Source organism: Leeia speluncae (genome assembly GCF_020564625.1).
In the GTDB taxonomy this organism is placed as follows: Bacteria; Pseudomonadota; Gammaproteobacteria; order Burkholderiales; family Leeiaceae; genus Leeia; species Leeia speluncae.
The window spans coordinates 115,343-173,013 of the sequence record NZ_JAJBZT010000004.1 but is presented as its reverse complement, the minus strand read 5'-3'; the positions used below and the strand labels follow the sequence as shown (position 1 = coordinate 173,013).

Here is a 57,671-nt window from a genome sequence, read left to right as displayed (position 1 = left end):
TCCGCTCGCATTCGCTTTACCAGAGATTTTATCATCCCCAGATAGCGTCTTTAGCAGTTCCCCCAAAGCCAATCCACTCACTTCAGGGCTGACCGTAAAAGATGGCGTAGTCCCCCAATTAGCGCTCACCCCTGCTTTTACTTGCCCTTGGAAAACTTTGGCAGAAAACGGAGCCACCTTCCACAATCCTGGCACCGCCTCAAAGTGAACGGACACGTCATTCACGACCCATGGCGCACGTTGCAAGCGGCCAATTTTGACGTCTGCTGTACCAGTTAGGTTATGAAAAACGGGTAGATCAGGAATCAGTACTTGGTTATCCGCGCTGGCAGTCGAGGCGGCACCTGCTTTTACAGAAGCAGCAGACTTCGTAACGTAACGGTCTACATCCAAAGCGTCTAAGCTTAAATTAGCTTTAAAGGTAGGCCTCGCAAACTGTTTTACTTCAGCTTGCAAGTTAAGATTAGACGCATCAAGCTTACCGTTTAACTTCGTACTAACGGTTTGCGCTTTAATCGCGGCATCAATTGAACCGGCTAATTGCCAGCTACTTGCAGGCATCCCTTTTAGCTGAATTCGACCGGAGGTTTGTAATTGGGGAAGTTGCACATGTAATGCATCTAAACCAACCGCAATCGGACCATTGATTTGTGTCTGTACTTGCTTATCAGCAAAGTTACCCTGCAAATTCAACGCCATCTTACCAATATTTAATTGCTGCCCAGCTAAGCCAATCGCGGCTAGTTGGCCTTTGATCGTTGCTTTATTGCCATTCCCGGATAGATTCGCATTTAACGCAATATCACTTGCATTCAGTTTGCCATCTTTAAACACCAATGTAGGTAATTTCGCATTTGCAACAACGCTATTACCACCTTGCGATAGATTTGCATCCAGCGCCAACTGTTGCAAATCAATTGCACCACCAGTTAAGGCAAATGCTGCTGCATTCACCGTTGCTTTCACCTGTTGGCCAGCAGTAGATTGGTCGAGGGTCAATTTCAACGGTTTAATTGACGTATTACCATTTAAAAGACTTACATTGCCTTCCGTTGCTACTTTTAACCCTTTTTGCCCAGCCGCAGCACCATCAAATGAAGCCACCAATTGCTTCGCTTCAATCAGGCCTGTACTGCTATCCATGGCCACCGCTGTTGATACCGCAAACTTGCCATCAACCTGCGCTTTGGGATTTGAAATCGGGCCTGTTGATACCAATCCGTCGGCCTTTAGCGTTGCGCCTTTGCTCGGGTCAATATCGGTCGCGGTCACATTCAGCTTAGAAACCAATGCCGCACGATCCGTCATCTCATCTTGCCAAGCGGCTTGGCTATTTTTTAGAGAGACCAGCGCCACTTTCATTTCAAGCTTTTGGCTACTAGACGTGTCATCGGTAGACTTTTCTAGTAAATCTGCAAAATTGAATACCCCTTTTGCATCACGGGTAACGCGCACTTGCAAACCATCAACATCCAAACTATCAACAATCACTTTTTTGCTAAGCAAGGGCATTAGTTGCACACCAAGTTGCAGTTCACCTAACTTAGCAAACTGAACAGCACTCGCATGCTCACTCAAACTAACATCTGAAACTTTAAATCCAATTTGAGGATAGACGGTTAGCTTAATTTCACCATTAATCGCTAATGTTCTTTGCTTATTGGTTTTTACCCAATCAATGATTTGCGATTTGTAATCATTCGGATTAAACGTCATCAGGAAACCAGTGGCGCCAATCACCGCAACCCCCGTCACCCCTGCCACACCTATTCCAACTTTTTTTAGCCAGTGCATATCCACTGCTCCGCAATTTCATTCAAACCCTAAATATACCAGCTTTCAACTAAACGAATTGTGAACAAAACCTAAATAGCATACAAAAAAAATGCCCCAGCAATTGCTGGGGCATTTTATACGGCAATAATTAGCGATTAATTTGCTAATACTTTAGCCATTGAGCTAGCAACATATTCAATGTTGCTTAGGTTCAAGCCAGCCACACACATACGGCCTGAGCGAACCATGTAAACGCCAAACTCTTCACGTAGACGATCTACTTGCTCTGGAGACAAGCCGGTGTAGCTAAACATACCGCGCTGAGACAAGAAGTAAGAGAAATCACGACCAGGAATCGCTGCAGAAATCACATCAAACAACGCCTTACGCATTGCTTTAATACGATCACGCATGTTTTCAACTTCTTTCACCCATTCTGCGTACAACTCTGCATCGTTCATCACGGTTGCAGTCACTTGGCCGCCATGTCCTGGAGGGCTAGAGTAGTTACGACGAATCGTAAACTTCAATTGGCCCAATACACGGCTAGCTTCTTCTTCTGTTGCACATACAACAGAAAGACCGCCACAACGCTCACTGTACAAAGATAAGTTCTTAGCGAAAGAATTACTTACAAAGAAGCTAACACCAGCATCAGCCATTGCACGGATTGCATAGGCATCATCATCCAAGCTTTCACCAAAGCCTTGGTAAGCAATATCCATGAAAGCAATCAATTCTTGCGCTTTCACTACTGCAATCACTTCTTGCCATTGTTCTTTGGTCAGATCAACACCAGTAGGGTTATGGCAGCATGGGTGCAATAGGATAACGGTTTGTTTTGGCAATGATTTAAAACATGCAATCATGTCAGCAAAACGTACATTACCAGTCTCGCTATCATAGTATGGGTAAGCATTTACTTTCACGCCTGCACCATCAAAGATAGAACGATGGTTATCCCATGTAGGATCGCTCACCCACATTTCGCTATTTGGGAAATAACGCTTAATGAAGTCAGCACCTACTTTCAACGCGCCAGAACCACCAATTGTCTGTACAGTCGCAACACGCTTTTCTGCCAATACTTTGTGGTCTGCACCGAATAGCAAACGCTGAACGGCTTCACGGTAAGGGCCAAAACCTTCCATCGGTAGATATGGACGAGGTTGTTCAGCAGCCACACGGCGTTGCTCAGCAACTTTTACACAGTTTAGTAGAGGAATCTTGCCGTTTTCATCGTAGTACAAACCAATACCCAAATTCACTTTATTCGCGCGGGTATCTTTGTTAAAGGTTTCTACCAAGGTCAAAATTGGATCACCGGCGTAGGCATCTACATGCTGGAACATAAGCTTTAACTTTCTGTCGACGAGTTACAAAAAAACAAAAGACGGAGGTTTCCTCTAAACACTAGCCCCAAAATGGTGCATCTAGAGATTTCCTCTCAGGTCGCAAGCCCCTCAAATGAAGAAACTTCAACTCAAAAAAGGCTTTTTGCGTAAAAATTCTTAACTGATTAATTATTACACAAACAACAAGTAAGTGCCCATTGAAAAATACAAGTTCCTTGTTGATCTCCGTATTTTCGAAAATTTACGTTCATCACAAGATAAGTGACCGCTAGCAAGAAATGCATCACATCTGATTCAATCGTTCAAAACCGGTGAAATAGGAAAGGCATGTCGAACACTCACACACAGAGACATCGGGGAAGATGTACCCTCCTCCGATGAAAACACCAGCACAACACTGGGAAGTTTGCGTTAGTTCGCACAGGTTCGATCGGCAAGTAAACCATACCCATCGATAAAGAATTGGTGCCGGGTCGATCGCACTCCTCCCAGCCTAAGTGGTACAGCGCACACAAAGCGGCTGAACGAGGCGTATTTAATCATCTGATTATTACCCGCAGATGACAGGGCAAAAATACGCATAAAACAGAATTCATCTACATTTTTCTACTTTTTTTCTGTTTTTTTATTTTTTTATATAAATTTTTAAAAAAACACGATCGATTTACCTTAACGTCAAAATAACAAACCTAAGCAATTGATTTATATAGTTTTATTCCAAAGAAATTTTAGAAAATATATTTCAACAAATTAAATTTTTAGCTTAGCCACCAAACTAACCAGATGGTCAAAAACCAAAAAGGGGCATCAACTGACCCACAGCCCGCATTAATGCTCGATCTTGGTGCATAACCATTTTTATTTTACATATTACGTAAACGTAAATTTGATTTACCTCAAGGTATTGACGCTGACGCAATAATAAGGAAAATACGCACATCTGCTGAACAAGCAGAACCGCTACAGCGAAGCAAACCTGAATCAAACATTCTCAGGCGCCGCGAGCCATGTAGCCAGAAAGCAAGCTAGCAAAGGAGAACAGTCTGACAGACCGGTTAGAATCGGCGAGACTGCAAAATAAAGAGAGTCGAGACAACACGAGGCCCTATCAGTGAAAGCTGATAGGGCCTTTGTGTTTTCGGGTACTAAGTTAACTTGAACTCATCCACTTGATGAACGTCAACTCATAAAATTGCCCTAACGCTTATGATGCCCATAGTCAAATCAAACGGGCAACATTCCATGAAATCAGATTCAGCCAATATCGAGAAAACTCAGCAAGACATCATCTTTGATAAGCAGTTGATCGAACGACTATCAGGCAACGGGCCTCGATATACTTCTTATCCAACAGCAGATAGATTTCATGAAGGATTTACTCAATCGTCTTTTGAGGTGCAGGCAAAAACACATTTTCTAGATAGAAATGAAAAAGCCCTATCACTCTACGTGCACATCCCTTTTTGCAATACCATTTGTTACTACTGCGCTTGCAATAAGATCATCACAAAAGACAAATCAAAAGCCGACCAATATCTAGACTACCTAGATAAAGAAATTGACCTTGTTGCTCCCCATTTTGCAAAACATGCCAAAGTAGAACAACTACACTTTGGTGGCGGCACTCCTACTTTCTTATCAGATGCGCAATTAACCAGGTTAATTCAAAAACTAAAATCCACTTTTCAATTTGCGGATGATACGACAGGTGAGTTTTCGATTGAAATCGATCCACGCAAAGTATCTGAAGAAACGGTCGCGCTACTTCGTCAACTTGGCTTTAATCGCATGAGTATTGGCGTGCAAGATTTTGATGCGGACGTCCAGGTGGCAGTGAACCGAATTCAATCTGAAGAAGAAACCTTATCCACCTTAGCCGCAGCTAGAAAGTATGGTTTTCAGTCTGTTTCAATGGATTTAATTTACGGACTTCCGTTACAGACCGTAGAACGCTTTTCTACAACACTAGATAAAGTGATTGCGGCTAGGCCTGATAGACTATCTGTATATAACTATGCGCATTTGCCGCATGCGTTTATGCCTCAGCGTCGGATCAATGAGGCAGATCTACCCTCTGCAGATACAAAGTTAGATATTTTGAACCTAGCAATTCAAAAATTAACTGCCGCTGGATATATTTATATCGGCATGGATCACTTTGCCCTTCCGAATGATGAGCTAGCAATCGCACAAACCGCCGGAACGCTTCATCGAAACTTTCAGGGTTACTCAACGCACGATGATATTGATATGTTGGCCCTCGGCGTTTCGGCCATCAGTAAAATCGGTACTAGTTACAGCCAAAATGTAAAGACAACAGAAGAATACTATGCCGCACTAGACAAAGGCACCCTCCCCTTGTATCGCGGAATGGACTTAACAGAAGAAGATGTACTTAGACGTGATTTAATCCAGCGATTGATGTGTGATTTTGAAGTTGATATCCAGTTACTCGAAAAGAAGTACGGTATTTCTTACCTAGACTTTTTCTCTGCCGAGCAAACACAACTTCAACAATTAGCAAAAGATGGGTTACTGTCTATATCTAAAGAGGCTGTTTACGTACAACCGAAAGGACGTCTGTTGATTAGAAACATCGCCATGGTTTTCGATCAGCATTTACGAGAAAAACAAACTGCAGCACGCTACTCAAAAGTCATCTAACCCCTCCCAAAAACGATAAAATTACCAAGAAGGTAATTTTATCGTTTTCTGAACTCAATATTATTTGTTCAAAATAATTACCACAAAGGTAAATTTGTGGTTTAATGAGTTTATGCAAAGTATCCAAGACACTAGAAGAAATAATCTTCTTTACCTCATCACCCACCGATTCAACGGTAGGCAGATTGATTTTGCCAAAACAGTGGGCATCAATCAGGCATCGTACGTTTCCAGACTGCTAGGCAACTCGTCTAGCGGCCAAAGGAATCTCGGTGATGAGTTATCGCGAAAAATTGAAGCAGCGTGCGGTCTCTCTCCTTACTGGATGGATCGCCCTCACGAATTTGTTGACACATTGGCAAGTAATTTACAAACGGGAACTATAGAAATGACGCACGGAAAATCGACGATTAAAACTGATGACACCCGTATTAAAGAAATTAAAGAATTGGCGCCACCTTCACACGTGCTGCGTGAATACCCAATTTCTGATTATGCAGCCAACGTCACTTACGAAACGCGTCAAGCTATTCATCGCATCTTACACGGCGCGGATGATCGCTTATTAGTCATTATTGGCCCATGCTCTATCCATGACTATGATGCAGCAATGGAATACGCAACCCGACTAAAAGCTCACAAAGATAAATTCGAACAAGATTTACTCATCGTGATGCGGGTGTACTTTGAAAAACCACGTACAACCGTTGGCTGGAAAGGTCTAATCAACGATCCAATGTTAGATGGCAGCTACCGCATCAACGAAGGCATTCGCCTTGCGCGCAAATTATTACTAGATATCAACGATACAGGCATGCCAGCTTCGACAGAATATCTAGATATGATTACGCCGCAATACCTATCTGATTTAATTAGCTGGGGCGCAATTGGTGCCCGTACGACAGAGAGCCAAGTGCATAGAGAACTAGCGAGCGGCTTATCTTGCCCTGTTGGCTTTAAAAATGGCACAGATGGCAACTTACGCATCGCTGTAGATGCGATCAAGGCAGCCAATGCCCCACATCACTTCCTATCAGTGACGAAAGCAGGACACTCCGCCATTGTGTCTACGTTAGGAAATGAAGACTGCCATGTTATCTTACGTGGCGGTAAGGCCCCTAACTACGATGCAGAGAGTGTAGAAGCAGCCTGCCAACAACTATCTAGCTCAGGCCTAGCGCAAAAAGTAATGATCGACTTTTCGCATGCCAACAGCAGTAAACAGTACAAAAAGCAAATGGACGTCTGTGAAGATGTCGGCGCACAAATTGCCACAGGCGATGAGCGCATCTTTGGTGTGATGGCAGAAAGCCATCTATGTGAAGGCCGCCAAGATCTAAAACCAGGTCATCCATTAACCTACGGCCAAAGCATTACCGATGCTTGCATTGGCTGGGATGATAGTGAATCACTACTATCCACGCTTGCAGAGTCTGTCAGACAGCGTCGTTTAAAACGCAGTCAACACGATTAAGCACCACAATAAACAAAGGCGCATTCAGCGCCTTTGTTTATTGTACAGTTTCTTCTTCCAAGCGATGCAACACGTTACTTACCGCTCGCTCAGAGAACGAGGAAGCCTCTATCCTGCGAACTTTGCCATCCGCGAGATATCGATTTAAATCTTCTTGTGACACAGACAAGGCATTTCCGCCAAATCGGTTTGTAAACAGGTATACCGCTTTGTACGGGCTAATCCAAGCTAGCTTCATTTGCTGAACGCTGTCATCTAGCTCCACTTCAACCCACTCTCCGCGTCTAAGCGTGGACTGCATCCATCGCTCCGCAATTTTCTCGTGCACTTCTTCCTCAATCACCACTGCAGGTAATTGAGAAGGAACATCAATCGGCGAGAACGGCTCGGCCAACACCTCCTCCAACACTGGCAAAGCAATATCCATCGATGCGAGCGGCGTGCGAATTTGTGGTACTCCACTTGCCGAAGCGGCTGTTGCGCCCTGCCGAATTGCCGTTGCATGGCACTTTACTAATTCTGCTAAAAATAGCTCTTTAATCACAGCGCCATTTGGTTGCTTAACCAGAACAGACTCGATGCGCGATAACATGGGCTGTAGCAAACCAACCAGTTTGACACGATCTTCCGTAGTAATTTTAGGCTCACACGACCAAATCAGTTGATCCATCACCTCTTGTGAGCGATACCAACCTTCCGTATGCAGGCCATGCTGAAGGCAAGCATCCATTTGCATTGCAACGCCATGATTCGCAAGAAAATCACGCACGACTTGGGGTACACCATGTTTATCTAGTCGAGAAGCCACCCAAAGCTTCGCTTCTTCCAACGCAATCATTTGCTGCTCTTGGAAAATAATTACCTTAGCAGTTCTCTCTGAACTAGCTTCTGAGAGTCGGTTTTCCTCTTCTACAAAAGCAAGTAAACGGGCTTCCTGCACTTCGAAAACCGCAATTTCATCCGTAAATTCAGTTAAGATATGATTAACCACATCTTCAATTAGCGTGACTAAACGCTTTAAATACTCCTCGCTCTGCCACCCCACTGAAAGCTGGGCGAGTAAATCAAGCATTCTTCTGACGGGATGCTGCTTTCTAGAAAAAAACTTTCCATCTAAAAGAGCCGCTTTTAGCACGGGAATCTGTAGTCGCCCAATCAGCGCTTTAATTTCTGCTGGTATGTTTTCTTCATCAAAGATGAAATCAAAAAGCATCGCGACAATATCAATGGTCAACGATTCAATTTGCGAAACCTGTTCAACTAGTCCACCTTCTTTTAAAGAACGCAGGCTTAAAGACAACGCTTCACTTGTTCCTAAAGCGGCAACCGGCGCACTTTGCACGGTCAACTGCAATTTCGTCAGCTCTGGCAACACCTTCGTCGTCAACCCGGCACTTTGAGCCGTTACAGGCATTTGACCAGTTTGAACCAACTGCCTTAGCACACCTAATAATGAAGCATCCTCTTCAGAAATCAGTACCATTCCATCAGGAACAGGCTTACTTACAGCAGCAGACGATGCTTCAGAGGCCGAATGGGCGGGTTGCCGGATGGTAGGACCATCATCCTTTTTAACTTTAAGAGACAACGGCACTTTAGGCAAAACATCATTAGCAATCATCATTGCATTGAGTTCTGCATACATTTGCTTCAAATCTTTGGCAAATGCACGTGCAAGCGCTTCTAGAATAAGTAAGCGCACTCCAAGTTCGACATCCAATTCGTCACAAGCACTATCAAGCGCTTGTGCAATCTGCATGGGCGACAAAGGCAGAGAACTATCACCAATAGACTGCCGATCAGACAATAGATGAATCACCCTCGCCTCAAAGGCATTTAATTCATCCGCACTATATTTACGCCATAAACTGGCAATTTGCCGAACAGCAAGGCTCTGCTCAAAATCCGCATGATCAACTAACGAAAGCTCGCCAATATCCAATACAGGCTTATCGGCGCGGGCCACACTGGAATCCACCTTAATGGATTGATCAAATGAATTTAAGAGAGTCGATCGAAAACTAGACTCATAGATAGATCGCTTAGCCTCTAATACACCACGTGCATTTAGATAGCGATTATATTTTTCTCTAGATAAAGTTTTTTCAGCCAACTCAAAAAGCTCATCATTTAGCTGATCGAGTTTTGCCGCAAGCATCGGACACAGCTTGTTTAATGCCTGTGACCGACAGCGCTGAAACACCTCTTTGACCACTTCCGGAGATACCGATCTACCTTTGGCAAACTCAGTCAAAGAAATCACATTATTTGTAGATGTAAGGGACATGTTTACCACCCTAATATTGCCCTCTTAATACCCATCTGCACATACAGAGGAGCATAACAATATCTATGTGATGGCAAAATCACGATCGAGATGAGGCGGCCCCGCTATCTGCTAATAACAGACCGGAAACTTTGCGTCCCCGCCTCGCGACGGGTTTGCCATTTTCACACCTTGAGAAGGCGTTTTACTTAGTGTTTAAGTTAGTATGTAATTGACTTCCCCTAAACAGAGGAAGTTCGCACAGTAACAATTTACGCTTTTCGACACAGAAAATAAAGCATTGTCATACCAAAACCGATAAACGGCATCAAAAGTTATTTATTCGGACCACAACAAACACACAGCATCCGCAGCAATGCCCTCACCTCGCCCAGTAAACCCCAAACGCTCTGTTGTTTTTGCCTTAATGTTGACGCATTTAGTATCAATACCTAAATCAAAAGCAATTAACTCCTCCATACCTGGAATATGCGGAGCCATCTTCGGTGCTTGAGCAATAATGGTGGCATCCACGTTTGCAATTTTCCACCCACCAGCATGAAGCAAGCCCACCACATGGCGTAACAATACTCGGCTGTCTGCACCAAGGTATGCCACATCATTATCTGGGAAATGTTGCCCAATATCCCCTAACCCAGCGGCACCTAGTAAGGCATCAGTAATTGCATGAAGCAATACATCGGCATCTGAGTGTCCTGCCAACCCTTTTTCATAAGAAATAGTAACGCCACCAATAATCAATGGTCGATCGACAACAAGTGCGTGTACATCAAACCCTTGTCCAACTCTAAATGGACATAACTTCATAATTTACCTTTCGATCAACGGTTTTGGTTTGCATAGGCTTATTTGCCTGAAATGGCAAAAGAAACCGCTGACAATAATTTATTTGCACTGATTGGCTTAACAACAAAGCCACTTGCACCGGCACTCAATGCGCCTTTTACTTTATCCAAGGTGGCTTCACCACTCACCATGATCACTTTTGGCGCATTCGGTTTAGCCAATAGCTCCGGCAATAGAGACATCCCATCCATACCCGGCAAGTTAATATCCAACAACACTAGATCTGTAGGCGTCGCATCAAAGACTTTCAAACCAGACTCAGCAGAAGGCGCATCCCCCACAACGGTATAACCCTCTTGGCGTAAGACACTACCAATTAGCGACCTCAACACCGCATCATCATCAATAATTAAAATGGTTACATTTTGTGGACTCATCGCAACCCTTTCATACTAAGATACGGATTCAATCTTGCTTTTTTCGCAATTGTAATTGAATTTGCTGCAACAATCCCTCAGAGGCATCTTCAATTCGATTTAAAACATCTTCAAATCCAGCCCCGCCACCATAGTAGGGATCTGGCACTTCTTGCCCAGAATATGCGCGACTAAAGTTTAAAAACAATTCCGCTTTGTCGCCCAAATTTAAGCCTATTATTTGTTTAATATCTCGTAAATTGCGCTGATCCATCGCTAAAACATAGTCGAATTCCAAGAAGTCGTGATCGGTCAGTTTTCGCGCACGGATATCCGACAAATCAAACCCACGTCGTGAAGCGGCCGCAACTGAACGTGTATCTGGCGACTCACCAACGTGATAAGCATGCGTACCTGCCGAGTCAATCAAAACTAGATCCGATAGACCCGCTTGCTTTACTTTGGCGCGAAAAACACCCTCAGCCGTAGGACTACGGCAAATATTTCCCATACAGACAAATAACACCTTGACCATTTAGTGCGCTCACCCTCGTTATTGTTTTTTGCCAAATACAATCGCAAATCTCATGGAAGATAGTTTCTCTTCTGGCTAAATTTATTTTAAGTATATGCAATTGCTAAAGAAAAGCGTGACTTTTACTACTTAACATACATTATCTAACATGAAACAAGATTTCCCTCTTTACCGCAAGTGGCTGTTTTCGCTATAATTTTGCTTTGCCGGAAGGAATCACACATGCGCGTCATCCGACAAGCCCTCACATTTGACGATGTTTTACTCGTTCCAGCCCACTCCAGCGTTCTACCTCGCGATGTTTCACTGTCTACTAGACTAACTCGCCAGATCACTTTGAATATTCCACTTTTGTCTGCTGCAATGGATACAGTGACAGAAGCTCGTCTAGCGATTGCGCTAGCCCAAGAAGGCGGCATTGGTATTGTTCATAAGAACATGACAGCTGAAAAGCAAGCGAAAGAAGTGTCAAAAGTAAAACGTCACGAAAGTGGCGTGGTAAAAGATCCAATCACCATCTCTTCTGCGTTAACCATCCGTGACGTAGTACAACTAACCAGACAACACCGTATTTCTGGTTTACCTGTTGTAGATAGTGGCAAAGTTGTTGGCATTGTAACAAACCGCGACTTACGGTTTGAAAGCCGCCTAGATGCACCGGTCACAAGTATCATGACACCACGTGACAGACTAGTCACCGTAAAAGAAGGCGCTAGTCGCGAAGAAGCAATGGCATTAATGCACGAACACCGCATTGAGCGTGTGCTTGTAGTGAATGATGCTTTTGAGTTACGCGGTCTAATCACTGTAAAAGATATCCTGAAATCTAGCGAACACCCATTAGCTTGCAAAGATGATCAAGGTCGTTTACTAGTTGGTGCGGCGGTTGGCGTTGGTGAAGGCACAGAAGAACGTGTAACACTACTAGCGGAAGCGGGTGTTGACGTTATCGTGGTAGACACTGCTCATGGTCATTCTGAAGGCGTTCTAAAGCGCGTGGAATGGGTGAAGAAAAACTTCCCATATGTTCAAGTAATTGGCGGCAACATTGCAACAGGTGCTGCGGCTCGCGCACTTGCAGACCATGGTGCTGATGCTGTTAAGGTCGGTATCGGCCCAGGCTCAATTTGTACAACTCGCATTGTTGCGGGTGTTGGCGTACCACAAATTACAGCAATTGATGATGTAGCAACTGCATTGCTAAACACCGGTGTACCTCTCATTGCTGACGGTGGTATTCGTTTCTCTGGCGATATTTCTAAAGCTATTGCCGCAGGCGCTGATTGCGTGATGCTTGGTGGACTATTTGCAGGTACAGAAGAAGCACCAGGCGAAACAGAACTATTCCAAGGGCGCTCTTACAAGTCTTATCGTGGGATGGGTTCTTTAGGCGCGATGCAGCAAGGCTCAAGTGATCGTTACTTCCAAGACAATGAAGGTAATGCAGAAAAGCTAGTACCTGAAGGTATTGAAGGACGCGTTCCTTACAAAGGAACAATCACTGCAGTGATTCATCAATTGATGGGCGGCCTGCGCTCAAGCATGGGCTACCTAGGCTGCGCAACCATTGCTGATGTGAAAGAAAAAGCAGAGTTTGTACAAATTACCTCTGCTGGTGTTCGTGAAAGCCACGTTCATGACGTACAAATCACGAAAGAAGCACCAAACTATCGCATGGAATAAACCAACGTAGATAGATAAATAGTGCGACCAAAGAAAAAGCCCAATTCAAAATTGGGCTTTTTCTTTGGTATTCATCCTGCATTCTAATTTGCTTTTGTACGCTGCCTTAATTGTTCAAACATACACACCGCTGCAGCCGCCCCAACATTTAAAGACTCTGTCATTCCAATCATTGGAATCAATACAGGGGTTTCGCACACACGTTCCACCTCTTCAGAAACACCTGCACCCTCACTACCAAATACCCATGCAACAGGGCCTGTTAAATCAACGTCAAACAGAGAAGAGCGTGCCTGCAAAGAAGTAACAACCCGCTTCACGCCATGTTCTAACGTTCGCAACCAGTTCGCCACATCAGACACCATATGAATTGAAAGCGAAAAATGCGCTCCCATACCCGCACGCAACACTTTAGGGGACCACGCATCAGCACATGCAGTAGACAAAACAACCTGAGAAACCCCCGCCGCCGCCGCTGTTCGAAGAATAGACCCCACGTTACCCGGATCTTGCACCCCATCCAACACTAGATAGTCCTGTTTATCGTTGGCATGTAATGGCAATTCCTGTGGAAGTGGCAGCGTTGCCATAATGCCCGTTTGGCTAGAAAGCTCGGTCAACTGGCTAAAAAGCACATCACTGAATAGGGTGATTCGAGGCCGCTCTAAATCAGATAAAAAATCCAAAATTTCCTGATTACTCAACCCGCTTTCACTGAGATAAATATCTACTGGCAGTTGTTGCTGTTGTTTCGCACTGGTTAATAAGTGCATCCCGTCTAATACAATTAGCCCTGTTTGCTTCCGCTCTCTCTTACTTGAAATTAATTTACCTAATTGCTTAAAGCGAGGATTTGCAGATGAGTTTATCACCTGCAGTTGTGTTAATTGTTCAATCATCATTAGTGAGGCTTAGTAGAGTGCTCAAGCGCGGTTAATGCAGCTTGAGATAATTGCTTAAAAGCTTGATAGCTTGGTTCATCTAGATGCGGACGATGGGAACCACCATCAGCATATAAAACCCCGAGCGGATGCCCATGAACCCAAATAGACATCGCAAACCAATCTCTATTCTGTTCATCAGCAAATGCAGCAGGCAAAAACTTAGACAGATTTGATCTATTATGGTTACCAAACCATAATCCCTGCGTCTTCATTGCCAGCTTAGTGAGAACATGGGGCGTATCTAGCGAGAGCTCGGTCGAATGCAGAGGATGATCATCAGGCAAACCAACAATGAATCGAGGCTTTAATACCTTACTACCTTTTGGCTGCACCAGCAGGGCAACACGATCCAATCCAATGCCCAACCGCACACCCCGAAATAAAATGGTCATGACCTGCCCAACATCTAATTCGGAGGCACTTTGCTCTAATTGGGTAATGGTCTTTTCAACAACCTTTACATCAGGCCAAGCATGTTTAGGCGCAGCCACTTTAGGCAAGGGCCAGTCACCAGGCAACATAGGCAGCCACATCGCAGGATGACTTAACCCATTCCAAGCCCCTTGCCTTGCCAATCGAAGCGTTACTTGCGTTAACCGATGCCAAATGACATCAACGGGTTTCATCAAAGCAGCACCGAATGCAGCCAATGATTGCTGAAGTGCCGGTGTCCAAGTGCCATGCCATGCCGCATGTGCCCACTCAACAGCAAAAAGCACGGTACGTGTCCGGGGATGTTCAACAAGAGATGCATCCATCATGTCGTGAAACATACTTGGCATTCCATATTGAGACATAAGCGCATGCCTCATCTCTGCATAGCTACAGCCGAAACGGGAGCGCTGTAGCGACTCTTCTTGCCAAATTCGATTACTGAGAGAAAACTCTTTTAATTCACCTAGCTTATCCGGATGCGATAGTAGCAGTAGTGGCTCAATGATATCGTGCAGCATTGCGGCAACACTCACTTCTTCTGCTTTACTATCATTTCTGAGGTTTGCTAACTCCAATGCAATTAGACCGGCAAATTCGCAAATAGCGATACGCTCACGAATTTGTCCCAATCTGACCGGCTCTTTTTCCAATAGTTTTTCAACAGGCATTCTTCTGCCAAAACGCTCAAAAAACTGATCGAAGCCCATCAACATAATGGCATGTTCAATTGTTGTTACGTCACTCGCAAAATTTCCTCGTGGCGAACTATTAACAAATCCAATCAATTGCATTGAGATAAATGGATCATGCTCAATGATTGCAGCCAACTTTCCTGTCGTCATTGAAGTTTGTGTTTTGGCGGAGCGTAGTTGCTCAAGCGTTGTCAATCTTGCAGGCCAAGGAATTTTCTGCCAACTTTTGACGAAATTCGCTGCAACGGGGGAAACTTCAGAACTTATCTTGACGTCTGTTGCCATGAATATGGTCCTTATAACTTCCCATTTTCCACATTAATAATTTATTCTGGCGTCCACCTGCAATAGAGAACTCTTGGGTAGCTGTTACACCAGGCACCTCAAAACTATTGCTAATCAATATTGAATTTGCATGCATCTCAGTAAGCGCCTTTTTCCAAATCGCCTCCATTACTAATGGTGACTGAAATACATAAATCACATCGTAACATGACCAATCAGTCATCATAAAGTCTTGGTTAAGAATTCTGATATTCGGTTGTTTAGCAAATCTGCAGTAGGATATCCACCTTGGAATCCATGCCAACTCATACCCATCTATCATTGCCTCTGGGTTTGCCAAGCACATCGCCTCCACTACAGACCCGGTGCCCGAACCTAGTTCAGCAATCTTTACTTTACCTTGTGGGATCAAACTAGCTAGTTGACTTAACATACCGCGGCTAGTCAAAAATAAAGGGACTCGCCCCCGCCATGCCTGTCCCATAAGTAATGTTAGTACAGATAAGCAAAAGAAGGAAAATAAAGCAAGCAAAGGCCATTGTTTGCCAATTAAGTAGGTAGGATAAAATAGAATCGCAATAGTTAGCCAGACGCGATTAGGTAAGAAAAACCTGCCAAGAATAAGAGAGATACAAACATAAAAGAGAGACAAAAACCAAGGTTGCCACTCTTTAATTGCAAAAGACGTTAATAGAAAGCCGGCAAAAAATAGACTTACAACAACAAGTATTGAGAATCTGAGCCCCAATAGAAGAAAGCGCTGTCTCGCAGCGCTTTCATTATCAGTACTTGCTTTACTGACTCGCTGCTTGCTCAACCAGCGCATCTCCGGCAGGGTCTGATTTGCCGCTATTCTTAATAATTGATGCAGCCGTATCTTCGTTTAGAACAATAATACTAATGCGGCGATTAATCGGCGCATCAGGATTTTGCTCATCTAAAGGAACTGCAGGACCCAAGCCCACAACACGTAAAATTTTACCTTCTTGCAAACCACCCGCGATCATCTCTCGCCTCGATGCATTTGCACGATCTGCTGATAGTTCCCAGTTGCTGTAACCCTTATCTCCACTCGTATAGGCCAAAGAGTCCGTATGGCCAGATAAACTAACCTTATTCGGAACCTCATTGAGCAACTTGCCCAGATCATGTAAAAGTTGTACCGAGTAGTCCTGTAATTTTGCACTGCCCGTTCCAAACATTGGCCTACTTTGCTCATCCACCAATTGAATACGTAAACCCTCAGGGGTCATATCAATGAGTAACTGATTTTTAAACTGGGCCATATCTGGGTTTTTCTGAATAGCCTCTTCAATGCTTTCGCGGATTTTCTCAAAGTTAAGTTTTTCAGCGGCCTGCTTTATTTTCTTTTCTGAGTCATTGGCTGTATTTTGCCCGCGCGCAACTTCCCCTGAAATCTTTTGAAGATCTTGTCCACCACCAGGAATAATACTGGAGGCATTACCTGTACTATCACCACCTTGCAAGGCGACCTTCAAAGGCGTATTGAAATAATCAGAAATACCAGAAAGCTTACCCTTTGAGACAGAACCAAGCAGCCACATTAATAAGAAAAAAGCCATCATCGCAGTAACAAAGTCTGCATATGCAATTTTCCAAGCGCCACCATGATGGCCGCCATGACCTTTATTAATTTTTTTTACGACAATGGGCCGTTGGGAATCATCACTCATATCGCTGCTCGTAAATTATGTTCAATCGCAAGACATGTAGAATGTTTATTTCTTCTGCTTCACAAACTCTTCGAGTTCTTTAAAGCTTGGACGCTCGGTTGAGTACAAAGCCTTACGCCCGAACTCAACGGCCACTTGGGGTGCATAGCCATTTAAACTTGCAAGGAGCGTTACTTTGACGGTTTGGTAAACCTTGGTGGATTCATCTGCCTTGAACTCCAAAATAGTTGCTAACGGACCAACCATTCCATATGCCAAAAGAATACCCAAAAACGTTCCAACGAGTGCTGCACCAATTAAACCGCCGAGTTCTGTCGGTGGCAAGTGCAGAGAACCCATCGTATGCACAACCCCCATCACCGCAGCCACAATACCAAATGCAGGCAGCGCATCACCAAGCTTTGCAACCGCTCCCGCAGGAATCGCCCCTTCATGATGGTGCGTTTCAATCTCAATATCCATCAAGTTTTCAATTTCAAACGCATTTAAGTTACCACCCACCATTAATCGCAGATAGTCGGTCACAAAATCAATTAAGTGGTGATCATGAACAATTTTTGGATACTTACTAAAGATAGGGCTTTTTTCAGGATCTTCCACATCCGCTTCAATAGACATTAAGCCTTCTTTACGGACTTTAGAAAGTATCTCAAATAGCATGGCAAACAAATCAAGGTAAAATGCTTTACTAAATGCACTACCTTTAAACACAGTGGGAAACGCTTTCAAGGTTGCCTTAAGTGGCTTACCACCATAGCCAACAATCATAGCGCCAATCGCACCACCAAAAATCATCACAATTTCACTTGGCTGCCACAAACCGCCTAGATGCCCACCATGTGAGGCATAGGCACCAAAGATGGTGGCAAACATAAATACATATCCGATGATAACAAACATCGCTTCATTTCCTTGCTATTTCAGGTAGCTCGCATAGGATTATGCCATGACAAAAGCGCACACCAATACTTTATTAAAGCGTGAAGATGCTAAAAATCAAAGAAATCTTGAGTTTTTTTTACAGAAACCAACAATTCCCGTACAGGTTTAAATGAACGACGGTGTTCATCTAATACGCCATACGCTTTTATTGCGGCCAAATGTTTTTCGGTTGGATATCCCTTGTGTGCATCAAAACCATATTGCGGATACTTTTGATGCAACTCCAGCAAGACTTGATCTCGAGCCGTTTTGGCTAAAATAGATGCGGCGGAAATTGCAGGAACCAGCGCATCCCCTTTCACTATCGCTTTAGCAGGAATCAGTATTTTAGGACAGCGATTTCCATCTATTAATGCAAGTTGCGGCTGAATTTGTAAACCGTGCACGGCCCTAGCCATCGCAAGCATAGATGCATGTAAAATATTTAATTGGTCAATCTCATCTACAGTTGCAAACGCAATACACCAAGCTTTAGACTTTTCTTTAATTTCTGCTGCTAAATAATTTCTTTTTTGTTCTGACAACTTCTTAGAATCAGCTAATCCGGCGATCTCTTGTTCAGGATCTAAAATCACAGCAGCTGCGTAGACAGGGCCAGCCAATGGCCCTCGTCCCGCCTCATCAACTCCACAACACAGATCGGGCAATTCAAGAGAATCAACATATGCCATTAGCGGTTAATTCCCATGACTTGCAATACTGCTTCTGCAGCCTTTTGTGCTGTATTTTGTTTTAACAATAAATGTAAATTGGTAAAACGCTCTTTGAGAGAAACTTGCAAATCTTTGTTGCGGAAACTTTCCAAAAGGGCAACGGATAAAGATTGCGGCGTTGCCTTCTTTTGCATAATTTCTGGCACAACAAACTCTTTACTTAGAATATTTGGTAGCCCAACATAAGGTAAGTACATTTTGCGAGTCATTAACCACCAAGTAATCGGCGACATTTTGTAGGTAATAACCATTGGACGCTTCATCAATGCAGCCTCTAATGTGGCGGTACCGCTTGCCACCAAAACAACATCCGCAGCGGCCATCGCTTCAGGTGCATGCCCATACATCAAATTCATCTCAAAAGCAGAACAATCCTCTTTAAAACAAGCTTTCTCGAAGATTTCTCTCGTCTCTCGCGTCATTAAGGGGACTAAAAATAATGCGTCTGGTACTTGTTCCGCAATCAGCTTTGCGGTCTTAACAAATAAACTCGCATGCTGTTTTAACTCGCTTTGGCGACTGCCCGGCAACATTGCAAAGACAGGTCGAGACATGCCAATCTTCATTTGTTCACGAATATCCGCTTTTGGCGGGTCAATTGGAAAAACATCAGCCAATGGATGCCCAACATACGTGACAGGGATTTGCTCAGCTTTGTATAGCTCAGGCTCAAATGGAAATAATGCCAAGATATGATTAACGGCACGCTTAATTTTGTGGATTCGCTTTGCCTTCCAAGCCCAAATGGAAGGACTAACGTAGTGAATCGTTTTAATCCCCCGCCGCTTTAAATCAATTTCCAAATCTAAATTAAAGCCTGGTGCATCAATACCAATGAACACATCTGGTGCATCGGCAAGCAACCTTGCCTTTAGTTGTTTTCGTATACCGACAATTTCTCGGTAGTGCTTGAGCACCTCAACATACCCCATCACCGCCAATTTTTCTTGCGGCCACCAGGACGTCATACCTTCTTTTATCATTTTTGGTCCGCCAATCCCGACAAAGCGAGCATTTGGCAAATGCTTTTTTAATGCACTGACCAAATGGGCACCCAATGTATCACCAGAAGCCTCCCCGGCCACTAGTGCAATGGTAAAAGGTCGTGAGTCGACCATTTACCCCTCCCTATAAAAATTTAGTTATTCTTCATTCGTTGATGAAGATTATTAAGATAATTAGCTGCGTTAATTTACCGAACAATCCCACGAGTGGAATCATTCAAAGATGACATCAGCAACTCAAGTACTGGCGTTGTCATCGATAATTGTGCGATTTCATCTTTTGCTTGCGCCAGTGTATTGCCATTACGGTAAATCGTTTTATAAGCGCGCTTAATTGCCATTACCTCTTCCGAAGTAAAGCCACGGCGCTTTAAACCTTCGCTATTAATGCCATGCGCGGCCGATGGATTTCCAGTCACCATCACGTATGCAGGCACATCTTGAAATAAGATTGTTCCCATTCCTGTCATACTATGCGCACCAATATGTACAAACTGATGCACAACTGTAAATCCACCAAGGATAGCCCAATCACCAACGTGCACATGTCCAGCAAGTTGTGCGTTGTTGGCAAAAATTGTCCGATCACCAATCACACAATCATGTGCAACATGCACATAGGCCATGATCCAATTATGGTTGCCGACTTTGGTTAACCCGCCATCTTGAGATGTACCTGTATTAAACGTGCAAAACTCTCGCACCGTATTATCGTCACCAATAACAAGCTTTGTCGGTTCACCAGCATATTTTTTATCTTGGGGGTGTGCGCCAATTGAACTGAATTGATAAAACTTATTTCTATCACCAATTGTTGTATAGCCCTCAATCACAACATGAGGGCCGACCCAGCAATCATCACCAATGACAACATTGGGGCCAACAATCGAATACGGGCCTATTTCAACATTGGCACCTAATTGCGCTTTTGGGTCAACAATGGCTGTCGGATGGATATTTACTGTCATGTAACCTTATCCCCTGAGTTAGGATGGATTGCTTTCTAACTGTCTTACCGCACAAGTTAAATCTGCTTCTGTAACGATCTGCCCATCCACTCTTGCTTCTGCTTTAAACTTCCAAATACCGCGTTTCTGAGCAACAATTTCTACACATAGATGAAGTTGATCTCCGGCACTTACAGGGCGCTTAAAGCGAGCACCATCAATACCAGCAAAGTAATACACAGAATTGTCGTCTGGTAGTGTGCCCATTGTTTTAAAAGATAAAATGGCCGCCGCTTGCGCTAACGCCTCTAAAATTAAAACACCAGGCATCACTGGATGATGAGGAAAATGGCCAGGGAAGAACGGCTCATTAATCGTTACATTTTTAAGGGCGACAATATTTTTTCCTGGCTCAACTTCCAGCACTCGGTCAACCAATAAGAATGGATAACGATGAGGAAGATGTTTTAAGATTTGATGAATATCCATTACTGACATAATTATGACTTTTCCTGCTTAATCAATTTTTCTACTACAGCGACTCGATCGGCTAATCGACCCAACTGCCTAATTTGCACCGCATGCTTGATAGACACATCGTGTTCATCAAATGGGAAAATACCCGTGTATGTGCCAGGTTTTTTAATACTTTTAGTAATCAGTGTACCAGCGGAGATATTAACCCGATCGGCAATGGATAAATGTCCAAGCACAATCGCGCCGCCCCCGATCGTACAATATTTACCAATTTTCGCACTTCCTGCTATACCGACACAACCTGCAATTGCGGTATGAGCACCAATTACAACATTATGCGCAACCTGAATCTGATTATCTAACTTTACACCATCCTCTATCACCGTATCGGCCATCGCACCACGATCAATTGTTGAATTTGCTCCGATCTCGACATCATTGCCAATAATCACACGCCCTATTTGAGGAATCTTTACCCACCGGCCCTGGTCATTTGCAATACCAAAACCATCGGAACCAATCACCACACCGGAATGCACAATGACACGCTCACCAATTTGGCAGCCTTCATATATGGTGACATTAGGCTTAATTCTTGTTTGCTGTTGAACAACTACATTGGCTCCAACGTGACAATGACTCGCAACCACAACCCCAGCTGCGATAACAGCACCATCCTCAATCGAAGTAAATGCACCAATTTCAGCAAGAGGGCTCACTTTGGCTGTAGAAGCAATATACGCGGTTGGATGAATACCAGGCTTAACTTCAGGAATAGGGTTTAACAGTGTGGAGACTTTTGCAAAATACAGGTAAGGATTAGCACTAATAATCCTTGGACCGGCATAATCCACGTCCACATTTTCAGGCAAAATAACTGCAGCTGCTTTTGTAGTACTAACTTGGGAGGTGTACTTGCGATTGGACAAGAAGGCAATTTGCCCAACAGTGGCAATATCTAATGGCGCGACTTGAATAACATCGACATCCTCACCAGCTAGCTGCCCACCTAATTGTCGAACAATTTCAGAAAGCTTCATGCATATCCTTCTCTTGCAGAAAGCAACAATGCCCCTAAGGGGGCATTGCGCTTCAAATCTTGAAATAAATATTTGCCAGCACCATATATTCATACAGTACTGAACAAGGATTATTTATCTCCCATTAGCTTCAAGATTTTATCTGTTACATCCACTCGCGGGCTGACATAAGCAAGATCTTGACCTTGCAATATCAAATCGAACTTTTCAGTTTCAGCCAATTGACGCACAGCTCGGATAGCTACTTCTTGTAACTTTGCCATCTCTTCGCCTTGACGTGTATTCAGATCTTCACGAAACTCGCGCTCGGCTCGTTGATAACGTGTATTCAAATCACGAATCTGACCTTGCTTCTTCGTTTTATCTGCATCCGATAAAGTCGCATCATTCTTTTCTAGATCTGCCTGCAAATCCTTTAGCTGCTGACGCAGTTGCTGTAAAGATGCATCCTTTTTAGAAAACTCATCCTGAAGCTTCTTATTAATTTTTTGAGCTGGCGAAGACTGTTGAAACAAGCGGTCAGTATTAACAACGCCAATTTTTAGCTCAGCAGCAGTCACTTGTAAAGACAACAAACCAGCCGCAACTACACCAAGGAATTTCGCAAACTTACTCAATTTTATTTCTCCAAAAATTCTTATTAAGCTTTAACTATTATGATTCTTTTGACTTAACTAATCTTAGAAAGTTGTTCCCATTTGGAACTGGAATCTTTCTTTTTTATCACCCGACTTTGTACCGAACGGTTGCGCAACACTAAACTTCAATGGCCCAAGAGGGGATTGCCACGATAAAGCGACACCTGTTGAGTACCTTAGCTCGCCAAGTTTTATTTTGTCATCAAAGACATTACCTGCATCCACAAATGCACTCAAGCGCAAAGTTCTATCATGTTTCATACCTGGAAACGGGAAAAACACTTCCGCATTAAACACAACTCGTTTAGTACCACCAGTTGCGGCATCTGTCGAATCACGAGGCCCTAAACTACTATCCTGATAACCTCTAACAGACCCAATCCCACCCGCAAAGTAATTTCTGAAAAATGGAAGTTTCTCCCCTCCAATCCCACCGCCCATAGCAAACTCACCGTTCACCATGAACGTCACATCTCTACTTACGGGATAGAAATGCTGATACTGATAGCCAGCTTTATAATATTTAATTTTTCCAATTGCCAACTCCCCAGATGCCAGCTGATATGTTCCTTGATTTGGTGACGTTGCGCTATCTCTTGAATCACTAGACCAGCTCACTGTATTTGACAGCACAGTGAGACTATTTCCATGCTTATTAATGAAATCAATGGCCAATGGTGATCCGGATGACATATCTGTATTAATAGTCGTTTTGTCTACAGTTGCGCCATAATTAATGGTATCAGTCTCTGTAATTGGAACTCCAAAACTAATACCAGCACCGACACTTGAAGAGTAGTATTTACCAGTATCTAATGTATCTGGCTTATTTTTCTTATAATATAATTGATACCCTAAACTTACACCATCCTTTGTAAAATAGGGGTCTGTAAAGCTCAAGGCATAAGTTCGATACGTCTTGCTCGTATCTAAAGTTAAAGTCAAATTCTTGCCTGTACCAAAAATATTGGTCTGAGTGAGAGATGCACCCAACAACAACCCTTCACCCTGCCCATAACCAACACTTAGTGATATATTATTGTTAGGTTTTTCAGTTACACCCATGTTTACATCAACCTGATCGGTTGACCCTGGTACGGCAGGGGTTTCTACTGTCACATCAGAAAAGTACCCCAACAAATCTACTCTTTCACGAGAGCGCTTAATTTTTTCTCCATCATACCAAGCGCCTTCTACTTGACGCATTTCACGGCGAATTACTTCGTCCTTGGTTTTGGTATTGCCAGAGATATTAATTCGCCTTACATAAACACGACGACCGGGATCTATATAAAAGGTGAAAGATACGGTCTGCTTGTCTTTATCCAACACAGGTACTGCATTCACATTCGCAAATGCATAACCGTCTTTACCTAATCGATCAGAAATAGCGGTCGTTGTATCAACAATTTTCTGTCTTGAGTATAAATCTCCAGAATTAATTTTTAGAAGTGCTTTTAACTCATCTTCTGGCACCAATAAATCACCTGCAAACTTAATATCTGAAACAGTATACTTTTTACCTTCATTAATATTTAAGGCAATAAAAACATCTTCTCTATTTGGAGACACGTTCAACTGTGTCGACTCTACAGAGAACTCAAGATAGCCTTGGTTTTGATAAAACGATTTAATTGACTCAATGTCTGCTTCTAGTTTTTGCTTGGAATATTGGTCATTTTTAGATAGCCAAGTCATCCATGTACCAGTAGATAGTTGCATCTGGTCAATGACTTCTTCTTCTGAAAAGTCTTTTGCACCGACGACAGTAATATCTTTAATCTTGGCAACGACGCCTTCAGAAATATCAAAACTAATAGATACCCGATTACGCTCCATTGGCGATACAGTCGTTTTAATATCGGCACTATATTTGCCTTTATTAGTATATTGGCGCTTTAGTTCTTGTACTGCTTGATCTACTAGCGACTTATCGTAAATCTGCGCTTCTGCTAAGCCAGCCTCTTTCATCGCCTTTTTCAACTGATCAGCTGAAAACTCTTTGGCGCCATTAATTTTAATTTCGCCAACAGAAGGACGCTCAACCACTTGCACAATTAGCACATTATCTGCGGTTTCCAGACGAACATCTTTAAAGAAACCTGTGCCATAAAGTGCTTTAATCGTTTGAGCCGTTTTTTCATCGTCAAACGTTTCACCAACCTTCACTGGCATGTAGCTAAAGATAGTCCCAGGCTCAGTACGCTGAAGCCCTTCTATTCGAATATCTTTAATGACAAAAGGCTCGGCTGCCCAAACAGAGGTTGAAAACAGCGCAGCGAGGACAAGAGAAATAGTTTTTTGTTTGATCATGCGTTCAAAAACAAGCGTTGAATATCGTTATAGAGTGCAAAGGTCATTAAAGTTAACAACAAAGCACCACCAATATACTGCCCAATTTCTTGAGTACGAATAGAAACAGGACTTCCTTTTACAACTTCTGCCACATAATACATGAAATGCCCACCGTCCAATACAGGAACAGGCAAAAGGTTGAGCACACCTAAACCAATGCTAACAAAGCATAGAAACTCAACAAACGGGATAATACCGTAAGAAGCGGCTTCCCCGGCAACCTTTGCAATCGTTAAGGTACCACCAAGATTATCTAAAGAGGCGGTCCCTGTTAACATTTTCCACATCATGACGATGCTTAGCTTTGACAACCGCCAAGTTTTATCTAGAGATTGCAAAACCGCATCCACAGGACCATATTTTACAATCATTTGCTTGGCACGCAGTGAGTCGGTATTCAGCGTTGGAGACACTCCAAGTCTTCCTACTTGCGAGCCTTCCTTACCAACAGAAGCAGGGATAACCGTGATTTCTCGTTCAGTATTTTGATTTTTGACAGTAAACAGCAGGGTACGGCCGGGCGAATTTCTAACCTGATTAATCAGATCACTTCCTGATGCAATAGTCGCATGGTTAATGGCAACGATTTCGTCCCCTACTTTTAACCCTGCCTTCTCTGCAACTCCCCCAGGCAAAAGCACATCAATTGTTCTAAAAAAGTTTAAAGGACTAAAACCCATTCGTTCAAAGAAACGATCATCTAATGTTCCTGCTGAAGCACCAGAAAGCTTTAACACTCGGTTTACTTTAATTCCTGAAGCGTCAACAACTTCAATATTGATATCTTGCCCAGCTACTGTATGATCTAAAATCGCAGATCGAAATGACTCCCAACCGTTAATCTCTTCATTTTCTACTTTTTGAATCTGATCTCCAGACTTAAACCCTGCTTCACTTGCGATTGTTCCTAATGGCACATCGCCCAATTTTGCAGACAAGTCATTCACACCGGACATCATTACAAAAGAATAAAGCACAATTGCGAGTAAGAAGTTTGCAGCAGGTCCGGCCAACACAACCTTCATCCTGACCCACACAGATTGACGATTGAAAGCGCGATGTACCTCATGAGCAGAGACAGGCGCCTCTCTCTCATCCAGCATCTTCACATACCCCCCTAATGGCAGCATGCAAAGTGCAAACTCCGTTTTATCAGCACCAATCTCTTTTCGCCACAGTGGTTTTCCAAACCCGATGGCAAATCTTAATACTTTAATACCATTTCTTTTAGCGATCCAAAAGTGTCCAAACTCATGCACTGCAATCAGAATTGATAGCGTAAAAATAAAAGCCAGCACTGTCGTCATTAACGTTCTATCTCTCTATTGTCTGTTCAACATTAGTGCATTTGTTTTTCGATTAGTTGCTTCGCAAGCAATCTAGATTCTCTATCCACAGCAAGCACATCCTCTAAATTACTCGGAGCTTGGAACTTAGCCATTTCAAGGACATTTTCAACGATTGCAGCGATTTCCATAAAACCCAGTTTTTCATTTAGAAAGGCATCCACCGCCACTTCATTTGCCGCATTTAGCACCGCAGGCATTGCGCCGCCCGCTTTCAAGGCGGTAAAAGCTAAAGCCAAACAAGGGTATCGATTAAAATCAGGTTCTTTGAAGGTTAATTGGCTGATAGTTGCAAAATCCAATGCACTTACGCCTGCATCAATTCTTGCTGGGTAATCCATCGCAAATGCAATAGGCGTTCGCATGTCTGGATTACCCATTTGCGCGAGCACACTTCCGTCTCGATAAGAAACCATTGAGTGAATAATGCTTTGAGGATGAATCACTACTTTAATTTGCTCAATCGGCACACCAAACAGCCAATAAGCCTCAATGACTTCAAGACCCTTATTCATCATTGTTGCAGAATCAACAGATATTTTCTTACCCATTGACCAGTTAGGATGCGCACAAGCTTCAGCAGGCGTTACATCTTTTAGGGTTGTGAGGTCACGATCTCGGAATGGTCCGCCAGAAGCGGTTAGCAATAATTGGTTAATTCCATAACCGTTTAAATCTAGTTGATTAGACTTTGATCCACGATAGCCTTCTGGCAAACACTGAAAAATAGCGTTATGTTCAGAATCAATTGGCAACAACTCCGCCCCGGATTGTTTAACTGCATTCATAAACAATGCACCGCCAGCGACCAGCGTTTCTTTATTGGCTAATAAAACGCGCTTACCCGCTTTTGCGGCAGCCAAACTAGAAGAAAGGCCTGCGGCACCAACAATGGCAGCCATCACGGTATCCACATCTGGATGCGATGCAATGTCATCTAATGCTTTTGAACCACTCAACACTTTCGTCCCAATCTGTGCGGGTAGCTGAGCGGTTAATAACTTTGCAGCATCTTCCGACCCAACAACCGCAAATACTGGATTAAATTTAATACATAACTCAGCCAATTTGCTTACTTGTTGATGAGCGGTCAGTGCAAACACAGAAAAACGATCTGGATGCCTCTCAATGACATCGAGTGTTGATAGGCCTATTGAACCTGTTGCGCCAAGTACGGCAACCTTTCTCATTACCAGCTCCGATACAACTCAAGACACATAATACTGACAGAAATAACAGGCATTAATGCATCCAAACGATCTAAAACACCGCCATGCCCTGGCAGTAATTGACTACTATCCTTGATTCCTGCACAACGCTTTAACCACGACTCATAGAGATCCCCCATAATAGAGAGAGGGGTCGCAATTAGTGCAATCACAATAAAAGTAACAATAGAGATATTTAGTGCTGCAATCGCAGGCAGATTAGCAATCCCTAACATTAAAATGGAAACGCCAACAAAAGCACCAATAGCACCCTCAATGGTTTTGCCTGGGCTAATAGCGGGAGCGAGTTTATGTTTACCAAATCGACGGCCGGCAAAATAGGCAGAGGTATCTGCAATCGCCACCACGGTAATCATCAGCAACAGCAAATAAGCACCTACAGAAGCTTGCCAGACAATTTCTCGCCAAAACACCAAGCCCAAAGAAAACGGTAACAACGTGAAGAACCCTGTGATCAACATCACGGGGGAGTGTTTCAACTTTGCTTTTTTGGCCAACCACACAGGAACAAGAAGCATCCAAAATCCGATTGTGCACGTTGCCACGATCGCTTTTACAAGATCAATCTGCCAAGCAGAAAGCAAGACTGGAAAAGCAGCGCCAATCAAAGCAACAAACGCCCATTTTTTTACCCCTACCCAACTTGCAAGTGCCGTCCACTCCCAAGCAGCAATCATCGTCACAGCAAGGACGATTAACCGCCAAACAAGAGGCGAAGACTGAAACAGCGCTAGCAATACAAGTGGTATCAGTATAAAAGCAGTTATAAGACGAGTTTTTAGCATACGATTACTTGTTTAATTGTTCACTTGTTCTGCCAAAGCGTCTTTCCCTAGATTGATAAGAAAGAATGGCTTTTTGCAAAGAGCTGGCATCAAAATCAGGCCAGAGCTCATCAGTAAAATAAAATTCGGCATAGGCCAATTGCCACAGCAGAAAATTGCTTACGCGCTCTTCCCCGCCGGTTCTGATAAACAGATCAGGTTCTGGTGCATAAGACATAGAAAGGTGTTCTGCAATATCCTCCTCAGTCACTTCTTTCTCTGCGTCTGTCTTAGCTTTGATTGCTTTATTTGTCGCATTCACAATATCCCATCTTCCGCCATAGTTGGCAGCGATGGTTAATGTAAGCGCAGTATTATCTTGAGTCAGAGATTCCGCATTTTGAATGAGTGATTGTAACTCTGCACTAAACCGGCTTAAGTCCCCTACGATTTTTAATCGAACACCATGCTTGTGCAGTTTGGCTACTTCATTATTCAACGCTTTGACAAACAATTGCATCAAAAGCGTCACCTCTTCTTCTGGTCTTCGCCAATTTTCACTTGAAAATGCAAATAACGTTAAATACTTCACGCCTTGACCAATACAGGCACGAACCATTTCACGAACAGACTCAACCCCTTTTACATGCCCAGCGACTCGCGGCAAGAACCGCTTTTTAGCCCATCGGCCATTACCATCCATAATAATGGCAATATGAGTTGGCACTTTGTTAGAAGAAGGAATTGATTGAGTAGAACTTAGGAACATGCAGCATCCCGCATTTGAATAGACCTAGCCATTACAACGTATCGACTAGTCTGAATAAATAATGACAAGATTATATGGCCTGATGCAAAGAATAGCGACAAAAATAAACGCCGCAAGCGTTTTGCGCTAGCGGCGTTTATTTGAGGAGATGACAATTAGATTGCCATCAACTCCGCTTCTTTAGCCTGAAGCATTTTGTCCACTTCAACAATATGCTTATCAGTTAATTTTTGCACTTCATCCTGACCACGACGCTCATCATCTTCAGAGATAGACTTATCTTTCAAGAGCTTTTTGAGTTGGTCATTAGCATCTCTGCGCACGTTGCGAATAGATACACGAGCATTTTCCGCCTCTGAACGCACCACTTTAGTCAGATCACGGCGACGCTCTTCTGTCAAAGCAGGCATTGGCACACGAATAATGTCACCGCTGTTTGCAGGATTTAGACCAAGATCAGAGTCACGAATTGCCTTTTCGATTTGACCCATTAATTTCTTTTCCCACGCAGTCACGCCCAATGTACGCGCATCAACCAATGTCACACTGGCCACTTGAGGCACAGGTGTTGGTGAACCGTAGTAATCCACCATTACATGATCAAGCAAACCGGTGTGTGCACGGCCAGTTCTTACTTTTGCAAAATCAGCCTTGAGCATCTCAAGTGATCTTTGCATTTTATGCTCTGCATTCTTTTTTACGTCAGCAATCATCGGAAACTCCTTGATACCGATTTTTATACATGTACCAATGTACCTTCATTCGCGCCACTAACAACACGCTTTAGGGCACCTTGTTTAAAGATACTAAATACTGATAATGGCATTTTTTGGTCGCGACACAGGGTTAATGCGGTTGCGTCCATTACTTTTAAGTTTTTAGCAATCGCTTCGTCGAAAGTAATACTCTCGTAACGAGTCGCATCTGGATTGGTTTTTGGATCGTCCGTATAGACGCCATCAACTTTGGTGGCTTTCAGCACGATATCCGCACCAATTTCCATTCCACGTAAAGCTGCTGCGGTATCGGTAGTAAAAAATGGGTTGCCAGTACCTGCAGCAAAAATCACCACTTTACCTTCTTCCAGATATCGCATTGCTTTACCACGAATATAAGGCTCGGCAACCTGCTGCATCGTCAGCGCAGATTGAACTCGACTTACTACACCAATGTGCTTTAGTGCATCTTGCAATGCGAGTGCATTCATTACTGTAGCTAGCATACCCATATAATCGGCTGTTGCGCGATCCATACCAGCAGCGGCAGGCGCAACACCTCTAAAAATATTACCACCACCGATAACCACGGCGACTTGCACGCCCATCTCTACAACGTCTTTTACTTCTTTTACCATTTGTTCGATGGTGGCACGATTGATGCCATAGCTATCGCTACCCATTAGGGCTTCACCAGACAATTTCAGCAGGATACGTTGATAAGCAGGGGTTTGGCTCATGTTTGACCTCGCAATGTTTGTCAGGCGTTATTCTAAATAAAAATATATTACTGCTTTCACTGTTTTGATGTGCAAAGTACCTGCCCGACAACTCGACGCAGGTACTCGCAATTTTTCCTCTTGCAGTGAAACAAGAGTTTGCTAATGCCTAGATTAGCCCTTGGTCATTGCAGCAACTTCAGCAGCAAAGTCAACCGCTGCTTTTTCAATGCCTTCACCAACCACGTACATTGTGAAACCATTTACTTTGGCGCTGCTTTGAGCCAAAAGTTTCTCAACAGTCACATCTGGGTTTTTAACAAATGGCTGACCAACCAATGTGATCTCAGCCAAGTACTTGTTAATACGGCCTTCCACCATTTTAGCAACGATATCAGCTGGCTTGCCTGATTCTGCAGCTTGTGCGGTGTAAATCTTACGTTCGTTTTCCAACAACTCTGCAGAAACTTGCTCTTTAGATACACAAACAGGCTTGCTAGCAGCAATGTGCATCGCAACATCTTTACCCAATTGGTCTTCGCCACCAGTGTAATCAACGATCACACCAATTTTGCTACCGTGTAGGTAGGTAGCCAATTTACCTTCTGTAGCGTAGCGAACAAAACGACGGATCGTCATGTTTTCGCCAAGCTTAGCAATAGCTGCTTTACGCAATTCTTCAATTGAAGCTGCGCCTTCGGTAGCGGCAGCAGATAAAGCCTCTACGTCTGCAGGGTTGGTATCAACAACTGCTTTTGCGGTTGCTTTTGCCAAGTTAAGGAAAGTTTCGTCTTTAGCTACGAAGTCAGTTTCGCAGTTAACTTCAACCAATGCACCTACTTTGCCATCTGCAGAAACAAACTGAACAACCACACCTTCAGCAGCCACACGACCAGCAACTTTACCAGCCTTAGCACCAGACTTAATACGCAATAATTCTTCAGCTTTTTTCAAATCGCCTTCAGATTCAACAAGCGCTTTTTTGCACTCCATCATGCCTAAACCAGTTAGTTCACGTAGTTCGGCAACCATCTTTGCGGTAATTTCAGCCATCTCGATTATTCCTGTTAACTATTAAGTTCAATATCTTGTACATTTACCTGGACGCCACTTGCGACCAAATAAAGCATATTCTTCCATTATGACACTAGATAAAACAAAAGGGCCTTACGCCCTTTTGTTTGATGAAACGGCGTGTAAGAGATTACTCTGCAGCCACTTCAACCACGTCATCTTGCTGACCAGCAACCAACTCTTTAATCACTTGGTTACGGCCTTCAAGAATTGCATCTGCAACTGCACGTGCGTACAAACGAATAGCACGGCTTGAGTCATCGTTACCAGGGATAATGTAATCCACACCTTCAGGTGAGTTATTTGTATCCACAACACCGATCACTGGAATACCTAGTTTTTTCGCTTCAACGATAGCACCTTTTTGGTAGCCAACGTCGATAACAAAAAGTGCATCAGGCAATCCGCCCATCTCTTTGATACCACCCAAGCTTTTTTCTAGCTTTTCGTAGTCACGTTGCATGTCCAGCAATTCTTTCTTGCTGTACTTGTCAGAACCGCTTTCAACCAAAGCCTGCATTTCTTGCAAACGTTTGATAGATTGTTTAACGGTTTTGAAGTTAGTTAGCATACCACCTAACCAACGTTGATCAACAAAAGGTGCGCCTGCGCGCGCTGCTTCTTCAGCAACGATTTCGCGAGCTTGGCGTTTTGTACCAACAAACATAACCTTGCCGCCGTTTGCAGACAATGTGCGAACGAATTTCAACGCATCGTTGAACATTGGCACGGTTTTTTCAAGGTTGATAATATGAATTTTATTGCGGTGACCAAAAATGAAAGGTGCCATTTTTGGGTTCCAGAAGCGAGTTTGGTGACCAAAGTGAACACCAGCCTCCAACATATCGCGCATAGAAACAGACATTTTAAAACTCCATCAGGGGTTATAACTACTGCTTGCTGCAAACACACGTTTTATTAAACGCACCCTTGATACAGCAAACAGGGGAATTACCTAAAAACTATTTTTAGGTTAAGCTAACCATAGATATTAGCACAAAGCTGCATTTTTAATCAAGCCAATCAAGACTTAGACATTTTTGACAGCACATGAAAAATGGCCGAAGAGTCAAGTTCACCCTCGCCCATCCCCATCAAAGCATTGAGGTACTGCAAGACCTGAGCCGCACCAGGCAGTGCAACTTGCTTATTTAGTGCTTCCTCTAAAACAATGCGCATATCTTTTTGATGAAGTTTAGTCTTAAAACCAGGCTTAAAGTTGTCATCTAATATGCGCTGGCCGTGCACCTCCAAAATCTTGCTTTGGGCAAAACCGCCCAGCAAGGCTTCACGTACTTTTGCACCGTCTACACCTTGCTTTTCAGCAAACAATAGCGCCTCTGCGACAGCAACAATCGTGCCGCCAACCACAATTTGGTTACAAGCTTTAGCCACTTGCCCTGCGCCCACCGCACCAACATGCGTAATGGTTTTGCCCATCGCCTCAAACATTGGTTTGGCACGATCAAAAGCAACCTGTCCTCCACCGGCCATAATGGTTAACGTGCCATTAATAGCACCGACTTCACCACCTGACACTGGCGCATCTAACAAATCCACACCACTCTCTAGCAAACGCGCGGCAAATTCGCGGGTGGCACTTGGAGAGGTTGTCCCCATATCGACTACGACCAACCCCTTTTTCGCACCGTGAACAACCCCCTCAGAACCAAACAAGACGTCTTCTACATCCGGCGTATCTGAGACATTAATAAAAAGCACATCTACCAAAGCAGCCAATGCGGCAGGCGTCTCTGCAAATTCTGCTCCAGCAGTAATTAATTCTTCTGCAGATGCTTTACGCCGTGAATAGACAGCCAAAGAAAAACCAGCTTTAGTCAGATTTAGCGCCATTGGGCGCCCCATGATACCTAGCCCAGCATAACCAGCCTTCAACATGACCGCTTCACCTTTTAATTAACTATGGATCAATTTTTCATACTTAGCGATGAGAGAAATTACTTCTCAGCCAAATACCCCATCCCATTTTCAACCAGATGGATCAGCATATGAATTACTTTGATATGTATTTCTTGGATACGATCTGCATAACCAAAATGAGGCACGATAATCTCTACATCTGCCATACCTTTCATTTTGCCGCCGTCTTTACCAAGTAGCGCAATAACCTTCACGCCCCTAGCTTTTGCCACTTCAATTGCCTTAAGGATATTTTTGGAATTACCGCTGGTAGAAATCCCCAGCAATACATCTCCTTCTCGCCCAAAGCCCTCTACATGACGAGAAAAAATGTGATCAAACCCGTAATCATTACCCACACACGTAATATGGGACACATCAGAAATCGCCATTGCAGCCAAGGCGGGGCGGTCATCCCTATAGCGACCACTTAATTCTTCAGCAAAGTGCATAGCATCGCAATGGGACCCTCCATTGCCACATGAAATCACTTTCCCACCCGCTTTAAATGTAGACACGAGCAAATCACCGGCATCTGCAACAGATTGAAGAAACTCAGGGCTTTCAATCACCTTATTCAAAACATTCGCAGCCTCATTTAAGTGCTGCGCAATTAGTTCTTTAGACATGTTTTACTTTCAATGACTACCAGTATCAAAACCTAATTTATTTTCACTTATTCGAAAAATTTCCGTGCAATTCTAATCGATGCATCAATTGCCGAGCGATCTACATCTAAGTGAGTCACCCATCTTTGGCGGGTAGTTCCCGTCACCAAAACCCCCTCTTTACGCAAGTACGTAGCAAAGTCATTGGCACATTCTGCAGGTACATTCACGAACAGCATATTGGTAAAAGGACCATCTACTGACAGTTGTTCGATTGAGCGCAAACCATCCGCTAAGCGATTAGCGTGATAATGATCCTCACCCAATCTCTCGACATGATGCTTCAACACGTATTCACCTGCGGCAGCGAGCAAGCCCGACTGTCGCATCGCCCCACCCAACATCTTTCGATATCGCCTTGCTTGAGAAATAAATGCTTTACAACCGAGAAGAAGTGACCCAACAGGAGCACCAAGCCCTTTTGAAAGACAGATAGAAACAGAATCAAATCCTCGACACAAATAGTGGGCCTCGACACCGGATGCGACGGCCGCATTAAAAAGGCGTGCCCCATCCAAATGGGTCGAAAGTCCTTTACTTTTCGCCACCACCGTAGCTTCAGCCACATAGTTCTGTGGAAGCACTTTTCCTGAAATCGTATTTTCTAACGTAAATAGCTTTGATTTAGCAAAGTGAAAGTCATTTGGTTTAATTGCAGCCAATAGGTCTGCAATCGCAATACTTCCATCCTGTTGATTTTGTAGCGGTTGCGGCTGAATACTCCCAAGGACAGCCGCCCCACCACCTTCGTATTTATAAGTGTGCGCATCCTGCCCAACAATATATTCATCACCACGCTGGCAGTGCGTCATCAACGCAATCAAATTACTTTGCGTCCCACTTGGAACAAATAACCCAGCTTCATACCCCATCATTTCGGCGGCAAATGACTCTAAGTGCACGACCGACGGATCATCTCCAAAAACATCATCCCCAACCGGCGCATTCAGCATTACCTCGCGGATAGCAGCCGTCGGCTTTGTCACGGTATCACTTCTAAAGTCGGCAATGATTTGTGGACCTGATTCACCTTGAAGTTGAGATGGGTACATATTTGTCGCTCACTCACATTTAGCAAAAAAATAGCGGATTTAATACTTTAGCACATTTAAGCAAAGGCTTAATTTTACACTTTAGGCTCTTCGACCCATTGCAACACAAATAACCACGCCAGCCGCAGCCACCCACATCCAGACATCAATCGACTCATGCAAAAGCCAAGCAACCAAAAATAGCGAGATAAACGGCTGCAACAACTGAACCTGCCCCACCCTTGCAATCCCACCAAGAGACAACCCTTTGTACCACGCAAAAAAACCCAAAAACATGCTAACCAAGGCCTGATAGAAAAAACCATACCAAGCTACCGGTTCGACCACACCAACTGGGCGAAAGTGCCAAACAGGGAAGATTAGCAATGGCACACTACAAACTAGGGCCCAACAAATGGCCTGCCAACTACCAACAGAAGCAGCGAGTTTGGCGCCCGCAACATAGCCCATCGAACAAACAACTACCGCAAAAATAATTAATGCAAAACCTAAAACTTCATTCGGATTGGCAGCGACATGGCTAGCCCTTACAACAGAGAAGACAAGCACCAATACAGCCCCTGCAACCGCCCATAACCAAAATGCAAATCGATGCCTTTCTCCGCCAAATAATGTCGCAATCACCGCAGTTGACAAGGGCAACAATCCATTCACCACAGAAACATAGCCAGTCGGGATATATAAAAGGGATAGATTGGACAACACAGGAAAGCCGACAACCACGCCGGCAATAGATATTGCAAGCAGTTTTAACTGCCTTTTTTCCTTTGGAAATGGCTGCTTCGTCACCAATAACAATATCGCGGCAAGTAAGGCCGCTACGGCAGCCCTGCCAAACGCAATAAAAAATGGATCAAGCGAACGCAAAGCAAACTTGGCGGATGGAAATGACCCAGCAAATCCAATTACACCAACCATCCCCCAGAGCATTCCTCGCCAAATGGTAGCGGAATGAACATTCGTTGTCGTCAAAGACACAAATACTCCCCTTTACTAACTTTGACCGCACTGCCAGCAACCGAACACGCCCGTACAACGCCATCTTCCTTTTGCGCTCCAATGATCAAACTACTTGGGCGACCCATTTCAACCCCTTGCGAGAGCGACCACTCGAAAATCCCTGATGTACCTTGTTCACGGCTAGCCAAGTAAGCAGCCAAGCAAACCGCAGCACTTCCTGTTGCGGGATCCTCTGCGATCCCCATATCATTCCATAGCATTCTGGCCTGCCACTTGTCCTCGACCTTGGAAAAAGCAAATAAGCCATTCAAATCGACGCCCACCTCTCTTGCCAATTCAATAGCTTGAGGATAATAAGCCCCGCTCATCCAGAACCGTTTAAGTGCTTGAAGATCGCGAACAGGGATCAATAAATAATCCGTTCCACAAGTAACGTATTGAGGCCTAAAGTCATTTAAACGAATTTCCTCTGACGACAACCCTGTAAGTTTTTCCAGAAAGGAAACCTCTGGCACATCATCAAAGAAACGAGGGGGTTGTGGTGCAACTAATTTTGCAGCGCTGATCACCCCATCTGACACTTCAAAAGACACATTGATCACCCCTGCTTTAACCTCAAGGGCTCTAACCTCTCCATGTGAAATATCGCCAAACAGACCACTTCTCGCTAAATGAATTGCCGCACCAATTGTTGGATGCCCAGCAAATGGCAGCTCTTTTGCAGGCGTAAAAATACGCAGTTTATAACTCACATCAACTAGATCAGATGGTTCAATAAAAACCGTTTCTGACAAATTAAACTCTCTGGCAATTTTTTGCTTTTGCCGATCATCAATCCATTCTCCGCAAGGAAAGATTGCCAATGGGTTGCCACCAAAATACTCGCTCGTGAACACATCATACGTATAAAAAGTCGCATCCCTCATTGCCAGCCCCCAATCTATTTGTTTTTGAAATTACCAAGCACAAATCCTATGAAACAAATGACTCGCCAAGCAGATACAGTTACCATACAATTTATGAAACTGTACCGGTATAGTAAGGCAGACAATCGTGCATGCACTCCCTGTTCTCGATCACAAAAAAAACCAACCTTTAGTTGAGCAAATTGTTGATCAAATAATTCGCAATATTGAGGTAAAAGTTTGGCAGGTAGGCATGCGTCTGCCTTCAATACGGCATTTAGCTCAGACCCTGTCTGTTAGCAAATTTACGGTGGTTGAAGCTTATGATCGGCTCGTTGCCAAGGGTTTTCTAGAGTCACGCCGAGGCGCTGGCTTTTTTGTTGCTGGAAAAAACCAAACCGTATCGGCACCAGAGTCTGACACCCCTATACAGCGCGATATTGATACCGTTTGGCTAATGCGGCAAATGTTGCTTCAAGATAGCGATATGCAAAAACCCGGATGTGGCTGGCTCCCTACCGAGTGGTTAATGATTGAAGACACGAGACGAGCGCTAAGAACGCTATCTCGCTCCCCTATTCTTCGCCCCACTTACTACGGACTTCCAGCAGGCTATCTTCCTCTCAGACAACAACTACAGCAACGACTTGCTGAAATGGATATTGATGCACGCCCTTCTCAAATTCTGTTAGGTAGCGGCGCAATGTCGATGATTGATCTCATCTTGCGCTATTTCCTGAGAAGTGGCGATAGCGTCATGATTGATGATCCTAGTTACTTTAACTTTAGAGGAAACCTAAAGTTACACCGAGTACAAATCATACCAATCCCTCGAAATGCGCAGGGTCCAGACCTGGAAAAAATGGAACAAGCCATTATCCAGCACAAACCACGGCTTTACCTAACCAATAGCGTATTGCACAACCCACTTGGAACAAGCATCGCCCCTGGCATCGCATTTAGACTGCTACAGCTAGCACATCGCCACGACTTTCATATCGTAGAAGATGATATTTATCGTGATTTACAAAACATCCCGACCCAACGCCTAGCAGCGCTAGATCAACTACAACGTGTCATCTATGTGGGCAGTTTCTCTAAAACGTTATCAGCGAACTTCCGCGTCGGCTTTTTAACGGCACATAAAGACTTAGTCAATGAATTAACTGACTTAAAACTACTCACATCAATTACTTCATCTGAAGCGGTTGAACAAGTGGTTTACCAATTGCTTACAGAAGGGTATTACCGAAAGCATGTAGAAAAGCTAAAAGGAAAACTAGCGACTGCAATGGCGTACGCCAGACCAAGAATTGATAAGTTAGGCTGGAAAGTATCAGCAGAACCAGAGGGCGGCATGTTTCTTTGGTGTGAGTTACCAGAAGGGGTAGAAGCACCTGACTTAGCTGCCAGAGCATTAGATGCGCATATCGTCTTAGCACCGGGCAACTTAATGAGCACCGCAGCAAATGCGAAGCACTTTTTAAGATTTAATGTTGCGCATGCGCTCAATGGTAGCTTATTTGATCAACTAGGACGCTTGCAATCTAGTGCTACAATTAAGCATTGTGTTTTATCATCTTAATCAGTACATGGATAAATGACTTCTTAGTGTCATTTTTTTCAAGGCATCAGGATAAGAATATGAAACTGCTCCCGCTAGCGATCGCAAGTAGCATCTTGCTAACAGCACCAGCAATTCGAGCCGAAGTAAACCCAATCAACAACTTGATTGATTTACCAAAGAAAACAAAGCTCGAAGTAAAAACATTACTCACTATACAGAGAGATATTTCATTTACTGAACTAAAACAAACAGATTACACGACCTGTTTTCTTGGCAGCGTAAAGACCCTACCAAGGGAAGGCCAAGCCCCTACGTTTACATCACAAGACAAACAGCGCATGTTTAAACCAGGCGAATATTTTGTGGTTCAAGACGTATATGGATTTGCACGCGGTAAGAAATACCAAGGCTATATCGTTGAACTAGAACATGAAGAGCGCCCAGAAACCTATATTGTCTATCTAGAAGAGAATGGCCCTGCAGTTGGCTTTACATCGATTGAGAGAATGATCTCATTATGTGGAAACAAATTGGGATTGAGGTAGTAAATTAAGCAGTAAACAAATCAACAGCGTTAAGCGTTGAATAATGCAGTTAGCAGCAGCGGACTAAACACCTGATGGTTTGCCATCCAGTTCGCTGTTGTATTCTCTCCCAAGAACTCCACATCATCCCCTACGGAACAACCAGGAATCCCAGAGAGATCAACCACTAGAAAGCCAAGATCAAACACATTTAAAACGTTTGCGTAAGACCCGTTTACATATACACGAGAAAATGCGCGAATGATGGCAATACAGTCTGATTTCGCCGGCAAATTCACAATACCAATTTTGATTCGTTCTTCGACATGCAGCTCTGAAAAACGACCGAGCACCTCTCCCGCTTCTACCAGCTTAATCGCCGCCAACTTACCCATTACCTGCATGACAGGTTGCAACCCCGCATCTGGCAGCAAGCCATAGATCGCGCGGCCTATTCGACACACATCGCCCGTCAGCGCAGAAGGCTCTAACAACATGGCACTTGAAACGACAGAAGACGGCATCGCAAAAGGCGCTGAAATTTGCTCAAACATTTCCATCTGGATCACCGCTTGCCCAAGATCCATCATCGTCAAGTGTGCCATCAAATACAGGTTCGCCACTTGATTGCTATTTTTCAACCGAGAAATCACCGCTGCTAGCGCCGCTTCATCAAACCCGACTAAATGACACCCAACATCAACGAGTAACCAAATATTTAACCGACTTGGCAACCAAGCAGATAAAAGCCACTCTAACGTTCTATGGTCCGCAATGGTGACGCCAACATCTAGTTCTGCGGCTTGATAGATCGTTTCAGGGTCACTTAATGCACCAATCAAGACAATAGGATCATTCACCCCGTGCTGACGTAATTCGTTTGCCTCTTCTAAGGAGTGAACCAAATATCCAGATGCTTTACCGGCTAAGTAAGGAAGTACGCCGTCTATGCCATGCCCAAAGGCGTTAAGCGATACAGCAGCAAACCATTTACGTCCTTGCAAACGCTGCTGGACCCATGCAATGTTATGCATAAGTGCACTGTGATCTATTGAAAGGCGAAAATCTGACATGGCAAAGCAATCCACTCACAAGTTGTCATCTTGCAATTATATGATCTTAGACAAATGAACGTTGGTAAAACAAACATGAAGAAAGTGTTTTCAATTGCAAATTCAGGTAATATGCCTGACAAATTGCATATGGCACGATGAACATTACATGGATAACTTGCAACTGCTGGTCAATTTGTTTTCACATGCGCATGAAAACCCGCTATTTGCCTATGCGGCCGTGTTTTCTGTATTGCTCATTTGTGGCTTCGGCGTCCCTATTCCTGAAGACATTTCTCTTGTTGCCGGCGGAATTATTGCGGGTCTTGGCTATGCGGATGTGAACACCATGTTTTTCGTCGGCTTAGCCGGCGTACTAGTTGGTGACTCCATGATGTTTGTCGCTGGCAGAGTCTATGGTGAGCGCGTCAGGTGCTTCCCACTGGTTGCAAAGTTTCTCACCGAAGCTAGGTATGCCGCCGTACAAGACCAATTTCACAAATACGGCAAACGGGTGTTATTTGTTGCCCGCTTCCTTCCTGGCTTACGTACTCCCATTTTTCTTACCGCAGGCATGACCAGAAGAGTTCCTTTTTGGCGGTTTTTGTTATTAGATGGATCTGCAGCACTAATCAGTGTGCCTGTGTGGGTATACCTAGGCTACTACGGAGCACATAAGCGCGAATGGCTGATGAGCTGGGTTCATGTCGGCCAAAAAGGCATCTTAATTGTACTAGCGATTGTCATCACCGCGACGGCTATTATTTATTTCCGTAGAAAAAAGAAAAACAGCCAATCTTCCCACTAGCAAATAGTCAGTCGCCCGCACTACCGCTCTTCAATTGCGGATGTATTTTGTTGCTCGGCCATTGATTCAACCTCTTCATCTAACTGAACATGCTCAATTGCGGCAAATCGTTTGCTAATTTTCTGGCTTGTGATGTGCACTTCTTGCACATCCTTATGAGCTTGCTCAATATGCGTTGCCAAGTTTTTCATCCGCTTATCAAAACGTAAAAACTCTTCAGCCAGTTTAACCAATTCTTTTTGCATCACATGTAGTTGCTCACGCATTTGCGCATCTCTGAGCACCGCCCTTGCGGTATTCAAAACAGCCATCAACGTCGTGGGAGAAACAATCCAAACCCGCTTTTGCTGAGCATAACTAACCAACTCCTCATGATAGGCGTGGATCTCTGCGAATACCGCCTCGGCAGGAACAAACATGACCGCACCATCTGATGTCTCCCCCGGAAGAATGTACTTATTGGCAATATCATCAATATGCTTTTTCACATCTTTTACAAAGTTTGACCTAGCGCCTTTTCTTTCGATGTCGGATGGCAGATCAAACATTCGCTGATAGTTTTCCAGCGGGAATTTAGCATCTACCACCACTTTGCCGGTAGGCGCAGGCAAGTCAAGCAGGCAATCAGCCCTTACGCCCGTAGACAGAACCGCTTGGAATTGAATGACCTGCTCTGGCAACAGATTTCTCACTAAATGTTCTAGCTGAACTTCACCAAATGCACCTCGAGACCGCTTATCTCCTAGCAATTCTTGAAGGCTGACGACATTACTCGTTAAGCCATCGATTTTCTTCTGCGCCTCGTCAATCACGGCTAATCGCGCCATCACACTAGCAAAGGTTTCATTGGTTTTCTTAAACCCATCCTCCAACCTTTCATTCATTTTTCCAGAAATCTGATCTAAGCGTTCTGCAACGGTAAGGTTTAGTTTCTCAATATTCTCAATTAAGGCACCAGACACATGGCGCATCGTTTCTTGCAAGATAGTTTGCGACTGCACCCCATGCTCAGCGAGGACAGCACTCATTTTTTCGATCAACTCCATTCGCAGCTGATCTTGTCTGGCCTGCATTTCAAACTTCAAATCACCAAGTGTTTGCAAATGATGCTGCTGTAATTGCGATAATCGTTCATGCTGGAACCGATTTAATTGCTCCATGCCTTGCCTAGTCTGATTCAACTCTTGAGATACAGCCTGCCTCAGACTTTCATTCGTGGATTGAATCATGTGTCTTAATCGTTCACTAAACTCCATCTGAATCCGCTGTTGCCGCTCGCTACTCTCTTGCAACGCTTGACTCAATCGAGTGGACTGCTCTGAAAGCCCTCTTTGTAGGTCCATCAGCATTTCTCGATGATTTAGATTGAGTTGATCGGCACTTGGTAAATCTGAAAGGCGATTAGATAACTTCCGAAGTGCGATGAAAACAAAGGCAGCCACAAGGACTGCCAAAGTAGAAACAATTAACTGAATAAGGGTGAGATCCATTTATGTTTTTTTCTGTCCTGCTGAATCTGGAATTACGAATGAGAATATATTTCCGCCAGAAAACTTCTTCGGTTGCGGATCTATCTGAACTTTATATTCTTTGCCTTTGTACACCAACAGATAAGGATCTGGACGGGGCTCAAAATGAGGTGGTAGCAATAAAGCTCTTGTCCTAACAGTCCCTTCAATGCCAACAGCAAAGACAGCTTCAAGGGTAATACCCGTACTACTTCTCAGCATCACTAATTGAGGATCAACTGCCAACACTTCAAGTCCAAGCTCTTGGCGATCATCTTGCCCCATCGAAATACGGCGCACGACGCATACTCTGAGCTTATTCTGGAAGCGTACGGCAACCATATCATTAATCGCAGGACGCTGAAGGACCGTATTATGCTGGCGCAATCCAAGCCCATAAACACTATGATCCTCGACCAACCACATACTAGAAGGCGCACGCTCATCTAGTAATGACTCGTCAACCTTAACGGTGGTTACACCATTACGGCTATGAACTCGTGTATCAAAGGCGGCTGAAGGGGCTTTAATTGGCTCATTTGCGCCCCCCTCTTTAAACTTTAACGACGCCATCAATGCAGTAACGCCTTGGTATAACAAACCAATTTCTGGCGCAGTGACACGCTGATCACGCCGTTTAGGATACTGGCTTCTAGACCAACATTTTGTCGTTCTTGAAAAGATGCCTTCTACTAATTCAGGCGCAATACTACTTGGAAAACCCATCGATTTTAAGTCTGTACGCTGTTCTAGCTGCTTGAGAACCATGCCACCGCGTTGAATTAAGCTTTGCGTACTAAGATAGCGAATACCATCACCAAGCTCTTTCCTAGTCAGCATAACGGCCGGCTCTGCCGTTTGTAGGTTAATTGCAAAGCTGTGCGCCTGGGGGTTGATCTCTTTATCAATCGACAAGAACTGCATGTTCTTGATTAACCAATCATTCAACACAGCGATTTGAAGTGGAGAGAAGCATTGTGGCTGAGAAAGCGCCAAGATTTGCATTCTCAGAAACTCACCTTCACATGTTTTGCTATCGGTTGTGGTGCCATACAGCGGCATTAACTCATGTGTAAAGCCGGCGGACTCTGCCATCGCGTAAAACTTATTCGCATTCGCCCAATCAGCATCATCTGGACTCTCATAGCGAAGATATTGGATAAACGCTTTATCTGCCAATAGTAGCAATGAACGGCAAACGAGTTGGCCTAAGATGTCCCGGCCTAGTTTTTTCTCTGCATCTGGCTGAGAAAATACCAAGGTGCGATAACATTCAATCAATGCCTCTTGAAACCCCAACACCATGTGGTAATAGCTGTTGGCAGCCAAGTCTTGCGCATCTAACATCCGAATCAATTGGCTCATCAGATGTTTATAATATTTACGCGCAGTGTCTTCTGAATAAATGAACGCTTGCGCTCTCTTTTTAGGGCTGCGCTGTTCTTGGGTATCAATTTGCTTTAGGGCTTGCACCAATGTCGCAAAGGCCGCATTAAAATCTTTTGCAGCATAACTCGCAAGCATGGTAGTAGCACCTTGGAGTGTTTTTAACTCCGTGCTTACTTTTCCGCCACTCATCAGCTTTGATACTAACGCCTCTAACACCGCATTCCCCTACTATTTTTCGACAATTACCACCAATTAATCTCTCTTTATAACCCTAGCGGTTTATTCATGGCAAGTCACACTTACATGAAGCTTGTCTAGTTGACTTAAATTTACACTTTACGCCCAGTGAAAACAACAATGGCGCCATTGGCGCCATTGCTTTTATTTGCCTGCTCGCAAATTATTTTTTAACTGCTTCAACTTGAACAGAAATTTTCACATCATCACCAACTGCTGGCAAGTAAGTAGTCATGCCAAAATCAGAACGCTTGATGTTCGCAACCACTTCCGCACCGCAAGTATCTTTCTTAGTCATTGGACTTGGAGCACATTTGAAAGAAACCACGTTTAGCTTAACAGGCTTGCTCACACCCAATAGTGTCAAAGAACCTTCAGCAGCAACTAGTTTGTCACCTTCAAATACAAACTTATCCGCTTTCACTGTCGCTGTAGGGAATTTTTCTACATTGAAAAAGTCTGGGCTTTTCAAGTGTTCATCACGCTTGTCAAAGCCGGTATCTAGAGAAGTTGTATCAATCACCGCTTCTAAACTACCTTTTTTCGCAGCAAGATCCAACGACAAAGTACCTGAGGTTTTGTCAAATGTACCACGAGTAATTGAGTAGCCCATGTGGCTAATTTCAAAAGTTGGGTAGGTATGAGTTGAATCCAATTGGTACGTATCTGCTGCAAATGCGCCAACAGAAGAAGATGCCAACAATGCTGCAACCAAAAGCTTTTTCATGAATTTTCCTTTATAAATTTAAACACTTAAAAACAAATTAACGTCAATCAATTATGGATTTACTTGCAAATGAAACTTAACAACCACCGCATCTGCAACTGAATCAGTATCTTTCCAAACACCATCACCTACACCAAACTGCAGACGATTAACCGTTGCCGTACCATCAAGCACTTGAGATGCGCCGGATGCTTTAGCAGTAAAATTAACGATCACAGGAAGTGTTTTACCTTTTAAGGTTAACTTGCCTGGTGCTTGAAATTTGCCACCACCCAAGGCTTTAAAGTTAGATGCCACAAAGCGTGCTTTTGGTCCTTTTGCTGCATCAAACCAACTTGGTTTGACTAGCTCATTAGACGCATCAGGGCTACCGCCATCCACAGATAGTAAATCAATCGACACATCGGCCTTGCCATCGGCAGGTTTCGCCGCATCAAAACTCACTGTCGCTGTAAATTTTTTGAACTGACCTTCTACAGGCACTTCTTCTTGCTTGAAGGTAAAACCTAGCTTACTTTTTGCCACATCCACTGTTTGTGCAGTCGCTGCAACTGAAGCCGTTAATAACATCAAAGCCAACACATTTTTCATCTTTAAACTTTCTTTCATTTTATTTACGGCCAGGCAACATGCGAAGCAGCACATCGTCTCTATCAATAAAGTGGTGCTTTAAAGCAGCAACAAAATGTAGCCCCACCAGAATTAGCATCGTCCAAGCTAAAAGGTTGTGCGTTCCTTGCAAGGTTTCACCCAAGCCTTCGTTTTTAGAAACTAGGTCTGGTAACGTCCAAAGTTTTAGATACACAACAGGGAAACCTTTCGCAGAAGAAGCTAGCCAACCAATTAGTGGCACGGCAAACATCAAACCATATAGTGCAAGATGGGTAAGATTCGCTACTTTCACTTCCCATGGTTTCATGTGACTTGGCGCGGCAGGCACTTTTACAAACAAACGATTAATTAAACGAATCACAACTAACGCCAACACGGTAATACCTAACCATTTGTGGTATGCATACGTTTGAAATTTAGTTGGCGACATTGGCATATCGGTCATCGTAATGCCCAAACCAAATGCACCCAAAATAAACAATGCTACTAACCAGTGGAGCGCCCTAGACGAAAATGAGTATCGTTCAATCTTCATAAAAATCCTTGAATTCTGCAGAAATGATCTTTCGAAGTGTTAGGAACATCCAAAAAGAAAAGGTTCCTGAAAGACGCCTCAATACGATCTATGTATGTGAGACATTTTTCCAGAAACCTTCTTCTGTGTCGCTGAAATATACTGAACTGCTATTTCAGATTATTTGAAAATACTTTTGCGCTAAGTTCTGCAATTTTCTAGCTTGTCGAAATGACTCTTTTAGAATGCGCTGGTCTAGATCATTCAATGACTCAACCGCCAACCAATTCGATAACGGTTCGTTTCTGGCTGCTTGCTGCTGATGAAGTCGCATACGAAGCAACTGTATAAAGTGAAACGCATCAATCCATGCCTCAACAATATGTTCATCCAACGCCCATTCCTGCCCTGCCAAGCGCAGCCTAGAGGCAGTATTTGTTTCCTCTACCGCCGTTTTCAGGGCAAAAATTCTAGCCACATCCACAAACGGTGTAATTCCCTGCTTTTTTAAATCAATTTTGCCAGCAGCATCGCCAGAATCTGGTACAGAAATCTCACCAAAGAAGCTTAGCGGGGGGCGGAATGCCTTAGCATTTCTAGCCAACTCTTGAATAAACAGTCGGGCATCAGCAAGTGTATCTTTTAAGCTTTCATGCAACTGATCTGCTAACGCACGATCCCCGTAAATCGCTCTGAAATCAAAGTAAATTGTTGCGTTTAATAGTTCTTGCGGCGACGCCTGCTGTACCCATCCAGCAAATCGAGTTTGCCATTCATTTACACTTAAGCAGCACGCAGGATTACTTGCCATCACATTACCTGCACACAATGGGAATCCGATGGCAGACAACATTAAATTTACCTTCTCTGCGGCAGGTAATAAGATGTCGCGCGCCTCGTCATTCGACATACCGACAGGTGGCAGGAAAACTAAACCATTATCCTGATCGGTTGACAGCGTTTGTTCCAACCGACCTTCGCTGCCAAATGCTAACCAGCAATACTGCATGCCAGCAGGGATCACATCTCGTAAACACAGATCCAAAATTCTGCTCGTCAAAACATCATTTAATGTTGAAACAATCTGGGTTAAATGTTCGGCTGAGACGCCCTGCGCTAACATACTATAGGTAAGCTGCCGAATATCCTTACTGGCCGCACGCAGATCGTCTTCATTGGCCGCTAATCGAATAGCTTGTCCAACTTGTCTGAGGCTTGTTCGTTGCAATCCAAACAGGTCGCGTTCTGATACAACGCCCTGCAAACGCCCCTCTTCTACGACTAACACATGGCGGATACCAAACTTTGCCATCGTCAAAGTGGCATCTAACACACTCGCATGAGCCGGTAATGTAATCACACCGCTCGACATAACCGCCGAAATGGGTAAGGTAGGATCCGTTTGAGGCACCGCTACCCGACTTAATACATCTTGCAAGGTAAATAAACCGATCGGATGCAAAGCATCATCAACGATGATCATCGAACCAATCCGAGCCTCGTCCATTGTCTGCATGACGCGATAAATAGGCTCTTCACTTTTGCAATAGATAGGATCACACCGAATGATATGACCAAGAGAAGTGTGCATAGAGCCTTGATCCCGCACACTTTGTGCAAACTCTGCTTGGAACGTACGCTTAGATGCTTCAAGCAAGGATGCCAATCTACGAGTACAGAAGTCCGCAAAAAAGGTTGAGACCTCCATCAACTCCCGAAACACTCTACCTGGTACTTCTAAGCAGCGCGTATTCGACTTTGCCCGATACACGCCTGCAACAGGTCTTCTTAGCAATAATGCCCCCAGAGGGAAGCACTCACCATCGGTTAACCACCAAATTGGCTCTTGTTCAATTGGCTCTTGACCAGCGAGAGGTTGCTCACCCAGCACAACCCCTTGTAGCACAATATAAAAAGTATCTTTTTCTCCCAAGGCAGGAGAAGCCAATACGCTATCATGCGGATAATCCACGATTGTCGCTTCATCCAACATCAACTCAAGATGAGCAGAGGACATACTTCTAAATGGCTCGTGGGCACGTAAAAAAGCCAGCGTATGCGCCAGTACATCTTCCGTCAGGTATCGCATGTTCATCTTCCAAAACAATCGTGTTGAGCACTATCAAATCAGATGCGCCATAAAAAGTCAGAACTGCGGCAAGCGCACAGAACAACCATGGCAAAAGTACTTAGAATGGGGATATTCTGAACAAAATTGAAAAGCACATATTGCCATGCATCAAACTGTTCCAGCCTTCTTGCAAGACTTCCTTCAAACCACCTTATCCTCCCTGACGCCAGAGTGTCCTGAAGGGGCTATTTCTGGCACACTTAGCTGGAAATGGTTGGGGCATGGCGCAATTTTGTTCTATCGAACAAATATCCAATCTTCCACTAACTCATACATTATCTCTAGCGGCATACACGGCAACGAAACCGCCCCTATTGAAATATGCAATCAGCTAATTCAAGAGATTGCCCAAGAAAGCATTTCTATACAAGGGAACATTCTATTTTTGTTTGGCAATATCGAAGCAATGCGGCAAAACAAACGATTTATCGACGATGACCTCAATCGCCTCTTTTCTGGCAAACATCATGAAATGCCTCAAAGCAAAGAAACAATGAGAGCGCTTGAAATAGAAAACATTATCCAACGTTTTATTCATGATAGCAGCCAAAGCAGTGAGACTACTTTTGTGCATCTAGATATGCATACCGCCATTCGGGGCTCTTTCTACAAGCGTTTTGCCATTGCACCATTCAAAATAGGCCCCATGCTTTCCAAAACATTAGTCAATTGGATGGGCAATGCGGGCATTGAGGCGGTATTACTAAATGCAAAACCTGCAGGTACATTCAGTTATTTCACTAGCCAATTAGTCAATGCAGATGCGCTCACCCTTGAATTAGGTAAAGCATTACCGTTTGGTGAAAATAACCTTGAAGCGTTTTCTTCAGTCACCTTAGCAATTCGGCAATTGATTTCAGGAGGCGAAATTCCAGTAGCGAGCATGACGCCCAAAGTATTCAAAATTATTAACGAACTTGAAAGAAAGACGGATTCAGACTTTAGGCTGCTAATCGATGATGAAGTAGAAAACTTCACGGCCTATCCAAAAGGCACCATCTTAGCGACTGACAAAGACTACCAGTATTGCGTGACTCATGAAGAAGAGCGAGTCGTCTTCCCTAATCGTCACGTCAAGCCAGGATTGCGGGCAGGGTTAATGGTCATTGAAAGCGATATTGAACCACATATTGCATCCTAACCACTGGGGCGCAAAGCTTTAAGCAGTTCAAACTGGAACTTCACCATTTGGTCAAACATACTGCCAAGCAGGCTTGGCATAGAAGGCAATGAAAAATACAAAGCGGCAAAGCCAATCACAAGCGTAATCGGAAAACCTACTGCAAACAAGTTCATCTGAGGAGATGCTCTCGCAATCATGCCAATCACCAAGTTTGTCATGAGCAAGGTCGCGACAACCGGCAGTGAGAGCAAAATACCAAGCGAAAATACTCTCTCCCCAAAATACACTAACGCCGAAAAAGCAGATGCCGATACAGGCGCGGGATAAATAGGGAATAGATGAAAGCTTTGGATGATTACACTTAACATCATTAGGTGGCCATTCATCGCCAAAAAGACCAAGGTGGCCATAATACTAAATAACTGTGCAACAACAGGCGTCTGAGAACCGTGCACCGGGTCTAGCTGAGCAGCAAATGCTAAACCCATCTGCGTGCCGGACAAGTTACCAGCGAATTCGATAGCAGTAAAAGTTAAACGAGCGACAAAGCCAATAGATACACCAATGACAATTTGCTGAAGTAATAGCATAAAGCCCTGAGGTCCTGACGGAGAGGCGATTTGCACGGTTTCCAACGAGGGAACAACAACCAGCGTTAACGCAACCGCTAAACCAATGCTGACACGGCGCGGAATCGTTTTGATGGAAAAAATGGGGTCTACCGCAAGGAAAGCCAAAATACGAACAAGTGGCCAGAAGAACTGGTTAATCCAAAAGTACAGTTGTTCCTGAGTAATGGTGATCATATAACTGTGATCGCAATGCGATCAACCGATCAGGGAGGGAATATCAGTAAAGAGTCGAATGGTGTAATCCGTTACCACTTCGATCATCCAAGGGCCTGCCAACACCATCACCAAAAATGTCACAATCAACTTCGGGATAAACGTTAATGTCATTTCGTTGATTTGTGTAGCCGCCTGAAAGATAGACACAATCAACCCGGTCACTAAGCCTGCCAGCAGCATTGGTGCTGCCACCATAATCAAAACCATTAAGGCGCGTTCAATTAGGGTAATTACCAGTTCAGGTGTCATTTACATCCCCTTTAAACGTAAAAGCTCTTAACAAGAGACCCAATCAGCAGCGGCCAACCATCCACCAACACAAATAGCATTAATTTAAATGGTAACGAGACGGTCACAGGCGAAATCATCATCATACCCATCGACATCAGCACCGAAGCCACCACCATATCAATAATCAAAAATGGAATATAAATCAAAAATCCAATTTGAAAGGCGGTTTTCAGCTCGCTAGTGACATAAGCAGGAATCAACGCCTTCATCCCAATATCATCCGGCGAGTTTGGCTTTGCGCTATTAGATAACTCCAGAAACAAACTCAAATCTTTTTCTCTAGTTTGTCTCAGCATAAAGGTTCGAAGCGGCTTCTCCGCCTCATCAATTGCTTGATTAAAGGTAATTTGATCTTGCGAGAAAGGGAGGTACGCTTTTTGATAAATTTCATCTAGCGTCGGTGACATCACAAAAAAGGTAAGAAAAAGCGACAGCCCAACAATCACTTGCGTTGGAGGGGATTGCACCGTACCAATCGCCTGCCTCAATAAAGACAGGACAATCACAATCCGAGTAAATGCAGTCATCATCAACAATGCTGCAGGTAGGAAAGTGAGTGACGTTAATAGAATTAATGTTTGTAGCGAAAGCGTGTATTCAGTACCACCACCAGGCGTTGGCTGGCTTGAAAATGCGGGCAGCGTATTCGCAGCAAAAGCAACAGAAGACAGGAGAGCCAAAGGCAAAGCAATCCAAAGGTATCGGCGAAATGGATGAGCTAGTTTCATTTATTTTGCTTGTACTTCTGAAGTGCGACTTGTAGCCATTGCTTAAATTTTGGCGCAACCATCGTTGATTCGGCATCAGATACGGGCGGTTTATCCAATTGTTTTAATACTGTGATATTTTGTGCAGTAACACCTAATACTAGCCACTCACCCTCAACCTCAATCACAACAACTCTTTCCTTCCCGCCTAGCATCGTACCACCAATCAACTTCACTGGCGTTTTCATTCCAGGCACACCGAGAGACAAGCGCTTCATGGCCCAAACAGCGCCAAGCACAAGCGCAATCACAAACACCAAGCTAAAAATAACCTGGAAAAAGTACCCGAATGAAAGAGGAGATGCAGAAGCAGATGTTGGTGCAGCAAGTAGAACCAATGGTGCAGAGATTAACGCACCCGATAATACTTGCTTAGTTAGTCGCATATAGAGATTAATCAATCAGAAATTATTTATGCAAACGGCGTATACGTTCAGCAGGGGTGATGATATCCGTTAAACGAATACCAAATTTATCATTCACTACCACCACTTCACCCTGAGCAATTAGACAGCCATTGACGAGTACATCCATTGGTTCACCAGCTAAACCATCTAACTCAACCACTGAACCCTGCGCCAATTGAAGTAAGCTACGAATCGCAATTTTTGTTCTACCAAGCTCAACCGTTAAACTAACCGGGATATCAAGAATCATATCCAAGCTACTTGGCACACCCTGAGAAGGATTTACATCGCCAAAATTTGGAAATAGATTGGAAGCAGCAGCTGGGGCCGCTTGAGCTTGAGAAGCCGATGCACTCTGAGCAGCGTCAAACGCCTCTTGCTCAGCAAGAGCTGCGGCCCAATCATCCATGCCGGAGTCTTCAGTCTCTTGTGTATCGTCAGAATCAACCATTCTCATCCCCAAAATTCAACATGCTATCGGCACCAGCCAGAATCTTTTCTACTTTTAAAGCATACTGACCGTTCAGTACGCCGTATTTACATTCTAGCACCGGAACGCCATCCACTTCAGCAACAATAGCTTCAGGAATATCAAGAGAAATTACATCGCCCACTTTTAAATTGACGATTTGCCCTAAAGTGACGGGCGCACTACCAAGATTTGCCACAAGATCAACTTCAGCAGCCTGAACTTGATGAGACAACAATTTAACCCATCGATCATCTGCTTCAGCTCTATCTGCTTGCATCGAGCTGTAAAGGACGTCACGAATTGGCTCAATCATTGAGTAAGGCAAACAGACGTGGAAATCGCCACCACCAGAACCTAATTCAATTTTAAATGATACCGCGACGACCACTTCAGTTGGGGTTGCAATGTTAGCAAACTGAGTATTCATCTCCGACCGAACGTACTCAAACTCTACCGGAAAAACAGGAAGCCATGCTTTTGCATATTCTTCAAAAACGAGTTGCAACATACGTTGAATCACGCGTTGCTCAGTCGGGGTAAAGTCGCGCCCTTCCACTCGCATGTGAAAACGACCATCACCACCAAATAAATTATCCACCACTAAGAACACTAAATCAGGATCAAAAATGAATAGCCCCGTGCCTCTCAATGGTTTTATATGAATCAAATTCAAATTTGTGGGTACAACCAAGTTTCTAATAAACTCGCTGTACTTTAAAACCCGAACTGGACCAACTGAAATCTCTGCATTGCGTCTCAGAAAGTTAAAGATAGCGACGCGAAAATATCGAGCAAAACGCTCGTTAATAATTTCATAGGTCGGCATCCGACCGCGAACAATACGCTCTTGCCGACCAATATCGTACGAGCGAACGCCGCTATCATCAGAAGACTCTTCTGATGAATCTTCCTCGCCGGTGACACCTCGTAAGAGGGCATCGACTTCTTCTTGAGAAAGAATATCGTCAGCCATGGCTCAACTCGTTAATTAAATTTACTCTGCATGCATGAGTAAACTTTATCATCTCAGCATTCAAAAATTAACGCTCTTCCAAAATCAAGGAAGTAAAGGCAACGCTCTTTGCCCCCTTCTTCGGAGAACTAGCGCCAATCACTTCATTGATTTTGTCTCGAACTTCTTCAAGTAATTTGGTTTTCCCTTCCGGAGTAGAAAGTTCGCCAAATTTTTGCGCACCAAACAACAAAATTAATTCACTTTGAATTTTTGGTTTGTATGCTTCCATTTTCTCTTGCTTCTTGGCATCGGCTAATTCAGCCTGCACCTCAACGGACATCACGCCACGCTTCTCCGGATCTCCATCGACATTCACCACAAAACGATCTATTTTGTAAAATACAGGGGGCTTCTTCTCATGATCCCCTTCTTCCTCATCCGCCGCATCACCTTCATCAGCCTTTGCCTCAGCTTCTGCATCGCCCTCTTCTGCTTTTGCCGCTTTTTCACCAGCAGGCTTAGCAGGGTGCTGCTTAGACATAAAGAACCAAACGCCACCGCCAACACCTCCGGCAACGACCAATAAAGCTACGACAATAATGATGATTTTTTTCATTGTGAAAACTTATTTTCTGTTAGTAAACATATGCTTCAAGATTGCAAGACACTTCAGAATTCGGGCAGCAGCAAAAAACACCCTCTGCAACATAGCATACTCGACTATCGCACTTGTGATGCCATAATAAATACTAACAAGCATATTTGACAGCACTGATATCCGAATTCTAATTAAAAAACAACACTTTTCCAATCATTCTTGATGTTCTTTGTAAGAACAAGACAGGCGATACTTGCATAAAAGTATTTTAGAAGTCTTAATATTTATCAGAGATGGCTAAAAAATACCTTTGATGTTATTTTCAAATCTGGCTATCCTTTATACATGATGTCGATATTCTTAAAAGAAAAATGCTATGACAATTCCTGTACTCGTTGTTGATGACTCGCCAATGGCAAGAAAAATGCTGATCAAAGCATTGCCGGAAGGATGGGATATATCTATTTCCCAGGCAGGAAATGGATTAGAAGCGTTAGCTGCGTACCGAGAAGGTAAAGCAGAAATCATGTTTTTAGACTTAACCATGCCTGAGCTCGATGGTTTCGGAGTGCTAGAAGAGTTGCGCAAAGAAGGCATGAATAGTTTTGTTATTGTTGTCTCTGCAGATATCCAACCAATTGCCCAAGAACGAGTCAAACAGCTAGGTGCAATTGCATTCCTGAAAAAGCCAGTCAATCCGAATGAAGTACTGAGCGTACTCAAACAATATGGAGTAACGCTATGAGCCTTACCCTACTTACCAATGACCAAAAAGACGTATTGCAAGAAGTTTCTAATATTGCAATGGGCCAAGCGGGCAACTCATTGGCACAGCTTTTAGGTGCATTTGTTACCTTATCTGTTCCAAGAATTAACATCGTTGACGTGGCTGAAATTAATGTCGCGATTGGCAAACTGATTGGAGAATCCACAGAGGTATCTGCCGTTCGGCAAGCCTTTCTTGGAACCATCCGTGGAGAGGCGATTGCGATTTTCCACAAAGATAGCCATGGCGATGTAGCTGATTTAATGGGGTACGATGAGAATTTATCAGACACCCAAAAAGACGAATTATTGCTTGATGTGGCCAATGTCTTAGTGGGAGCCTGTTTAACTGGCATTGGTGATTTGCTCGGAACCAGCATGAGTTTCTCTGCGCCATCCATCATGGCAAAAGACACGCCAGCTAGTATGCTATTCCAACCAGAACAACTGAATTGGCGTTGTGCGTTAGTGGTGGAAGTGAACTTTGCGCTAGAAGCAAGAAACTTTACTTGTCACTTAACACAACTCATGCCAGAAGAGTCCATCAGCACCTTGCAAACCTCACTAGATGCATTTATGGAATCACTCTAATGCCATCTTTGGAGAGCACTCAACTAGCCCCTGCTGTCATAGACAATATCGAAGCAGGTTTGTTTATTGTTGATAGTGATTTTCGAATCGTTATGTGGAATGCCTACCTAGCAAAGCATAGCGGCATTGCAGAAGAAGCATTGCTTGGCAAACATCTCTTTGAAGCATTTCCAGAACTTCCGCAAAAATGGCTTGAAAAAAAGCTTAAAGGCGTTCTTTTACTAAAAAACTTTTCCTTTACATCGTGGGAACAGCGCCCATGGCTCTTTCAGTTTGATCATAACCGCCCCATTACAGGCGGTATTGATTGCATGCGCCAGAATTGTGTATTCACCCCTCTAAAAGATCCAGAAACAGGACTAGTTTCATTTGTCTCTGTCACTATATTTGACGTCACTGACACCGCTATCTATCAGCAGCAACTAACGGAAGCGCTAGCCAAGTTAGAGGAAAGCAATATTACCGATGGACTAACAGGCATCTATAACCGTCGCTATCTGCAACAACGCTACCACAGTGAATTTGGCAGAGCATCTAGACACGGCAGCAACTTGACCACCATCATTTTTGATCTGGATCATTTCAAGCGCGTCAATGATACATATGGCCACCTCGCCGGAGATGAAGTCCTAAAAACCGTCGCAAAACGAGTTAAATCACTCGTTCGAGCCCTTGATGTAGTAGGCCGCTACGGCGGCGAAGAGTTTGCATTAATCTTGCCAGACACAGACCTTGAAGGCGGCTTAACGCTAGCAGAAAGAATTCGCGAAACGATTGCAGCAGACCCAGTTCCGTTTGGCGACATTGAGATCCCTGTCTCTGCTAGCCTTGGTGTATCGCAATTTTCACCAGAAATGACCAACTATGAACTAATGGTGCAAGCGGCAGATCAGGCGCTTTACGAAGCAAAACACAACGGTAGAAATCAGGTTGTTGCAGCGAAGTAAGCGACATCTTCAAATAAACCCTAAAAATAAACTAGACCCTTGCCCCCTGCCTCCGATAAAATCTTGTTTTTAAACGAGGTAGGCATGCAGGTATATAGAGGATTACATTCTGTACATGCGTCTCCATGTGCAGTTACCATTGGTAACTTTGATGGCATTCACGCAGGTCATCAAGCTTTGTTACAACGCTTAAAAAGTGAAGCGCAATCTCGCTCACTGCCTACACTCGTCATTACCTTCGAGCCACACCCAAAAGAATTTTTCTCCAGCCAGACGGCGCCAACGCGCTTAACTTCGCTTCGCGAAAAGCTTGAGCTTTTTCGCGAAATGGGTATTGATTATGTCTGCATCTACCCATTTCGTTCTGCGCTTGCATCGATCAGTGCGGAAGACTTTGTTGTAGAATTACTCAAAAAACAACTACATACCAGCTACCTACTGATTGGGGATGACTTCTGTTTTGGTGCGAAACGTAAAGGCAACTTTGCCTTATTACAGCAGTTTGCAGAAAATGGTTTATTTGAACTCTCTTCGATGACCACGTTTTTACAAGAAGAATCACGCGTCTCAAGCACACGAATTAGAGACTCACTTGAAAGTGGTCGATTAGAAGATGCGACTTCCATGTTGCTAAGACCATATCGTGTTAGCGGAAAAGTAGTCCATGGCAACAAATTAGGTAGAACCATTGGCTTTCCTACCGCCAACATTCATATCAAACATAATAGACCTCCGCTATCAGGCATTTTCGCTGTTTCCGTTGATGGGATTGATGACAAACCAATTCCAGGCGCGGCTAGTTTTGGGGTGCGCCCAACGGTAATGTCGAATGGCCTTCCAACACTAGAAGTCTTCTTATTAGATTTCTCAGGAAATCTATATGGCAAACATGTAGGGGTTAGATTCCATCATAAGCTGCGGAATGAAGAAAAATACCCAGATCTAGATAGTTTAGTGACTCAGATTAATAAAGACGTAGCGCAAGTAAAACAATACTTTGTACAGCATCCTAACTTACTGACGACCAGCGCACTGCCTTTACTGAGCAAAGTGACTCGTTAAAAACAACAGATAACTAACATACTTGGATGTGCTAACAACATCCGATTGCAATCACAGGACACGAATTTAAAATGACCCAAGCCAGTGACAAACCAGATTACAAAAACACGCTCAACCTGCTAGATACTAGCTTTCCAATGCGTGGCGACTTGGCAAAACGTGAGCCAGGCATGCTAAAAAAATGGCTTGATGAAGATCGCTATCAAAAAATTCGCAAAGCTAGCAAAGGCCGTCCTAAGTTTATTCTTCATGATGGTCCTCCGTATGCAAACGGTGATATTCACATTGGCCATGCCGTGAATAAAATCTTGAAAGATATGATTGTTAAATCTAAAACGTTAGCGGGATTTGACGCACCATATGTCCCAGGCTGGGATTGCCATGGCCTTCCAATCGAACACAAAGTAGAACAAACACACGGCAAACAATTACCAAAGGCAAAGTTTCGCGAACTGTGCCGTGAGTATGCTGAATCTCAAATTACACGTCAGAAGGCCGACTTCATCCGCCTT

The 57,671-nt window shown here is 43.9% G+C and carries 57 protein-coding genes and 1 riboswitch (2 of these 58 running past the window's edge); of the genes, 12 read left to right on the top strand and 45 right to left on the bottom strand.

Translation table 11 applies throughout. The annotated features are described in order from the left end of the window. Window positions 1-1,794 carry the 5' portion of an AsmA family protein gene (locus tag LIN78_RS08670; protein ID WP_227180399.1) on the bottom strand. The gene continues 633 nt to the left of window position 1, outside the view, so only the first 1,794 of its 2,427 coding nucleotides appear in the window; the start codon lies at window positions 1,792-1,794; the stop codon falls past the left edge of the window. Between the two features lie 137 nt (window positions 1,795-1,931). Then, window positions 1,932-3,128 carry an amino acid aminotransferase gene (locus tag LIN78_RS08665; RefSeq protein WP_227180398.1) on the bottom strand — a complete coding sequence of 399 codons (1,197 nt, stop codon included), beginning with the start codon at window positions 3,126-3,128 and terminating at the stop codon, window positions 1,932-1,934. A gap of 1,245 nt (window positions 3,129-4,373) precedes the next feature. Here LIN78_RS08665 and hemN point away from each other — a divergent pair. Both hemN and aroG read left to right on the top strand, forming a co-directional pair. Further along, window positions 4,374-5,795, top strand: a complete 1,422-nt coding sequence (gene hemN / locus LIN78_RS08660; protein WP_227180397.1) for an oxygen-independent coproporphyrinogen III oxidase — start codon at window positions 4,374-4,376, stop codon at window positions 5,793-5,795. Window positions 5,796-6,183: 388 nt separating this feature from the next. Continuing rightward, window positions 6,184-7,269, top strand: coding sequence for a 3-deoxy-7-phosphoheptulonate synthase AroG (gene aroG / locus LIN78_RS08655; RefSeq protein ID WP_227180597.1), 1,086 nt, complete (start codon window positions 6,184-6,186; stop codon window positions 7,267-7,269). Between the two features lie 37 nt (window positions 7,270-7,306). Here the strand turns inward: aroG and LIN78_RS08650 are convergent, their stop codons facing one another. The 4 genes from LIN78_RS08650 to LIN78_RS08635 form a co-directional block, all read right to left on the bottom strand. Further along, the gene (locus LIN78_RS08650; protein ID WP_227180396.1) at window positions 7,307-9,556 is read right to left on the bottom strand and encodes a DUF1631 family protein; all 2,250 of its coding nucleotides are present in this window, start codon (window positions 9,554-9,556) and stop codon (window positions 7,307-7,309) included. A 91-nt stretch (window positions 9,557-9,647) separates the two neighbouring features. Continuing rightward, window positions 9,648-9,726, bottom strand: a riboswitch (cyclic di-GMP riboswitch). Between the two features lie 148 nt (window positions 9,727-9,874). After that, window positions 9,875-10,363: a 2-C-methyl-D-erythritol 2,4-cyclodiphosphate synthase gene (gene ispF, locus LIN78_RS08645; protein ID WP_227180395.1), complete on the bottom strand. Its 489-nt coding sequence runs from the start codon at window positions 10,361-10,363 to the stop codon at window positions 9,875-9,877. A 38-nt stretch (window positions 10,364-10,401) separates the two neighbouring features. Next, on the bottom strand, window positions 10,402-10,779 hold the full coding sequence (locus LIN78_RS08640) for a response regulator (protein WP_227180394.1): 378 nt from the start codon (window positions 10,777-10,779) through the stop codon (window positions 10,402-10,404). Between the two features lie 28 nt (window positions 10,780-10,807). Then, window positions 10,808-11,293 (bottom strand): low molecular weight protein-tyrosine-phosphatase, encoded by a 486-nt coding sequence (locus LIN78_RS08635; RefSeq protein ID WP_227180393.1) that lies wholly within the window; start codon window positions 11,291-11,293, stop codon window positions 10,808-10,810. 222 nt (window positions 11,294-11,515) lie between these two features. Between LIN78_RS08635 and guaB the strand changes: the two genes are divergently transcribed. Next, window positions 11,516-12,976: an IMP dehydrogenase gene (guaB, locus tag LIN78_RS08630; RefSeq protein ID WP_227180392.1), complete on the top strand. Its 1,461-nt coding sequence runs from the start codon at window positions 11,516-11,518 to the stop codon at window positions 12,974-12,976. Window positions 12,977-13,059: 83 nt separating this feature from the next. Here the strand turns inward: guaB and LIN78_RS08625 are convergent, their stop codons facing one another. The 25 genes from LIN78_RS08625 to LIN78_RS08505 all read right to left on the bottom strand — a co-directional run bounded on the left by LIN78_RS08625 (window position 13,060) and on the right by LIN78_RS08505 (window position 37,285). Next, a complete protein-coding gene (locus LIN78_RS08625; protein ID WP_227180391.1) occupies window positions 13,060-13,878 on the bottom strand; it encodes a TrmH family RNA methyltransferase in 819 nt (272 codons plus the stop codon). Further along, complete coding sequence (locus LIN78_RS08620; RefSeq protein ID WP_227180390.1) at window positions 13,878-15,332, bottom strand: HDOD domain-containing protein; 1,455 nt, start codon at window positions 15,330-15,332, stop codon at window positions 13,878-13,880. Before LIN78_RS08620 ends, LIN78_RS08625 begins: the two co-directional genes overlap by 1 nt. Beyond that, on the bottom strand, window positions 15,304-16,149 hold the full coding sequence (locus LIN78_RS08615) for a class I SAM-dependent methyltransferase (RefSeq protein ID WP_227180389.1): 846 nt from the start codon (window positions 16,147-16,149) through the stop codon (window positions 15,304-15,306). The genes LIN78_RS08620 and LIN78_RS08615 overlap by 29 nt, the downstream gene beginning before the upstream one ends. After that, window positions 16,127-17,026 (bottom strand): flagellar motor protein MotB, encoded by a 900-nt coding sequence (gene motB, locus LIN78_RS08610; RefSeq protein ID WP_227180388.1) that lies wholly within the window; start codon window positions 17,024-17,026, stop codon window positions 16,127-16,129. Before motB ends, LIN78_RS08615 begins: the two co-directional genes overlap by 23 nt. Before the next feature lie 45 nt (window positions 17,027-17,071). Further along, window positions 17,072-17,926: a flagellar motor stator protein MotA gene (gene motA, locus LIN78_RS08605; protein WP_227180387.1), complete on the bottom strand. Its 855-nt coding sequence runs from the start codon at window positions 17,924-17,926 to the stop codon at window positions 17,072-17,074. 89 nt (window positions 17,927-18,015) lie between these two features. Next, the gene (gene rnhB, locus LIN78_RS08600) at window positions 18,016-18,639 is read right to left on the bottom strand and encodes a ribonuclease HII (RefSeq protein ID WP_227180386.1); all 624 of its coding nucleotides are present in this window, start codon (window positions 18,637-18,639) and stop codon (window positions 18,016-18,018) included. Further along, window positions 18,639-19,799: a lipid-A-disaccharide synthase gene (gene lpxB, locus LIN78_RS08595; protein ID WP_227180385.1), complete on the bottom strand. Its 1,161-nt coding sequence runs from the start codon at window positions 19,797-19,799 to the stop codon at window positions 18,639-18,641. The genes rnhB and lpxB overlap by 1 nt, the downstream gene beginning before the upstream one ends. Before the next feature lie 74 nt (window positions 19,800-19,873). Then, a complete protein-coding gene (gene lpxA, locus LIN78_RS08590) occupies window positions 19,874-20,653 on the bottom strand; it encodes an acyl-ACP--UDP-N-acetylglucosamine O-acyltransferase (protein ID WP_227180384.1) in 780 nt (259 codons plus the stop codon). An 18-nt stretch (window positions 20,654-20,671) separates the two neighbouring features. Then, window positions 20,672-21,121, bottom strand: coding sequence for a 3-hydroxyacyl-ACP dehydratase FabZ (gene fabZ / locus LIN78_RS08585; protein WP_227180596.1), 450 nt, complete (start codon window positions 21,119-21,121; stop codon window positions 20,672-20,674). A gap of 11 nt (window positions 21,122-21,132) precedes the next feature. Beyond that, a complete protein-coding gene (gene lpxD, locus LIN78_RS08580) occupies window positions 21,133-22,149 on the bottom strand; it encodes a UDP-3-O-(3-hydroxymyristoyl)glucosamine N-acyltransferase (protein WP_227180383.1) in 1,017 nt (338 codons plus the stop codon). A 110-nt stretch (window positions 22,150-22,259) separates the two neighbouring features. Then, window positions 22,260-22,766, bottom strand: a complete 507-nt coding sequence (locus LIN78_RS08575; protein ID WP_227180382.1) for an OmpH/Skp family outer membrane protein — start codon at window positions 22,764-22,766, stop codon at window positions 22,260-22,262. 63 nt (window positions 22,767-22,829) lie between these two features. Further along, window positions 22,830-25,100 carry an outer membrane protein assembly factor BamA gene (gene bamA / locus LIN78_RS08570; RefSeq protein WP_227180381.1) on the bottom strand — a complete coding sequence of 757 codons (2,271 nt, stop codon included), beginning with the start codon at window positions 25,098-25,100 and terminating at the stop codon, window positions 22,830-22,832. Continuing rightward, the gene (gene rseP / locus LIN78_RS08565; RefSeq protein ID WP_227180380.1) at window positions 25,097-26,449 is read right to left on the bottom strand and encodes an RIP metalloprotease RseP; all 1,353 of its coding nucleotides are present in this window, start codon (window positions 26,447-26,449) and stop codon (window positions 25,097-25,099) included. The genes bamA and rseP overlap by 4 nt, the downstream gene beginning before the upstream one ends. 32 nt (window positions 26,450-26,481) lie before the next feature. Then, complete coding sequence (ispC, locus tag LIN78_RS08560) at window positions 26,482-27,684, bottom strand: 1-deoxy-D-xylulose-5-phosphate reductoisomerase (protein WP_227180595.1); 1,203 nt, start codon at window positions 27,682-27,684, stop codon at window positions 26,482-26,484. Beyond that, window positions 27,678-28,502: a phosphatidate cytidylyltransferase gene (locus LIN78_RS08555; RefSeq protein ID WP_227180379.1), complete on the bottom strand. Its 825-nt coding sequence runs from the start codon at window positions 28,500-28,502 to the stop codon at window positions 27,678-27,680. The genes ispC and LIN78_RS08555 overlap by 7 nt, the downstream gene beginning before the upstream one ends. A gap of 4 nt (window positions 28,503-28,506) precedes the next feature. After that, the gene (gene uppS, locus LIN78_RS08550) at window positions 28,507-29,250 is read right to left on the bottom strand and encodes an undecaprenyl pyrophosphate synthase (RefSeq protein ID WP_227180378.1); all 744 of its coding nucleotides are present in this window, start codon (window positions 29,248-29,250) and stop codon (window positions 28,507-28,509) included. A 155-nt stretch (window positions 29,251-29,405) separates the two neighbouring features. Then, window positions 29,406-29,963, bottom strand: a complete 558-nt coding sequence (gene frr, locus LIN78_RS08545; RefSeq protein ID WP_227180377.1) for a ribosome recycling factor — start codon at window positions 29,961-29,963, stop codon at window positions 29,406-29,408. 23 nt (window positions 29,964-29,986) lie between these two features. After that, window positions 29,987-30,706 (bottom strand): UMP kinase, encoded by a 720-nt coding sequence (gene pyrH / locus LIN78_RS08540; RefSeq protein ID WP_227180376.1) that lies wholly within the window; start codon window positions 30,704-30,706, stop codon window positions 29,987-29,989. Between the two features lie 153 nt (window positions 30,707-30,859). Further along, window positions 30,860-31,738, bottom strand: a complete 879-nt coding sequence (gene tsf, locus LIN78_RS08535) for a translation elongation factor Ts (protein ID WP_227180375.1) — start codon at window positions 31,736-31,738, stop codon at window positions 30,860-30,862. A gap of 151 nt (window positions 31,739-31,889) precedes the next feature. Then, window positions 31,890-32,624: a 30S ribosomal protein S2 gene (gene rpsB, locus LIN78_RS08530; protein ID WP_227180374.1), complete on the bottom strand. Its 735-nt coding sequence runs from the start codon at window positions 32,622-32,624 to the stop codon at window positions 31,890-31,892. A 158-nt stretch (window positions 32,625-32,782) separates the two neighbouring features. Next, the gene (locus tag LIN78_RS08525; RefSeq protein ID WP_227180373.1) at window positions 32,783-33,658 is read right to left on the bottom strand and encodes an NAD(P)-dependent oxidoreductase; all 876 of its coding nucleotides are present in this window, start codon (window positions 33,656-33,658) and stop codon (window positions 32,783-32,785) included. 59 nt (window positions 33,659-33,717) lie between these two features. Continuing rightward, the gene (gene lpcA, locus LIN78_RS08520; RefSeq protein ID WP_227180372.1) at window positions 33,718-34,308 is read right to left on the bottom strand and encodes a D-sedoheptulose 7-phosphate isomerase; all 591 of its coding nucleotides are present in this window, start codon (window positions 34,306-34,308) and stop codon (window positions 33,718-33,720) included. 47 nt (window positions 34,309-34,355) lie between these two features. Continuing rightward, the gene (gene ltaE / locus LIN78_RS08515; RefSeq protein WP_227180371.1) at window positions 34,356-35,399 is read right to left on the bottom strand and encodes a low-specificity L-threonine aldolase; all 1,044 of its coding nucleotides are present in this window, start codon (window positions 35,397-35,399) and stop codon (window positions 34,356-34,358) included. Between the two features lie 81 nt (window positions 35,400-35,480). Beyond that, a complete protein-coding gene (locus LIN78_RS08510) occupies window positions 35,481-36,377 on the bottom strand; it encodes a DMT family transporter (RefSeq protein WP_227180370.1) in 897 nt (298 codons plus the stop codon). After that, complete coding sequence (locus tag LIN78_RS08505; protein WP_227180369.1) at window positions 36,368-37,285, bottom strand: PhzF family phenazine biosynthesis protein; 918 nt, start codon at window positions 37,283-37,285, stop codon at window positions 36,368-36,370. The genes LIN78_RS08510 and LIN78_RS08505 overlap by 10 nt, the downstream gene beginning before the upstream one ends. A 127-nt stretch (window positions 37,286-37,412) precedes the next feature. Here LIN78_RS08505 and LIN78_RS08500 point away from each other — a divergent pair, with 127 nt between their 5' ends. Together LIN78_RS08500 and LIN78_RS08495 are read left to right on the top strand one after the other, a co-directional pair. Further along, entirely contained in the window at window positions 37,413-38,849 is a 1,437-nt protein-coding gene (locus LIN78_RS08500; protein ID WP_227180368.1) for an aminotransferase-like domain-containing protein, read from the top strand. Between the two features lie 59 nt (window positions 38,850-38,908). Continuing rightward, window positions 38,909-39,376: a hypothetical protein gene (locus LIN78_RS08495; RefSeq protein ID WP_227180367.1), complete on the top strand. Its 468-nt coding sequence runs from the start codon at window positions 38,909-38,911 to the stop codon at window positions 39,374-39,376. 29 nt (window positions 39,377-39,405) lie between these two features. Here LIN78_RS08495 and LIN78_RS08490 read toward each other — a convergent pair whose 3' ends face one another. Continuing rightward, window positions 39,406-40,428 (bottom strand): alanine racemase, encoded by a 1,023-nt coding sequence (locus tag LIN78_RS08490; RefSeq protein WP_227180366.1) that lies wholly within the window; start codon window positions 40,426-40,428, stop codon window positions 39,406-39,408. A 148-nt stretch (window positions 40,429-40,576) separates the two neighbouring features. Between LIN78_RS08490 and LIN78_RS08485 the strand changes: the two genes are divergently transcribed. After that, a complete protein-coding gene (locus LIN78_RS08485; RefSeq protein WP_227180365.1) occupies window positions 40,577-41,215 on the top strand; it encodes a DedA family protein in 639 nt (212 codons plus the stop codon). Between the two features lie 20 nt (window positions 41,216-41,235). On the opposite strand, the gene LIN78_RS08480 is transcribed toward LIN78_RS08485, so the two are convergent. The 6 genes from LIN78_RS08480 to LIN78_RS08455 form a co-directional block, all read right to left on the bottom strand. Then, window positions 41,236-42,705: a DNA recombination protein RmuC gene (locus LIN78_RS08480; RefSeq protein WP_227180364.1), complete on the bottom strand. Its 1,470-nt coding sequence runs from the start codon at window positions 42,703-42,705 to the stop codon at window positions 41,236-41,238. Further along, complete coding sequence (locus LIN78_RS08475) at window positions 42,706-44,328, bottom strand: cyclic-di-GMP receptor FimW-related protein (RefSeq protein WP_227180363.1); 1,623 nt, start codon at window positions 44,326-44,328, stop codon at window positions 42,706-42,708. A 184-nt stretch (window positions 44,329-44,512) separates the two neighbouring features. After that, window positions 44,513-45,076, bottom strand: coding sequence for a YceI family protein (locus LIN78_RS08470; protein WP_227180362.1), 564 nt, complete (start codon window positions 45,074-45,076; stop codon window positions 44,513-44,515). Window positions 45,077-45,127: 51 nt separating this feature from the next. Beyond that, on the bottom strand, window positions 45,128-45,667 hold the full coding sequence (locus LIN78_RS08465; RefSeq protein WP_227180361.1) for a YceI family protein: 540 nt from the start codon (window positions 45,665-45,667) through the stop codon (window positions 45,128-45,130). 19 nt (window positions 45,668-45,686) lie between these two features. Continuing rightward, complete coding sequence (locus LIN78_RS08460) at window positions 45,687-46,223, bottom strand: cytochrome b (RefSeq protein ID WP_227180360.1); 537 nt, start codon at window positions 46,221-46,223, stop codon at window positions 45,687-45,689. Between the two features lie 154 nt (window positions 46,224-46,377). After that, window positions 46,378-48,291 (bottom strand): DUF294 nucleotidyltransferase-like domain-containing protein, encoded by a 1,914-nt coding sequence (locus tag LIN78_RS08455; protein ID WP_227180359.1) that lies wholly within the window; start codon window positions 48,289-48,291, stop codon window positions 46,378-46,380. Between the two features lie 145 nt (window positions 48,292-48,436). On the opposite strand from LIN78_RS08455, the gene astE reads away from it, so the two are divergent. After that, window positions 48,437-49,474 (top strand): succinylglutamate desuccinylase, encoded by a 1,038-nt coding sequence (astE, locus tag LIN78_RS08450; RefSeq protein ID WP_227180358.1) that lies wholly within the window; start codon window positions 48,437-48,439, stop codon window positions 49,472-49,474. On the opposite strand, the gene fliR is transcribed toward astE, so the two are convergent. The 7 genes from fliR to LIN78_RS08415 all read right to left on the bottom strand — a co-directional run bounded on the left by fliR (window position 49,471) and on the right by LIN78_RS08415 (window position 53,812). Continuing rightward, a complete protein-coding gene (gene fliR, locus LIN78_RS08445; protein WP_227180357.1) occupies window positions 49,471-50,262 on the bottom strand; it encodes a flagellar biosynthetic protein FliR in 792 nt (263 codons plus the stop codon). The two genes, astE and fliR, sit on opposite strands and share 4 nt — an antisense overlap. 21 nt (window positions 50,263-50,283) lie before the next feature. Further along, entirely contained in the window at window positions 50,284-50,553 is a 270-nt protein-coding gene (gene fliQ / locus LIN78_RS08440; RefSeq protein ID WP_227180356.1) for a flagellar biosynthesis protein FliQ, read from the bottom strand. Between the two features lie 11 nt (window positions 50,554-50,564). After that, a complete protein-coding gene (gene fliP, locus LIN78_RS08435) occupies window positions 50,565-51,323 on the bottom strand; it encodes a flagellar type III secretion system pore protein FliP (protein ID WP_227180355.1) in 759 nt (252 codons plus the stop codon). Further along, complete coding sequence (fliO, locus tag LIN78_RS08430) at window positions 51,320-51,748, bottom strand: flagellar biosynthetic protein FliO (RefSeq protein WP_227180354.1); 429 nt, start codon at window positions 51,746-51,748, stop codon at window positions 51,320-51,322. The genes fliP and fliO overlap by 4 nt, the downstream gene beginning before the upstream one ends. A 22-nt stretch (window positions 51,749-51,770) precedes the next feature. Further along, window positions 51,771-52,220 carry a flagellar motor switch protein FliN gene (fliN, locus tag LIN78_RS08425; protein ID WP_227180353.1) on the bottom strand — a complete coding sequence of 150 codons (450 nt, stop codon included), beginning with the start codon at window positions 52,218-52,220 and terminating at the stop codon, window positions 51,771-51,773. Beyond that, window positions 52,213-53,214, bottom strand: a complete 1,002-nt coding sequence (fliM, locus tag LIN78_RS08420) for a flagellar motor switch protein FliM (RefSeq protein WP_227180352.1) — start codon at window positions 53,212-53,214, stop codon at window positions 52,213-52,215. Before fliM ends, fliN begins: the two co-directional genes overlap by 8 nt. Before the next feature lie 67 nt (window positions 53,215-53,281). Next, window positions 53,282-53,812 (bottom strand): flagellar basal body-associated FliL family protein, encoded by a 531-nt coding sequence (locus LIN78_RS08415; protein ID WP_227180351.1) that lies wholly within the window; start codon window positions 53,810-53,812, stop codon window positions 53,282-53,284. A 358-nt stretch (window positions 53,813-54,170) separates the two neighbouring features. Between LIN78_RS08415 and LIN78_RS08410 the strand changes: the two genes are divergently transcribed. The 5 genes from LIN78_RS08410 to ileS all read left to right on the top strand — a co-directional run. After that, complete coding sequence (locus LIN78_RS08410; RefSeq protein ID WP_227180350.1) at window positions 54,171-54,539, top strand: response regulator; 369 nt, start codon at window positions 54,171-54,173, stop codon at window positions 54,537-54,539. After that, window positions 54,536-55,150, top strand: a complete 615-nt coding sequence (locus LIN78_RS08405) for a chemotaxis protein CheC (RefSeq protein WP_227180349.1) — start codon at window positions 54,536-54,538, stop codon at window positions 55,148-55,150. The genes LIN78_RS08410 and LIN78_RS08405 overlap by 4 nt, the downstream gene beginning before the upstream one ends. After that, the gene (locus tag LIN78_RS08400; RefSeq protein ID WP_227180348.1) at window positions 55,150-56,097 is read left to right on the top strand and encodes a GGDEF domain-containing protein; all 948 of its coding nucleotides are present in this window, start codon (window positions 55,150-55,152) and stop codon (window positions 56,095-56,097) included. The genes LIN78_RS08405 and LIN78_RS08400 overlap by 1 nt, the downstream gene beginning before the upstream one ends. 84 nt (window positions 56,098-56,181) lie before the next feature. Beyond that, entirely contained in the window at window positions 56,182-57,159 is a 978-nt protein-coding gene (locus LIN78_RS08395) for a bifunctional riboflavin kinase/FAD synthetase (RefSeq protein WP_227180347.1), read from the top strand. Window positions 57,160-57,230: 71 nt separating this feature from the next. Then, window positions 57,231-57,671 carry the start of an isoleucine--tRNA ligase gene (gene ileS / locus LIN78_RS08390; RefSeq protein WP_227180346.1) on the top strand. 2,358 nt of this gene lie beyond the right edge of the window, so 441 of the gene's 2,799 nt are visible here — the first part of the coding sequence; the start codon lies at window positions 57,231-57,233; the stop codon falls past the right edge of the window.

Excerpts from the sequence above, each read along its gene's own strand:
- ltaE (WP_227180371.1), bottom strand. The coding sequence starts at position 35,399 with ATGTACCCATCTCAACTTCAAGGTGAATCAGGTCCACAAATCATTGCC.
- LIN78_RS08395 (WP_227180347.1), top strand. The coding sequence starts at position 56,182 with ATGCAGGTATATAGAGGATTACATTCTGTACATGCGTCTCCATGTGCA.
- LIN78_RS08455 (WP_227180359.1), bottom strand. The coding sequence starts at position 48,291 with ATGCGATACCTGACGGAAGATGTACTGGCGCATACGCTGGCTTTTTTA.
- hemN (WP_227180397.1), top strand. The coding sequence starts at position 4,374 with ATGAAATCAGATTCAGCCAATATCGAGAAAACTCAGCAAGACATCATC.
- LIN78_RS08665 (WP_227180398.1), bottom strand. The coding sequence starts at position 3,128 with ATGTTCCAGCATGTAGATGCCTACGCCGGTGATCCAATTTTGACCTTG.
- LIN78_RS08620 (WP_227180390.1), bottom strand. The coding sequence starts at position 15,332 with ATGGCAACAGACGTCAAGATAAGTTCTGAAGTTTCCCCCGTTGCAGCG.
- LIN78_RS08480 (WP_227180364.1), bottom strand. The coding sequence starts at position 42,705 with ATGGATCTCACCCTTATTCAGTTAATTGTTTCTACTTTGGCAGTCCTT.
- LIN78_RS08640 (WP_227180394.1), bottom strand. The coding sequence starts at position 10,779 with ATGAGTCCACAAAATGTAACCATTTTAATTATTGATGATGATGCGGTG.
- LIN78_RS08465 (WP_227180361.1), bottom strand. The coding sequence starts at position 45,667 with ATGAAAAATGTGTTGGCTTTGATGTTATTAACGGCTTCAGTTGCAGCG.
- LIN78_RS08400 (WP_227180348.1), top strand. The coding sequence starts at position 55,150 with ATGCCATCTTTGGAGAGCACTCAACTAGCCCCTGCTGTCATAGACAAT.
- LIN78_RS08460 (WP_227180360.1), bottom strand. The coding sequence starts at position 46,223 with ATGAAGATTGAACGATACTCATTTTCGTCTAGGGCGCTCCACTGGTTA.
- LIN78_RS08415 (WP_227180351.1), bottom strand. The coding sequence starts at position 53,812 with ATGAAAAAAATCATCATTATTGTCGTAGCTTTATTGGTCGTTGCCGGA.
- tsf (WP_227180375.1), bottom strand. The coding sequence starts at position 31,738 with ATGGCTGAAATTACCGCAAAGATGGTTGCCGAACTACGTGAACTAACT.
- LIN78_RS08650 (WP_227180396.1), bottom strand. The coding sequence starts at position 9,556 with ATGTCCCTTACATCTACAAATAATGTGATTTCTTTGACTGAGTTTGCC.
- rnhB (WP_227180386.1), bottom strand. The coding sequence starts at position 18,639 with ATGGCATATGTTGATTCTCTTGAATTGCCCGATCTGTGTTGTGGAGTT.
- LIN78_RS08525 (WP_227180373.1), bottom strand. The coding sequence starts at position 33,658 with ATGTTGAAGGCTGGTTATGCTGGGCTAGGTATCATGGGGCGCCCAATG.
- LIN78_RS08555 (WP_227180379.1), bottom strand. The coding sequence starts at position 28,502 with ATGCTAAAAACTCGTCTTATAACTGCTTTTATACTGATACCACTTGTA.
- motB (WP_227180388.1), bottom strand. The coding sequence starts at position 17,026 with ATGAGTGATGATTCCCAACGGCCCATTGTCGTAAAAAAAATTAATAAA.
- LIN78_RS08405 (WP_227180349.1), top strand. The coding sequence starts at position 54,536 with ATGAGCCTTACCCTACTTACCAATGACCAAAAAGACGTATTGCAAGAA.
- guaB (WP_227180392.1), top strand. The coding sequence starts at position 11,516 with ATGCGCGTCATCCGACAAGCCCTCACATTTGACGATGTTTTACTCGTT.
- LIN78_RS08505 (WP_227180369.1), bottom strand. The coding sequence starts at position 37,285 with ATGAGGGATGCGACTTTTTATACGTATGATGTGTTCACGAGCGAGTAT.
- motA (WP_227180387.1), bottom strand. The coding sequence starts at position 17,926 with ATGTTTGTTATCATCGGATATGTATTTATGTTTGCCACCATCTTTGGT.
- ispF (WP_227180395.1), bottom strand. The coding sequence starts at position 10,363 with ATGAAGTTATGTCCATTTAGAGTTGGACAAGGGTTTGATGTACACGCA.
- aroG (WP_227180597.1), top strand. The coding sequence starts at position 6,184 with ATGACGCACGGAAAATCGACGATTAAAACTGATGACACCCGTATTAAA.
- uppS (WP_227180378.1), bottom strand. The coding sequence starts at position 29,250 with ATGTTCCTAAGTTCTACTCAATCAATTCCTTCTTCTAACAAAGTGCCA.
- lpxD (WP_227180383.1), bottom strand. The coding sequence starts at position 22,149 with ATGAAGCTTTCTGAAATTGTTCGACAATTAGGTGGGCAGCTAGCTGGT.
- LIN78_RS08495 (WP_227180367.1), top strand. The coding sequence starts at position 38,909 with ATGAAACTGCTCCCGCTAGCGATCGCAAGTAGCATCTTGCTAACAGCA.
- rpsB (WP_227180374.1), bottom strand. The coding sequence starts at position 32,624 with ATGTCTGTTTCTATGCGCGATATGTTGGAGGCTGGTGTTCACTTTGGT.
- bamA (WP_227180381.1), bottom strand. The coding sequence starts at position 25,100 with ATGATCAAACAAAAAACTATTTCTCTTGTCCTCGCTGCGCTGTTTTCA.
- LIN78_RS08635 (WP_227180393.1), bottom strand. The coding sequence starts at position 11,293 with ATGGTCAAGGTGTTATTTGTCTGTATGGGAAATATTTGCCGTAGTCCT.
- rseP (WP_227180380.1), bottom strand. The coding sequence starts at position 26,449 with ATGACGACAGTGCTGGCTTTTATTTTTACGCTATCAATTCTGATTGCA.
- pyrH (WP_227180376.1), bottom strand. The coding sequence starts at position 30,706 with ATGAGCCAAACCCCTGCTTATCAACGTATCCTGCTGAAATTGTCTGGT.
- lpcA (WP_227180372.1), bottom strand. The coding sequence starts at position 34,308 with ATGTCTAAAGAACTAATTGCGCAGCACTTAAATGAGGCTGCGAATGTT.
- fabZ (WP_227180596.1), bottom strand. The coding sequence starts at position 21,121 with ATGGATATTCATCAAATCTTAAAACATCTTCCTCATCGTTATCCATTC.
- LIN78_RS08410 (WP_227180350.1), top strand. The coding sequence starts at position 54,171 with ATGACAATTCCTGTACTCGTTGTTGATGACTCGCCAATGGCAAGAAAA.
- fliM (WP_227180352.1), bottom strand. The coding sequence starts at position 53,214 with ATGGCTGACGATATTCTTTCTCAAGAAGAAGTCGATGCCCTCTTACGA.
- fliN (WP_227180353.1), bottom strand. The coding sequence starts at position 52,220 with ATGGTTGATTCTGACGATACACAAGAGACTGAAGACTCCGGCATGGAT.
- fliR (WP_227180357.1), bottom strand. The coding sequence starts at position 50,262 with ATGATCACCATTACTCAGGAACAACTGTACTTTTGGATTAACCAGTTC.
- fliP (WP_227180355.1), bottom strand. The coding sequence starts at position 51,323 with ATGAAACTAGCTCATCCATTTCGCCGATACCTTTGGATTGCTTTGCCT.
- lpxA (WP_227180384.1), bottom strand. The coding sequence starts at position 20,653 with ATGACAGTAAATATCCATCCGACAGCCATTGTTGACCCAAAAGCGCAA.
- LIN78_RS08490 (WP_227180366.1), bottom strand. The coding sequence starts at position 40,428 with ATGTCAGATTTTCGCCTTTCAATAGATCACAGTGCACTTATGCATAAC.
- LIN78_RS08485 (WP_227180365.1), top strand. The coding sequence starts at position 40,577 with ATGGATAACTTGCAACTGCTGGTCAATTTGTTTTCACATGCGCATGAA.
- LIN78_RS08625 (WP_227180391.1), bottom strand. The coding sequence starts at position 13,878 with ATGATGATTGAACAATTAACACAACTGCAGGTGATAAACTCATCTGCA.
- frr (WP_227180377.1), bottom strand. The coding sequence starts at position 29,963 with ATGATTGCTGACGTAAAAAAGAATGCAGAGCATAAAATGCAAAGATCA.
- fliO (WP_227180354.1), bottom strand. The coding sequence starts at position 51,748 with ATGCGACTAACTAAGCAAGTATTATCGGGTGCGTTAATCTCTGCACCA.
- astE (WP_227180358.1), top strand. The coding sequence starts at position 48,437 with ATGCATCAAACTGTTCCAGCCTTCTTGCAAGACTTCCTTCAAACCACC.
- fliQ (WP_227180356.1), bottom strand. The coding sequence starts at position 50,553 with ATGACACCTGAACTGGTAATTACCCTAATTGAACGCGCCTTAATGGTT.
- LIN78_RS08470 (WP_227180362.1), bottom strand. The coding sequence starts at position 45,076 with ATGAAAAAGCTTTTGGTTGCAGCATTGTTGGCATCTTCTTCTGTTGGC.
- lpxB (WP_227180385.1), bottom strand. The coding sequence starts at position 19,799 with ATGGTCGACTCACGACCTTTTACCATTGCACTAGTGGCCGGGGAGGCT.